Source organism: Epilithonimonas sp. (assembly GCF_056329745.1).
The window spans coordinates 57672-115342 of sequence record NZ_JBWEYV010000009.1; the positions used below are offsets into that span (position 1 = coordinate 57672).

The following is a 57671-nucleotide window of genomic DNA, read 5'->3' on the forward strand; positions in this document are numbered from 1 at the left end:
CATGACATTACTATTTTTAGATTAGTTATGCAAATGTCAAGATAATCTGTGCAACAGATGTGCACAGATAAATAATCTTAAAAATAGGTGGAAATTTTATTTACTTTTCTCGTAAATATTAGAAGAAATCCGGTGAAACTCTTCCCTTAAATGTTTCGGCTGAACTACCTCAATTGCGTCAAGATGTGAGAAAAGAAGCGCTTTTAGTTCGTGATTGATTTGTAATGAAAGTTCGATTTGGACTTTCTCATCGTCAATGCTTTTCAGTTTTTGAGAACCGTGTAAAGGCTTGCTCTCAATATACGGCCAAGTTTTTTTGTCGATTTTCAGAAGAATTTTTTCAACATTTGGGGTGTCAAAAACGGTAACTCCAATCACATCGTCGAAATATTCATCAAAATCAATGGCTTGATTTTCTATGAATTTTGCCTGAGATTGTTCAATATTTAGAATTCGGTCGATAGGAAAATTTCCGACTCTTTTGTTTTCAGAATCATAGGCAAACAAAAACCAGCGATTATTATACTGTTTCAAATACCAAGAATGAAGTAATAAAGTTTGGGGTTCAGTCTGCCGAAAACCTTGATAAGTGACATTCAACGCGACTTTATTTTGAATTGCGTTGAACAAAGTTGCAAAATGATTGATGCCTTTTAAATAGGGATTTTCTTCAAATCCAACAAACGAAACCGAACTCCCTTTCAATTTAAAAGTATCTTCCAAACGAACCTGTATTTCTTCAATCCATTCGAAATTTGGCAAACCTTTAAACCGGGACAAAATGGAGAGTGATGAACTTATTTGTTCAACTTCGTTGTCATTTAAGCCTTGATTCTTAATGGAGTAACTTTTATCGGAGTAACGGTAAAAAACCTTCCTGCCGTCTCTTATTTTCTCGATGGGCGCAGAATAACCCTGTTCGCTTTCCATGAAATTGATATCGTAGAAGATTTGTCGTCTTTGAATTCCCAAATTACTGCCAGAAAATCCAGAAATCGCTTGATCACATGCATCGATAAGGTCTTCCATATAAAACCTCTTGCCAAAATTACTGAAACATTTGTCTAAAGCGTTATAGCGAATTGTTGCATACTTGTTGGTTGCCATGGTTTTATTCTTTCTCCTTTAAATAAGATATTAACTACAATTTTTAATAAAAGTAATGAAATTAAATGTGTCTATAAAAATCTTATCAAAAGCTTTGACCCCAAATGTGACCCAAATAAACTTAGGTAACATTTAGATAAACATTGATTAACAACATCATACAAGTATTCGCGAAATAATGTAATACTTTTTATCAGCATCTTTGACCCAAATGTGACCCAAATCACTCATACAATTAATTGTTAAGTTTTTCTATTGGAAAGAGATTATTCTCACATCTTCGAATTGGATGATACATCTCAATTAAAATAATGTCACCATTCCTGACACCATTCCAACAAAGTTCTAATGCTTAACGTTCACATAATTACACTTTTAGGTAAAATGAAACTTGTCTTTGGCTCTAAAGTTTGACACCAATCTGAACCTATTAATCTTTCTAATACCTTTCAGGCCATCAACAAAAAGTTCGTTCTAACTCCGTTGCAACTCCGAATCACCTCCGTTTGTCACCCGAACTTTCATCATACCCAAAAAGATTAAACATCTCCCGCATCCTGGAGCGAAGACGGTTACCGTAGATTTCTTCGATTTCAGTGGCAGTAAGATTGGTCGTGAGATGCGTTATGATTCCTTTTTCCTTGAAAATATCGTAGCGCGTTAGGAGAATTTCTGCCATTGCATTGCAGTCGTTTCCGAAATATTTGGAGGCAGATTCGCTACCGAGGTCATCAAAGCAGTAGTTTTTTGGAGTGCGATGATCATTGTATAGACTCCCACGAGAATATTTTTCTAAAATTTCATAGCCAGACTGCATAAATTCTGAAACAATTTGGCGTGTAGAAGTCATCATGAAATTTTTTCTCTTGGAAGGTATTTTTCCCATCAGCTTGAAAAGTGTGGTTTTTCCGCATCCAATTGGTCCGCTTAACATTATTCCTTTCCTGAGATCGATATTCATTTCTTTGGCTACTAATTCGTCCTGAAGAAACCAAGCGAGCATTCCGAAAATAATTCCTTTTTCGTTTTCGGGTATAACGAAGTTTTTGCCTAGATGCTTTCTACCGCATTTTCGTAGCCACATTACAACTTCTCTATAGTCATAACTCATCTCGATAGGATTTGTTGGTAGTTGCATTGAGGTGATTTGGTTTTAACTCTACTCCATTCGCGAAACTAGAGGAATTTGAGGTATTATTGAATTTTTTCGTATTTAAAAGCCAATTTCTCGCAGCGGCTTCCCAATTTTTCATCTTCGACTTGCCGCCGACAAGCCAGCCATTGCTTTCGTAATGATTGAAAAATTTTTCTGCTTCAAATCTTGTGGAATCCTTTTCGAGAAAATACATTTCGACTTCTAAAATGTCCGGTGGAATTTCAATCGACCTATTTTTTTTCTTTAAAAGCAAATTTCCTTCATCAAAAATTCTTGAGTGCTCATTATCTTTTAATTGTTTATTGTTTAATGAGTTTGTACTGTTTATAGAAGGTATCAGTGCTTGTTCAGAACCTGTATCGATTTTGATATGCATCCTGTTCGCTACCTGTTCAGAGGTTGTTTGTTTTTTGATACGCTTCAAATTTTGAATCCCCTCAGAATTATCAAAACTAAATAGGTTCACCAAACTCCCTTTGTATGGATTGAATGATGGGATGTATTCAATATATCCAAATTCTTGTAGCTCTTTAATGCATTTATGGTAAGTTCCAAAAGCAGAAATTTTGCTCAGTTTCATCATTTCGTTTCGCGAAATACTAATTGGATTTCGAAAACGATTGAGATTCCAAAACTGAAACAAAGCAAGGTAAAGACTGATGTGAGTAGGATTCAGTCGGTTATCTTCCTGTATCTTGTCGTAAAAACCAGTGAGATGAAAAATGTAATTCATACCAAAATTATTTCTGATTTAACATTTTTTCGATGTCCTGATAATTGTAATAAATTGTTCCGCCAACTTTGGAATACTGTAAAGTTCCATTGATACGAAGCGTTTGTAATGTCCCTGAGGAAATTTTCAAAATTTTTCTAACCTCGTTAGATTTTAACCATTTTTTCTCTATCGTTTTGCTGGAATTCAGAATTTTCTGCAAATCTTCCAAAAGTTCAATTTTAAATTCTTTTAGGTCTTCTTTCGTAATTATATCTACTGCCATAATATTTTTTATGCTAATTTCATTCGATTTGTATTCTAAAACAATAGTGTTCATGCGGTGTAGGCTAAATAAGAACAATTTAGACGAGTTTGGAATCTCGGAAGATTAAAAAAGAATAATTAAGATGAATTTAGATTCTTGAACTCAATTCTTGAAAGAAAAAACAAGTTCCGCAGTTTTTCCCCTTTTTCAAAAGGCAAGATCGTTTTTGTATCAGCAACTTGAAAAGTTGTATATACAAAGACACATCTTGCAATAAAAGTTTTATAGCAATATGAAAATTTTTCAGAGGTCTGAAAACTCTTTATGGACGCTAGTTTTTGGCTTTGTCTCCTTAATTTTAAAATTGATTGGCTTTTAAAGGAAAAAACACAGAAAGAGATTGGCTTTTGGTTGTATCTTTTTTACGCAGGTTTGCAAGTTGGGTTTGGCTGATTTAGTCACGTTCAGTAGAACCCTGTGTTCAAATTACGCAAATTTCTGAAATGATTGGATTAAATTGGTCATTGTTTTTGTGGATAGTTGATTTTTTTTAGAATATTTACTATTTTTACAAAACATAGAGGCACTGCTATTCTCGCAACGGATATTCAATTGACAAAACAGAAGTAATTTGCAATCCACATGGATATCTTGATGAACCAGACAATGGTTACGATAAAGAACAGATAATTGAGATATAATCTGTAAATTTTTCAATAGATAATCGGAACTAATCCGATTATCTATTATTTTTTTTACATTTGTATCGTGAATTTAGAAAGACAAATATCATCCTACCAATCGCAACCGATTTCTCATCAGGTTTTAGTTTCGCTTTTAAAGGATTATAAAAGACCAAATGACAAAATCTACGAGTTGATTAAACAAGAAAATCTGATTTCCTTAAAAAGAGGATTATACCTTTGGAACTCCGAAATTTTACCTGAACCATTCTCGGTTGCCAATGTTTTGTATGGACCAAGTTATGTTTCTTCGGAATCGGCATTATCTTATCATGGTTTAATTCCTGAACAGGTTTTTTCCATCGTTTCAATGACATTGAAAAACTCCAAAAACTTCAACAACGCTTTTGGAAATTTTGAGTACATCAAACTTCAACCTCCTTATTACGCATTCGGAATTCAACAAGTTAAATTGCGTGAAAATCAATTTTCATTAATGGCAACCGCGGAGAAAGCGATTTTAGATAAAGTTGCGACAACTTCGGGAATAATTTTCAGGCGCGTTGAATCTGCAAGGGTTTTTCTGCTGGAAAATATGAGAATGGATGAGGATCAATTAAAATCATTAAATACAAAAGAAATGGCATCATGGATTTTTGATGCTCCAAAAAAAGAATCATTAGAATTTGTCATTAAAGCTATTGAAGAATTATGATTAAAGATTGGATTGCCGAATATCAACCAAAAACGGATCTTGACTACAAACAAGCATTGCGTGAGATCATGCAACAAATTACATTGGCTGGATTATATCGTGGTGGTTTTTTTGAGAAGGCAGCATTTTATGGTGGAACAGCTTTAAGGATATTTTACGGATTGAACCGATTTTCAGAGGATTTGGATTTTTCTCTCTTGCAAAACGATGAAAATTTCCATCTGAATAACTACCTGAAAGCCATTGAAGACGAATTCACTGCGCAAGGAATGTCAGTTTCTATAAAGACAAAGGTAAAATCTGTCCAATCCAATATAGAATCAGCATTTTTAAAATCAGAAACTTTGTGGAGCGAATTAGTATTAGAAACCGTTTTGCCACAGTTTGGCTTAAAAGAGACTATTGGACTTAAAATCAAAATTGAAGTCGATACGAAACCACCTTTAGGTTTTGAAACTGAAGAAAAGTTGTTATTGAAGCCGTTTTCATTTTATGTAAAATGTTTCGTCCTCGAAGATTTATTTGCTGGAAAGATGCACGCTTTACTTTTTAGAAAGTGGGGAAACAATGTAAAAGGCAGGGATTGGTACGATATGGAATGGTATATCAGACGAGGAACTTCCTTAAATCTGGAACATTTCCTATTTAGAGCAAAAGACAGCGGTGATTGGCAAAAAGAAACAATGACCGAACAAGAATTCCGAAAATTATTGTATGACCGAATCGAAACTGTAAATCTTGAAACCGCCAAAAACGATGCAAAGAGATTTATTTCCGATCCAAAAACTTTGGATATTTGGTCGAAGGATTATTTTAAGGATTTGATTGAGTATATGAAAATCAATTGATTTAATAGTTGAAAATTCTTTTTTTTATGTGAAGAAAATCAAGGAAAATATGCTGATGTAATCAATCACAAAATTTTGAATATTAAAGAAAACTCGGCTATGAACCGAGTTTTTTATCATTTTCCTTCTGAACCTCATTTTTTTTCTCTAATACAAGTTTCAGATTCCCCATATCTTCGCTCACTTTCTTATCCAAAATTTTTGCATAATGTTGAGTAGTTTTAATGCTTTTATGGCCGAGCATTTTGCTAACACTCTCCATAGAAACATTGTTTGCAAGTGTAACTGTAGTTGCAAAAGTATGTCTCGCACAGTGGAATGTAAGTTTTTTGTTGATCCCGCAATTTTCCGCAATCGTTTTCAGGTATTCATTCACTTTTTGATTGGTATAAACTGGAAGTAACTTTCCCGAATTGGAAGAAACAGGATGATTTTCGTATTTCTTTATAATTTCTTCAGCAACGTGAAGTAAAGGAATATTTGATGCACTTCCTGTCTTTTGTCTGTTCGTGATAATCCAAAGATTTCCATCAATTCCTTTGGAAAGTTGGTCTTTTGTAAGATTAAAAATATCGATGTAAGCCAAACCTGTAAAGCAACTGAAAACAAATAAATCACGAACGAGTTCCAAACCTTTTCCCGAAAATTCCTTTTCGCGAATTGAAGAAAGTTCCTCATCAGTTAGAAAATTCACATTCACTTCATTAAATCTGCCTTTGTAGAAAATCACCAAATCTTTTTCTATCCAATTGTTTTGATAACAGATTTTTAAAATCTTACTCAAGTTTTTGGTGTGCTTCACCGCAGAATTATTGTTGATATTCGCTTTTGTTCGTAGAAAGAAATCAAAATCATTGAGAAAAGACGGTTCCAATTTCTGAATATTGATATCCGCTTTTTTGTGAAATGTCCACAAAAATTCCTTCAAATGCGACAAACAAGTTTTGAAATTTTTAAGGGTCGCAATCGCATACTCTTTGCCAACAAGTTTTTCCATTTTGGAATTGTGTTCCTCAAAAATTGGAATTAGGAACCTTTCTGTTGTTTTTGTTCCTGTGAGCAAACTCTTAATATCCGTAGCATCGAAAGGGTCGCCTAAGAAAACGAGTCTATTTTCGATTTCGAGGACTTTTGCTTGTAGAATATCAAAATGCTTGTTCATAACGCGCGCCTCCTCAGAATTGCCCTTTAAACGACTTTGAGCAGGATTCCATTTGCTACCTTCAACAAATTTTCCTGTTGAAAATTCTGTTCGTTGTCCATCTACTGTAATCCGCATGTAAATTGGGATTTTGGAACTAGATTTCGCTTTAGACTTTCTGGCATAAAATAATACCGAAACTTTTGCATTCATATTGATGACTTTATGGGTTAAAATTACCTTTTGGTGACCTATCAGACAAGATGTTCAATTGCTCTACACCTTTATTGATAGGCTTTTACAAAGAATTCGGTTACCTATAAAGTTCAAAAAATGGCAGGTCACCGAGAAGGTCACCTAATTTTTGAGAATATTTGTATTATTTTGAAATTCTCAAAAAACAAAAAAGCCCTTAAATACTAGGATTTAAGGGCTTTTGTAAGAAATTGTTGTTGTTTCTCGTGGTTTCTCCAGGGATCGAACCAGGGACACACGGATTTTCAGTCCGTTGCTCTACCAACTGAGCTAAGAAACCATTACTCTTATTGTTTTGAGTGGTGCAAAAGTAGTTTCTTTATTGTTACCATGCAAATTATAAGTGCTTAAATTCTGATATTTTATTTGACCTTACTGATTATCAGAAGATTTTTTTTCAGTTTGTGCTTTGAAAAAATCACTTAACTCTTCCAATACAGGCTTAATTGTATCTTCCGGGAGATCACTAATACGGATATACATCAATCCATCTATGGCATCATTGAAGTTGGGATCTACGTTAAAGGCTATTACCTTCGCATTTTGCTTGATATATTTTTTAATCAAAACCGGCAAACGAAGCTCAGGCTCCAGATCATCAATAATCTTATCCAGTTTGTTGAGATCGGCATCCATATCTTCAAAAAACAAAGCTTTATCACGCTCCTTCATCACCACCTTGTACTCATTTTTCGGATGGATGTATTGCGCCACTGCAGAGTCGTAGTAGTGAGACCGCATAAACTCGATCATCAAGGACTTTGAAAACTCAGAAAACTTGTTGCTGATACTTACACCACCCATTAAGAATTTATGTTCGGGATTTCTAAGACATACATGCACAATCCCTCTCCAAAGTAAAAATAGAGGAAATGGCTTCTGCTGGTAGTCTACTGAGATATAAGCGCGCCCCATCTCTATCACTTTTCGGAAAAAAGGCTGCAACTCGGGGTCATATTCAAAAAGAGAACTGGTATAGAAACCATTAATTCCTTGCTTTTTCATCACCTCGGCTCCCAAAGCCATCCGATAAGCACCCACCAATTTTTTGGCCGCATTATCCCAAAGGAAAAGATGGTGATAATGGTTATCATACTCATCCAAGTCAAAAGGTAAATTGGTTCCCTCTCCTATGGCACGGAAAGTCAGCTCCCGTTGGCGCCCGATCTCCCGCATAATTGAAGGTATCTCTGATTGTGTTGTGAAAAACACATCATAGTCACCATGCGAAAAAAGCTTCTTGTGCTCTGTTTTTTTCAGCGTTTCGATCTCGCTGATGATATCATCAATGGGCGTTTCATCAATAATGTTCTGAACTATATTATTTTGTTTTTGTAAAGGCAGCTTTAGTGACATGTTGGGCAACTTGAGCTTTTCTATGACACTTTTCCTTTTTTCATAATAGGACTTCAGCATATAAACCTTGTTGTAAAGGTAATCTGCCAATTCCTCTATTGTATCTTCCTCCTCCAACTGTTTGACAGAAATGGGTTTACCAATACGTACTCTGATAGGTTTTTCCCTTTTCTTCATCATTTCTGCGGGTAGCATCATCGTTTGCAAATCCGGGTGAATCTTGGCAATATTATAGAACATCTTGCTGTTGGTAGCATGAAAATACATAGGAACCACCGGAACTTTGGCTTTTTTGATTAATTTAAGAGCCGTTTTTTCCCAAGGTTTATCCAGGATTTCTCCATATTTATTATTCTTATTGGACACTTCGCCTGCCGGAAAAATACCAATACAGCCACCTTCTTTTAGATGACGCAGCGTTTCGCGCATACCATAGGAGCTGTTGTAAGCGTCTTTTCTGCCTTCAAATGGGTTAACTGAAATCACAAAAGGTGCCATCGGCTCGATTTTGGAAAGTAAAAAATTCCCCATCACCTTGAAGTCAGGTCGCACGCGCAGTAATATCTTACACATCAGAATGCCATCCAGCGCGCCCAGTGGATGATTGGAAACCAAGATGAAAGGTCCTGTTTTTGGAACTTTGGCCAAATCTTCTTCAAAAACAATGTAACTGATCTCCTGTTCTTTGATGAATTCATCAAAAAATTCAACGCCCTTGGTCTTTTTAAGTTTGTCATACAGACGGTTAACATCATTAATCTTTGTCAAATTCATGATGGCAGATGCGACAGGTCTTTTCAAAAAACCTATCTTGTCTAGGCCGGCTGCCTTTATTAAGTCTTCTTTGGATATTAAGCTCATAGTTTTTTTACATAGTTACCATTTGTAACGTTTTTTTGGAGATCTGCTCCAGCAATACCTTTTTGTCTTTATAAAAACGGTCCATATTATCAAGATCAACATTCCTCACTGTAAACAATGACACATTTTTGGTCATTTGTGTGGTGAAGCTATGTTGCAACTCTTCATTAAGTTCATTGGCATGTCCAAATTTATCCTCAAGGCATAACGCCAAGGAAATAGCGGAGTTCTGCATTAGCGAAACCTTAATTTTATATTTTGCAAGCAAAGTGAAGATAAGGCTCATGTGATCTTCTGCGATGAAAGAGAAATCTCTTGTTTCAACATTTAATAAAGTCTGATTTTCTTTTAAAATATAACTTTCTATCAATTCATTATCTGCAGAATCACCTACTTTGGTTCCCGGCTTTTCCGGTTCCAAAAATGATTTGACATAAAACGGAATATGTTTCTGCTTAAGTGGCTGAAGTGTTTTTGGGTGGATGACCGATGCGCCATAATAAGCCATCTCTATCGCTTCTTCATACGAGATATGCGTCAATAATTCTACATTATCAAATTTCCTCGGGTCACCTGTCATTACACCTGGTACATCTTTCCAGATGGTCATTTCATCCGCATTCAGGCAGTAAGCAAAAATAGCCGCTGTGTAATCGGAACCTTCTCGGCCGAGTGTTACCGTAAAATTATTATCCTCGGAGCCTATAAAACCCTGGGTTACGTAACAGTTAATTTTATCAAGTTTAGCAATATTTTGCTCGGTTTCCTGCCAATTAACAGTCCCTTCTCGGTAAGAGCTGTCGGTCTTAATATAATCCCGGGCATCCAACCAATGGTTAAAAAACTGAATATCATTAAGGTACTCGCTTAATATTTTTGACGAAATCATTTCCCCGCAACTTACCACCTGATCATAAACAAAATTGTAGTTTGGTGATTTGTTCCTTCTCAAAAAAGAATCAATATCATCAAAAAACAGAGAAATTTCCCCAAAAACGGCATGATTCTCATCAAACAAACCCTTGGCAATATCGATGTGGTTATTTTTTATCAATGCAATCTCGGATTGGTAATCCTGTTTTTTAAAGTAATACTCCACCACTTTTTCTAGAGCGTTGGTTGTTTTTCCCATGGCTGACACCACAAGTAAACATTTTTCAAAGCCCTGTGATTCAAGCACAAGCGCTACATTTTTTACACTTTCCGCATCTTTTACAGACGCACCGCCAAATTTGTAGATTTTCATTTAGATTCAGTTGTTAGGTCAAATATTACTCGGAATTAAAATAATGTTAAAATTGATTTTATTCGGGATTCAAAAATATTAATAATGGTTGAATTATGAAAACTGGATTCTGTAAACTCTTTCTTTTATATTTTAAACAATATTAATCCTATTTTAGGCATTATGACTAATAACATAATAATTCTGTATGGCCAAACCAAAAAAAAATTTAGATTTGTAAACCACCAAAAATTATAAAATGTCAGAACAAGCATTACAGACCTTAGGAGAATTCATTATTGAGAAACAGGACGATTTCCAATACTCCACCGGAGAACTTTCCCGGCTCATCAGTTCTATCAGGATTGCTTCAAAAATTGTAAACAGAGAAGTGAACAAGGCCGGAATTGCAGATATTATTGGCAAAGCGGGACAGGAAAATATTCAGGGCGAGGAACAGCAAAAACTGGATATCTTGGCCAATGACATTTTTATTGCCGCATTGTCTCAACGCGAAGTAGTGTGTGGGATTGCATCAGAAGAAAATGACGATTTTATCGAGATTAAATGTACCGGAAATGCGCATCTCAGCAAATATGTGGTTCTCATTGATCCTTTGGATGGTTCATCTAATATAGATGTCAACGTTTCTGTTGGTACTATTTTTTCGATCTACAGACGCGTTACGGCTCCGGGAACTCCTGTAAAATTAGAAGATTTTCTGCAAAGAGGAACCAGCCAGGTTGCAGCAGGATATGTGGTGTATGGCTCCTCTACAATGATTGTTTATACTACGGGAAATGGCGTGAACGGTTTTACGCTGGATCCGTCCATTGGAACCTATTATTTGTCACACAAAGACATAAAAATCCCGACTTTGGGAAAAATCTACTCTATAAACGAGGGCAATTATATCAAGTTTCCGCAAGGTGTAAAAGATTATATCAAATATTGCCAGGAAGAAGAAGGAGATAGGCCGTACACGTCGCGGTACATTGGCTCTCTGGTTTCCGATTTCCACAGAAATATGCTGAAAGGCGGCATCTACATCTACCCTTCTACATCGCAATCGCCAAACGGAAAACTGCGACTGCTCTACGAATGCAACCCAATGGCTTTTTTGGCAGAACAGGCTGGCGGAAAATGCAGCGACGGATATCGCAGAATTATGAATATTGAACCTACCGAACTGCATCAGCGCGTGCCTTTTTTCTGTGGCAGTGCCGCAATGGTGACCAAGGCAGAAGAATTTATGGCGAAAGCTGTGGATAAGAATTAATTAACAATTTCACAATTAATACAAAGGCCGTTTTCTCGGTCTTTTCTTATTTTTGCACGATGATGACTGCAACATATAATCAATACACACTGAATTTTAAACGCCCCAGTGGAACATCGCGTGGCGTGATGAATACCAAAGAAACTTATTTTATAGAAATTTTCGATGGGGACAAAAAAGGAATTGGCGAATGTGCACTCTTCCGAGGATTGAGTTTTGATGACGATGATGATTACGAAAACGCTCTGGAGTGGACTTGCCGAAACATCAACCTGAAACTGGAAGACCTGCAAGAAGAATTAATCAATCATCCTTCTATCATTTTTGGCGTAGAGCAGGCACTTCTTAACCTACAGCATCAGGGAGAACTTTATTTCCCGAGTGATTTTACAGAAGGTAAAGATTCGATCAAGATAAATGGTTTGATTTGGATGGGCGATGCAGGTTATATGCAGGAACAGATCGAAGAAAAACTAAAACTTGGATTTTCCTGCATTAAACTGAAAATTGGTGTGGATTGGGAATCTGAGAAAGAAGTTATCCAATCCCTTAGAAAAAAATTCCCGAAGGAAAAAATAGAACTGCGTGTGGATGCCAACGGCGCATTTTCTCCGGAAAAGGCCAAAACTGTTTTGGATGAACTGGCTGCATTGGACATTCATTCTATAGAACAGCCGATAAAAGCAGGAAATTGGGAATCCATGGCAGAACTTTGTAAAAATACACCAACGCCAATCGCTTTGGATGAGGAATTAATAGGGATACTGAATGCAGATTCAAAAAAAGAATTGCTTACAACCATCCAACCTCAATATATCATCCTGAAACCAAGCCTGATTGGCGGGTTTTCCGGTTCAGACGAGTGGATTAGTATGGCAGAAGAAAACAACATCGGCTGGTGGATCACATCGGCACTGGAAAGCAATATCGGTCTCAATGCCATCGCGCAATATACTTACACTAAGAAGAATCCGATGCCGCAAGGATTGGGAACAGGCGGACTATTCACAAATAATTTTGAGACACCTTTGGTTTTGAAAGGGGAAAAACTTTGGTTTGAAAACTAAATCTGCCAAAATTTCAGTTACAAAAAATAAAATCTGCCAATTTTAACTTCAACCTATCAAGTTCCCAACTCAGATCTTGTTGGCATAGTCTTGGGGAACAAAGAGACAGAAATAACTATTTAAAATTATATATCATTATGTCAGTAAATTTTAAACCATTAGCAGACAGAGTTCTTGTAGAACCAACTCCGGCGGAAACCAAAACAGCATCAGGTATTATCATCCCTGACACTGCCAAAGAAAAACCGCAAGAAGGTACAGTTGTAGCTGTTGGACCAGGAAAAAAAGATGAGCCAACTACTGTAAAAGTAGGTGACAAAGTTCTTTATGGAAAATACTCCGGAACTGAATTAAAATTCGAGGGTAAAGATTATCTGATTGTAAAAGAAGGAGATCTTTTAGGAGTTATCGGTTAAGATTTGTAAAAAAGTACATTTCATGATGTACAAAATATCTCAAACACTTTTAATAAAAATTTATTAAACCAAAAAAGTACAATTTCAGATTGTAAATAATATATTAATACAAAAAAAATGGCAAAAGAAATAAAATTCGATATCGAATCAAGAGACGCACTTAAAAGAGGTGTTGATGCATTGGCAAATGCAGTAAAAGTAACTTTGGGACCAAAAGGTAGAAATGTGGTTATCGAAAAATCATTCGGTGCACCGCATGTTACCAAAGATGGTGTATCTGTAGCTAAAGAAATTGAGCTGGAAGATAAAGTGGAAAATATGGGTGCACAGATGGTAAAAGAAGTAGCTTCTAAAACCAATGACATCGCTGGTGATGGTACGACTACCGCTACTGTTTTGGCTCAGGCTATCGTAAGAGAAGGTCTTAAAAACGTTGCTGCTGGTGCCAATCCAATGGATCTAAAAAGAGGAATCGATAAGGCTGTGGCAAAAGTTGTTGAAAACTTGAAATCCCAGTCTCAGACTGTAGGTGACAACAATGATAAAATCAAACAGGTTGCTTCTGTTTCTGCCAACAATGATGAAACTATTGGTTCATTAATCGCTGAAGCTTTCGGTAAAGTTGGTAAAGAAGGGGTTATTACGGTTGAAGAAGCAAAAGGTATCGATACTACAGTAGACGTTGTAGAAGGGATGCAATTTGACAGAGGTTTCCAATCTCCATATTTCGTTACTAACCCAGAAAAGATGGTTGCAGAATTGGATAACCCATATATTCTTTTGGTTGAGAAAAAAATCTCTTCTATGAAAGAATTATTGCCAGTTCTAGAACCGGTTGCACAAGGTGGAAAATCATTACTGATTATTTCCGAAGAAGTGGAAGGTGAAGCTTTGGCTACTTTGGTTGTTAACAAACTAAGAGGTTCTCTTAAAATCGCAGCCGTTAAAGCACCTGGATTTGGTGACAGAAGAAAAGCCATGTTGGAAGACATCGCAATCCTTACAGGTGGAACTGTAATCTCTGAAGAAAGAGGTTTCACAATGGAAAACATTACGACTGATATGTTGGGAACAGCAGAAAAAGTAGTGATTGACAAAGACAATACAACCATCGTAAACGGTGGTGGCGAGGAAGCTCAAATCAAAGGAAGAGTGGCTCAGATCAAAGCTCAAATGGAAACCACAACTTCTGATTATGATAAAGAAAAACTACAGGAAAGACTGGCTAAATTGGCTGGAGGTGTTGCTGTACTTTATGTAGGTGCAGCCTCTGAAGTAGAGATGAAAGAGAAAAAAGACCGTGTAGATGATGCCCTTCACGCCACAAGAGCTGCTGTAGAAGAAGGTATTGTTGCCGGTGGTGGTGTTGCTTTGGTAAGAGCCATTGCTGCTCTTGACAACTTCAAAGGTGACCATCTTGATGAAGAAACAGGTATCAAAATCGTTAAAAGAGCTATTGAAGAACCACTAAGACAGATTGTCGCAAACGCAGGTGGAGAAGGTTCTGTCATCGTAGCTAAAGTTGCTGAAGGAAATGGTGATTTTGGGTACAATGCTAAAACAGACGAGTATGTTAATATGCTTGAAGCAGGAATCATTGACCCGACTAAAGTAACAAGAGTTGCTCTTGAAAATGCTGCCTCTGTAGCAGGAATGCTTTTAACAACAGAATGTGTTATTACTGAAGTTAAAAAAGATGAACCTGCAATGCCAATGGGTGGCGGAATGCCGGGAATGATGTAATTATCAACAATCCAAATAAAAATAAAAACCGTTCTATTAATAGAGCGGTTTTTTTATTTCTGAAAACTTTTTTTACTAAGGATTTTCCTCTGCCAGCCATTCGCCATACGAGTTTTCTGTCTCGTGAAGTTTAAGATAAGCAAGCGTAATACCTTCTGGTAATTTAGATCTTATTTTAGAGGCTATATCATACAGCATATTTTCGCAGGTTGGCTGATAATCGCAAAAAATGACACGATGTCCGGCATTCTGTAGATCTTCACCAAGCATCTTATGTGGAGAATTGCCGTTGACCAAAACCGCATGATCCCACAAATCCACCACTTCTGATTTAACAATGGTTTTAATATCGCCAAAGTCCACTACCATTCCATTCTTGTGATCATCCAGATCATTGACAGGTTCTCCTTTTACAGTCACAAACAGTTTATAAGAGTGCCCATGCATGTTTTTACATTTCCCATCGTAATTATAAAGCACATGAGCAGTCTCAAAAGTGAAGATTTTTGTAATTCTTATCATAATGCAAAGATAATTAAAAAAGGGGATGTTAATTTATAGTAGAATTAATCGATTTTGGACCACCTTATTATATAGAAGGTAAGATATCTTCAACAAAAGATCAGTATAACTGTAATGCTTATCATTAATTTGCTCCGCGTGCAGCGAAGCGGCTAAACAAAATATCTTTGTACAATATATTTTACAACTCCTTCTTAAGAAATCTGGCTGTCAGACTTTTTTTAGATTTTATAATCTCTTCGGGTGTCCCCTCAGCAATGATCTGTCCGCCGTGTTTACCACCTTCGGGTCCCACATCTATGATATGGTCTGCCAGCTTGATTACATCCATATTATGCTCAATAATAATGAAAGAGTTACCTAATTCTACCAGCTGCTCTATGGCTTCCATCAGAATTTTAACATCTTCGAAATGCAAACCTGTGGTTGGCTCATCCAAGATATACAAAGTGTTGCCCGTTTGTCGTTTGGAGAGTTCTGTTGCCAGCTTTACCCGTTGCGCCTCCCCACCGCTGAGTGTTGTGGACTGCTGCCCTATGGTGATATAGCCCAGCCCGACATCCTGCAATGTTTTGACCTTATTATAGATTTTTGGGATTGGCTGGAAGAATTCCACCGCTTCATTAATCGTCATTTCCAATACATCGGATATGGATTTACCCTTGTAACGTACTTCCAGCGTTTCTCGGTTAAACCTTTTGCCGTGGCAGGTTTCGCAATGCACATATACATCGGGCAAGAAATTCATTTCGATGACTTTTAGGCCTCCACCCTGGCAGGTTTCACAACGCCCCCCCTTGACATTGAAGGAGAAACGCCCCGCTTTGTAACCCCGGATTTTACTTTCCGGCAGATCGGCGAAAAGATTCCTGATATCTGTAAACATCCCTGTGTATGTCGCAGGATTGGAACGTGGCGTCCTGCCAATCGGGCTCTGATCCACATCCACAATTTTGTCGATATTATCAATCCCTTCAATACTTTTATAAGGCAAAGGTTCCTGAATGGCACGGTAAAAATGCCGGTTGAGGATGGGATACAATGTCCCGTTAATCAAAGAGGATTTACCACTTCCCGAGATCCCCGTGACTACCACCAGTTTCCCCAATGGGATTTCAAGGGTTACATTTTTAAGGTTATTTCCTGTAGCTCCTTTTAAGATGATTGATTTGCCGTTGCCAGCCCTGCGCTCTGCCGGTATTTCTATTTTACGTTTGCCAGTAATATAATCAGCCGTAATGGTTTTGGCTTTGGCAATATCTTTGGGATCGCCTTGCCAAAGGACTTCTCCACCATATTTACCTGCTCTTGGACCTATGTCTAAAACATGGTCTGCTTCCAGAATCATGTCTTTATCATGCTCAACGACCAATACCGAGTTGCCGATGTCCCGCAGTTCTTTTAATGATTTAATAAGTCTTTCGTTATCACGCTGATGGAGTCCTATAGACGGCTCATCCAAAATGTAAAGCACGTTGACGAGCTGGGAACCGATTTGTGTAGCCAGCCTAATGCGCTGAGACTCCCCGCCCGACAATGTTTTTGAACTTCGGCTCAGGCTCAGGTAATCCAACCCGACATCCAAGAGGAACTGCAACCGTGTTTCGATTTCCTTTAGGATCTCGTGGGCAATCAGTTTATTTTTATCACTGAATTTATCCCTAACCTCGGCCAGCCAGTCTTTGAAATCCAGAAGGGAAAGCCCGTTGACTTCGGCAATATTTTTGCCGTCGATTTTAAAACTCAAGCTTTCTTTACGGAGGCGTGCGCCTTTGCATGACGGGCAAACTTCTTCCGTCGTAAAGTTTCGTTCCACAAGTACAGCATCATAATTTTCCTTTTCCTCTACCATGCCTTCAAGAATATTGACAAGGCCATCAAAGTTAATTTTGATCTTCTTGGAGATCCCGGCATGTTTCAGTTCTTTGGTAACATCCTTGCTGTAACCGTTATAGATATACTCTAGCGCTTCCTGCGGAATATCCTTAAAAGGTGTAGTAAGGCTGAGATCAAACAATTCCAATATCGCCTTGATCTGAGAAAGGATCCATTTGTTGGATTTGATTTGCTCCAGAGGAAGTAATGCCCCCTGATTAATAGACAGGCTGTCATTCTCCACAAAATAGTCCGTATTTACTTTTTTCACTGTCCCCAGACCTTTACAGGTCTCGCAGTGGCCCTTGGGGGAGTTGAAGGAAAATGTATTAGGCTCGGGCAAAGCGAGGGAATCCCCCGTTGTATCATCCATCAGATTCTTACTGAAAAACTGAGCCTGCTCCTGCCCCATTTCCTGAATAGCAATAGTCCCTTCACCCATTTCCATAGCCGTTTTAAGGGATTTTGGCATCCGTAATTCGGAAGCATTTTCACCAATAATCCACCTGTCTATTACCACTTCTATATCGTGCGTTTTATAGCGGTCCAATTTCAAGTCATACTCAATATCCTGCAAATTACCGTCAATACGTGCCTGAGAATAGCCTTTTTTGGACAGCTGTACAAAAAGCTCATGGTAATGGCCTTTTCTGGATCTTACCACAGGCGCCAGGAGATACACTTTTTTCCCTGCGTAATTATCTTTGATGGTGTCCAAGATCTGCTCTTCGGTATAGCTTACCAGTTTTTGGCCAGACGATAATGAATAAGCATCTGAAACCCTTGCAAACAGAAGCCTTAGGAAATCATACAACTCTGTAATTGTCCCCACCGTAGAACGTGGGTTTTTGTTGGTAGTTTTCTGCTCAATGGCAATTACCGGCGAGAGCCCTTCTATCTTATCCACATCAGGACGCTCCAAACCACCCAGAAACTGTCTGGCATAAGCCGAAAAGGTCTCAATATAGCGGCGCTGCCCTTCGGCAAAGATGGTATCAAAAGCCAGTGAGGATTTTCCACTACCGGAAAGTCCTGTGATGACAACCAGTTCATTTCTTGGGATTTTGACAGATATATTTTTGAGATTGTGCTCCCTGGCACCATAAACTTCTATAAAGTCCTGATTATCTTTCATATTCAGATATTCACTTAAATTTTAAGGTCCACAGCTATTGATATTATCGAATAAAATTAAAGCTTATAAAATCAATACATTACCATGGATGTTCCCAATTCTGAGAAGAGACAAAAATACGGAAATTAATTGAGGGAGACATGTAAGATTAGCATATATCTGCTGGATGATTTACAACCATGCACCGTTATAAGAGTATTGGATTATCTATATTTTAAGGTATAATCCATTATCAAAAATATAATATATGATAAGGTGCCAGCCCATGAACTATCCATGGCTTTAATAGGGCTTTACTATGGCTTATCTATGAATGTGCTATCAATAATAAATGACTCCTATTGTTGCTTAAACTTAAATCAGGAATTGTTGAGCTTTTATGCGGTTTGTGTTCTTGTGTAAAATGTTATGATTCTTTTGGAACGGCCTGATGTGAATATGTCTATCATTGAATAAAATGCAGATTATGTCATTGTTTTTTAACTTTACATATATTGGACTTGATTGGGTTGATTGTTAAAAACAATTATCATCACTTTCGCTTCATTTTTGAGTATCTTTGAGATACAACACAACTGGATTATAGAAATGGCCGAGCTATCCGGTGTTGTGAATTGCTTTCATTTTTGAGTATCTTTGAGATACAACACAACTCTCACGGAAGGTTTGCAACTGGATGAAGTGTTGTGAATTGCTTTCATTTTTGAGTATCTTTGAGATACAACACAACGTTGTAGATTTGTTGCCTAAAACATTAATAGTTGTGAATTGCTTTCATTTTTGAGTATCTTTGAGATACAACACAACATGAATTACGCAACATCATTAGAACAATTGGTTGTGAATTGCTTTCATTTTTGAGTATCTTTGAGATACAACACAACTGTCGTCTGCATTGATATGGCAACTTTGGTGTTGTGAATTGCTTTCATTTTTGAGTATCTTTGAGATACAACACAACCTGTTGTAACGCCTTTCATTCTAGGAGACGGTTGTGAATTGCTTTCATTTTTAAGTATCTTTGAGATATAACACAACTGATGATTTAAATATATAATGGCAGATTTTGTTGTGAATTGCTTTCATTTTTAAGTATCTTTGAGATATAACACAACACCCCAAAAGTATATCTGAGCCATTACCTTGTTGTGAATTGCTTTCATTTTTAAGTATCTTTGAGATATAACACAACTTAAAAGAAAAGTAGATGTTAAACTTTTCTGTTGTGAATTGCTTTCATTTTTAAGTATCTTTGAGATATAACACAACTGCAAAACCGTTTTTTGCAGCTGCATTTCTGTTGTGAATTGCTTTCATTTTTAAGTATCTTTGAGATATAACACAACAATCTTACAGATTTAGTGTTAGAGCTTGTTGTTGTGAATTGCTTTCATTTTTAAGTATCTTTGAGATATAACACAACCTGTAGGGCTAGAGGATTTCAACACTCTAAGTTGTGAATTGCTTTCATTTTTAAGTATCTTTGAGATATAACACAACTATGACGGCCGCCGTTAGGTTATATTTCAAGTTGTGAATTGCTTTCATTTTTAAGTATCTTTGAGATATAACACAACAAACGTCAACGACTTCCGTCTATGCTTATAGTTGTGAATTGCTTTCATTTTTAAGTATCTTTGAGATATAACACAACTTCTGTTTTTTAAGATAAGCTCTGTATTCAGTTGTGAATTGCTTTCATTTTTAAGTATCTTTGAGATATAACACAACACTGGGGAATTATATTACCCGATGAATGGGGTTGTGAATTGCTTTCATTTTTAAGTATCTTTGAGATATAACACAACTTTGAGTCAGTTCAGTATGATCTCATCAATGTTGTGAATTGCTTTCATTTTTAAGTATCTTTGAGATATAACACAACAGATTAAGAAAGATAGCGTTAGTAAGTCTGGTTGTGAATTGCTTTCATTTTTAAGTATCTTTGAGATATAACACAACTGACAAAATCTAATTGTCTAACGACGGTGGGTTGTGAATTGCTTTCATTTTTAAGTATCTTTGAGATATAACACAACTATCTCTACATCGGGGCAAGTAACGTGCAGGTTGTGAATTGCTTTCATTTTTAAGTATCTTTGAGATATAACACAACCCCCGCTACTTATACCCCCGCTTACGAGAAGTTGTGAATTGCTTTCATTTTTAAGTATCTTTGAGATATAACACAACCGGCAAGATTTGAGGTGCTGAATGACACGGGTTGTGAATTGCTTTCATTTTTAAGTATCTTTGAGATATAACACAACTTTTACAACAGCATTGTTACGGCTCACCTTGTTGTGAATTGCTTTCATTTTTAAGTATCTTTGAGATATAACACAACAAAAAAGGAAAGAAAAAGCCGACCAAACCGGTTGTGAATTGCTTTCATTTTTAAGTATCTTTGAGATATAACACAACCAAATGAGGAGTGGGAAAGTATACTTATAAGTTGTGAATTGCTTTCATTTTTAAGTATCTTTGAGATATAACACAACAGTGTTCGCTTAAAGGCTATTGCTGAAAAAGTTGTGAATTGCTTTCATTTTTAAGTATCTTTGAGATATAACACAACTTCCACTTTCTCCTTTATTATATTCAGAGAGTTGTGAATTGCTTTCATTTTTAAGTATCTTTGAGATATAACACAACGAATCCTGATAAATCCGTTTTTTTCTATAAGTTGTGAATTGCTTTCATTTTTAAGTATCTTTGAGATATAACACAACAGGTAGATTTTACAATTATGATTAATTTGAGTTGTGAATTGCTTTCATTTTTAAGTATCTTTGAGATATAACACAACTAGAGATTCAATACTTTGTACGTCTTCATCGTTGTGAATTGCTTTCATTTTTAAGTATCTTTGAGATATAACACAACTTCAAAACCTACGCTTTTACCCTCGATGATGTTGTGAATTGCTTTCATTTTTAAGTATCTTTGAGATATAACACAACAATAAACAAAACAAAGATTAACAATTAATAGTTGTGAATTGCTTTCATTTTTAAGTATCTTTGAGATATAACACAACTGATCGATGCTCCAAGCTACGACAGCGACAGTTGTGAATTGCTTTCATTTTTAAGTATCTTTGAGATATAACACAACTAAGTCTGTGGCACTCACGGCAACATCTCCGTTGTGAATTGCTTTCATTTTTAAGTATCTTTGAGATATAACACAACGATTTAGTGAGGGAAGTTTCTCTGTTGGTGGTTGTGAATTGCTTTCATTTTTAAGTATCTTTGAGATATAACACAACAGCGAAGCATCAAAGTTACTTCCCGAGCCTGTTGTGAATTGCTTTCATTTTTAAGTATCTTTGAGATATAACACAACCTATAAGCTCCATAAGTTGCAACCAGAACAGTTGTGAATTGCTTTCATTTTTAAGTATCTTTGAGATATAACACAACAGCTGTCAATGCCAGACCTACACCTCTCACGTTGTGAATTGCTTTCATTTTTAAGTATCTTTGAGATATAACACAACAAACGTCATTTTTTTTCGTCTACATTTTCTGTTGTGAATTGCTTTCATTTTTAAGTATCTTTGAGATATAACACAACGCGAGTAAGATGCTGAGCCATTTCTACATGGTTGTGAATTGCTTTCATTTTTAAGTATCTTTGAGATATAACACAACCTGTCTGAATGGGAAAAAGTTTTCTTTCTCGTTGTGAATTGCTTTCATTTTTAAGTATCTTTGAGATATAACACAACAGTACGGTATAGTTTATTATTCCAGAAGACGTTGTGAATTGCTTTCATTTTTAAGTATCTTTGAGATATAACACAACTTGACCCGGAGGTATTAAGCGGCTATGTAGGTTGTGAATTGCTTTCATTTTTAAGTATCTTTGAGATATAACACAACCCTTCGGAAACGTTATCTCTTTTTAATGAGTTGTGAATTGCTTTCATTTTTAAGTATCTTTGAGATATAACACAACCTCAAAATTCAACCCTCTGTTTACCAGAGGGTTTTTCACTATTTTAGGATTAAAAAAAATTAAAAAAACAGGATTTAATTTCTAAAAATGAGATGAATTATTATTTTTAGATTTAAAATACAAACCAAAAAATCCGAGTAATATCAAAAATCCAATTATAATAAATGTTACTTTCTCATCTGTTCCAAAAATGCTTTGGACAAATGCTCCGACATAGGTAAAAAATAAAATAATCCCCCAAAAGACAATAGGCACTAAGCATATTATTAGCCCTAATATTATTGCGATTTTTAATATTGTATTCATCTTTTATCTGTAATATGGTCAAAACAATTCAAGTTGCTGGAAGGTTGGTGGTGGTTCTTCTCTGTTCCTGGCAAAGAAAATTTCTATATCACCAAACTGCTTGTCGGTAATGCACATTATGGCCACTTTCCCGGCTTTGGGAAGCATAAATTTGACGCGCTTGATATGGACCTCAGCATTCTCCCGACTTGGACAGTGGCGTACATACATCGAAAACTGAAACAATGTGAAACCATCATCCATCAAACCTTTACGAAAGCGATTGGCATCCTTCATATTGGCTTTAGTCTCAGTCGGTAAGTCGTATAGTACTAAAACCCACATAATCCGGTATGCGTTAAACCTTTCGGCATTCATTTTTTATTGTATTAAGTACAATGTGAAAAGTATGACGACGTATCGATTTTTTCATATCAATTCAGGATATGAGATTAGTCGCTTCTCTCCTGTATAACATTTATAAAGCGAAGTAGCAGTCGTTTTTACTGCCACCAACAATGGTCTTGTCTTATCATCTATGATTACATCTTTAGTTGCGATTTGCAGAATGTGAGCTTTGAATTCCTTAGTCAATTCTTCGGTATCAGGATTGATTTTCAACCATTGCATCACCAATAAATCTACAAAGGGGCGATAGGGCTCCATCAGATCATCGGCAAGGCAATACGGATTGTATTTATTCTTGTGAAAAATACCCAAAACAGGAAGCAAGCCTGTTTCTATAATGGCTCTTGCGACAATGCTCCTAAGAACGGCATACCCAAAATTGAAAAACTGGTTGGGCGAATCCCCAAAGCGCTGCCTGAGAAAATCAAGACTAATCAAATATTTCCAGTAATGCTGCGCCGCAATGCCTTCCATATTGGTGATGTCGCCGGATTTTACATTTCTTTGGTACTCTATCATTGGCTCATGATAATTTCCCAATCTCACCAAAACATTTTTCTGATTTTCTATCTTGCATTCCACCGTTTGTTTCCAAAGTTGTTTTTTGAGTGGTTCGCTGGCTTCCAATTGGTCTTTTACCCGGTCTGAATGTTCAGTATGACCATAAAGTGGCAACATAATGCCGTGTGGCAAATGTTGCGCATCACAACTCACCACCACCACATTATTGCCCATCATTTTCTGGATGAGCTGATGGGAGAGCGTGATTTGAAAATGATCCAGCATTAACAAGCCCAAATCCTCTACCGGAACTTTACCCTTCATCTGTTTGGTTTCCGGGCAAAGGATGAACATTTGTTCATCTTTTAGCTTGAGATAAGCGGGATTGCCAATGTAGATGGAGCGGGTGATCATATAAAAGGATTAATTATTTTTAATTTTTTATCGACTATCATTCCATCACACATATCTTCCGACAACAAAACAGAACAATTATTAAGTATTGAATCAGCAAGTACTAAAATGTCACTTAATCCATAATTATATTTTTGAACTAAAAAGTTAGCATAATTATAAATATCACTATGTTGAGAAAGTGGATATACTAATTCTGATAGTAATTTAAGGGTAAGCTTAGTAATTTCATTTTTCTCCATTTTAAATTTTCTTTCAAGTACTTTTATAAATTCGAAAATAACTAATTGAGTAACAAATGGTTTTTTGAGCAATATCTCTATTGCTATATCTTGCTTACTTATGTCTCTATTGTCATAGGCATATAAAAGAACATTTGCATCAATTGCTATTTTATCTATATTCATTAAACATCTGTTTTACTTTTTCTTTTGTTAAAAAATTTATATTTCCTATCCTATCAATTACTAATTTGATACAATTTTCCTTTATCATTATTGGCTTTGCATCTTTATCTAATATACACTGACCATCAAAAAAATTTTGAACCCTTTCGCTCTTACTATTTGTACCATTTTCATTTTTAACGATTTCTCTCGAACTTGAAAATGGGATAAAATGACCTTCACCACCTGTGCAACTTACGAACTTATATATCTTTTTTGATTGATGTTTATTTAGTGAATTGAGATTTGATAAATTGAAACTTTCCTTTTCATCTTCATTTAGAACATATACTAAATCATTTGGAGATAAATCAAATAAAAGCTTATTCCCTTTTTCATTTTGTAATGGGACTGGATTTAGTCCTTGTTTCTGTCTTTCTACAACAATATTCAAAGGAATTGTTTCATAACTTCTCTTTCCGTTTTTATCCTCGTAAACTGCAAAGAATAAATTGGTTCCTTTATCGGCTTCAACCCATTTATGTCTTGTTCCAATATTATTTCCAACAGCAAAACGACCACTTCCGTTTTCTGCAATTGGTAATTTATAAACAGGTATTTTCCTTTTTAAATTAAAGTGTTCTATTCCTTCAGTACTAAATGCTTTTTCTAAATCATTATTACATTTTTTCAAATGATTAATCAAATCTTGCTTTAGCTTAAAATCAGCGATCTTGTTTATTAATTTAATTGCATCTGCAGATGTTTTTACTCCACCTTGCCCTCTATTAGCAAGTTCCATTATTGATTGTCGTTTTCTAAACTTTTCCGATTTTATCTTAAATGCTGTGACTAAAATGGCATTTCCGCTTTCATCTTTAATAGGATTTTTCTTTAATTTTTTTTGAGTATCTGTAACCTTGGAATTATTATCATTTAAAATATTTTCGACTTTTGTTCTAATTTTCTCATCGATTATAAATTCTCGCTTTCCTACATTATCAGCTATTTTCAACATATCGAACTCATACACTTTCTTACCATAAGGCATTGGTGTATGTAATGACTTTCTAATCGCCCAATTTATTCCGGTCTGCTCTACTCTTTCTTTGGTTTTCACACCATCTTTCTCAATATATTTTTCATAATAATTTGTAGCTTTATTAATAACTCGCAGATTTTGTTTAAAGCTCACCACAATTTTATCTAAAGAATTTTTAGCTTCAACAGTAAAGTTTTCCCAAGGTTTTTTGAACTCTGTAAATTTATCACGTTCCTTGCCTTCTTTATCTATCCATTTTTCAGTATGACGGAGTTTGTGCTGTAAATCATAACGTTTCGTATCTGATTTTGCAGACTGATTATTGAGCAGGTTTACGTGGTCCTTAGTTGCACAAGCAATCACCAAAGCATCCAAAGCGTGGTGGCGATGGTCAATTCTTTTCTTTGAAAATCCTTTGGAAAACTCAACCGGAACAGTTGGTAGAAATTTCTGATGATTTTCATTCCAGGCAGTGAAATCTTTTGAGTTGGTAAGCTCATTCATCCGCTCAAATCTTGGTAAAATCAGTTCATTCCAAACGTCATTCAAACCCCAGTCCTGTTTCAGTTTGGTAGTTATTTTTCCGTTTCCGGGAACGATATTTTTAGAATTTACCCCCTCATCACTTCCATCTTCTACCCGGACGATATTCGACAGAACGCCGGAAATATATTTGCTGATGTGGCGTGTATCATTCATCTGGCGCTCAATCATTTTCTCGGGAATTTCCTCCAACAAAAGTTTATTCCTTTTTCCCCGATTATTGGCGTAATGTTTCTTGACGAAATCTTCATATTCATCAATCTCAAAAACTTTAATTGATTTTCCAAAACCAGTTTCTACTATTGTTCCGTGAAACTGTTTGATGAACGCTAGTCCGATATAATTATCTTTCAGTTTATTAACCGCAGATTCGCAAATGATTTTATTGCTAAAACTGTCATCAAAATACCTGCTTTGCGGAATAATATGCTCAATTTCATATTCCGGGGTGAAGAGCTTATTCAAAGGAATAATCTGCCCGGTGTAAGGCGATTTATATTTCTGCTCCAACCACAGTTTGTACCTCTTTAAATCTGAAGGAGATGGTTGCGCTGTTTTACTGATCTTCAGATATTCATCGTCAATCTCGATTCCTGAGTTTAAAACGCCATCTTCATAAATTTTCAAAATCTCCTGTTGCATAGGCGAAAACGGACGAACATTTTCAACCGATTGGTCATTCATCATTTCAGCCAACAAAGCTTTGATACGGAGATTGGTGTTTTCGTTTTCAGTAATCTGGTTTGTTAATTTTTTTCTATCGTCCGCAGGAAGCTTCATTTCTCTTCCCAGCTCGATGTGAATTTCATTAAAGAAATCTTTCGTTCCGTTTCCATATTTCAGCCAGATATCTTTCACCACACGAAGCGTTTCCGTAATTACCTGTTCTACAATCGGGTTACGAAGTGAATGTTGCTTAAATTCTTTTAAAAACACCTCCAAATCTTCCGCTGAATTCCATTTGCCGGTTATTGAGGCTTCAGCGTGTCTTCCGTAGATAATATATTGAGCCAACCATAATTGCAATCCCTGAAAATCGTTTTCTGTGGTCAAATGAAGGGCTTTTTCTCTAACCTTATCTTTAATATTCTCATCATATTCTCCGTTGATGATTTTCTGAATTCTGTCTTTTGAATACTTGTCAATAGCTGAATAACTCCAATATCTACCCAATCTCATCAAAGGCAACAATTTCTTAATCGCTTTTTCAGAAAAAGAACCGTATTCACTTTTGAACGGAGGAAACTTTTTGAACGCTTCGAAGAAAGAATTTTCATCCAGATTATTCTTTCTTGCAAATGATTTCAAGGCTTTTTCGTATTCAATTTTGTCGTTTACGGAGTAGATAATGTGCCAGATTTTCTGTTCTATTTCCCTCGTAAGGAAATCATCTGAAATACTTTCTACTTTCTCCAACCGCGAAGAAATCATCGTTTTGGTTTCATTGCAGGGATATTTTTTATCTTCTACAAAATTCCAACGATGCGTTTTTTCATTCAATTTAAAATGTTTGAGCAAAGCTTTTTGGTCAACTTCTTTTCTATGATTCACAAACTCGAACAGATTTTCAAAATCCTTGGTCGTATTCAAAAATTCATTCGTAACGTTATTATCATTGTCCTTTTTATAAATATTTAGATTATAAATCCATTGCCAAATCCTGAATTCTTGATAATAAGGATTGGATTTCGGAATAGCTTTCAAGTATTGTGTGTGTTCTACTTCATTTTCATCCTTATATTTTCTGAATTCCAAAGTGCAGTTTGAAATGGAAGATTTCTGACTTCTCAATGGTCTTTGATAGAAAATAATGTCCTCCATAAAAAGATGAACAAAATCTTTTTTGCTTAAAGTCAACTGGTGCGCTTCATTATTTCGGTACAGTTCACGAACGCAATCACTGTACAAATCATCATTCTGTAATTCCTGATGATATTCTTTTTGCTTCTCAAGAATTTGCTTAAGTTCTTCTTTATAAAACTTTCTTTCAATCGTACTGACTAATTTTCCTTTGATTTTTTGTTTTGGATTTTGAAGAAGCGTTTCATAAATATAAGTTCCAACGGTTTTGTGTGATTGGTCAATTTGCTGCTCGGTTTTCTTCTTCACCAAAGTCCAATCATTCTCACTCGGCGCACGGAAACTTCTTTTTTCATTGCCGTCTCTATCCGTTTTGATACTTCCATCATCATTCAAATCAGTCGTAACAATGAAATCTCTTGTTTTGTCCTTCCAATCAAACAATGGCATTTTACTTGAACGCCTGTAAATCCATCCATTTTCCAAAACCAAAGAGTACCAAATATCAGATTTCCCTTTTTGTGGTTCATCTGCTAAGACATCTACAATTTTTAAAGAATAAAACTCAACCAGTTTATTCGGATTCTCTTCTTCCTCCTCACCGCGCAACTGATAATAACCCCGTTTTTGATTAAAATTCAGCAGAATCCAAGCCAGTTCTTCTTTTTCTATTTTATGCGAAAGAGCTCTATTTCGGAGATAATAAATAGTCCAGTCATATGGTATCTTTTTATCATTTTCCAAAAGCTGAGGCTGATGCTTTCTAAAGTCAGCAAGCATTTCTTCAAAAGATTTTTTGAAAATAAATTCCTTGCCATCATAGACGAGTTTTGGCTCTGTTTCTTCTTTGAACTTGCCAAATCTTTTTTCAAAATCGATTTCAGAAGCATAATGTTCTGGTAAAAAATTTAAGACATTCAAAACCCTGTGCAATCTTTCTCTTCGCAAGAGGAATCTTTCACGCAATCTTCTTACGCTTCTGTAACCAGTTCTTGCAGCAGTCTGAGAAACAGAATTTCCTTTGCCAAAATCACCAAGTATATCCTGCGACATCGGAATAATCCGGCTTCCCATCCCGAGAATTTCCCCTTGTTTGTTCTGAAAGTCTTGTTTAATTAACGCCCACCCAATCGAGTTGGTCCCTAAGTCTAATCCAAGTATATTTTTCGCCATAATTATTAGTTTCACATAAATTGTTTAAATTTAATAAGAAAAAAAAGATCATGTTTACGGTTTTCCGTAATTGTAGAAAATAAATATTCTCTATCTTTGAAACCGAAAGCAATTCACAATAAGGATTATTCCGTTGTGAAAACATTTAGCGCCTCGACTATCTTCGGGGCTTTTTTATTACCATAGTTTTCAAACAGTTTACTTTAATAATATTTAACAATTACATAAGGGTAAATAAAGTATTGATAAAGGTATATTTGCACATTGAAATTTATCAAAAAATGAAACTTATTTTATCTAAATTCGCAGTAGCTCTTTCGGTGCTATCCTCTTTCTACTGTTTTGCTTGGGGGCTTACCGGCCATCGTGTAGTCGCAGAAATTGCACAACATCATTTAAGCTCAAGGGCTGAACGTAAAATCAAAAAACTCCTCGGGAACGAAAAGCTGGCTTACTATGCCAACTGGCCGGACTTTATCAAATCTGATACTACAGGTGTGTACAAGGAAAGTTCGACATGGCATTATGTGAATATCAACCCACAAAAGAATTTCCAGCAATTTAAGGATTCCCTTACTGCGCAAAAAGGTCCCAACCTGTATACACAGATTAAAGCATTATCAGAGAAAATTAAAGATAAAAATGTTTCTGATGCCGAAAAGAAGACAGCTCTAATCTTTCTTATTCACCTTGTAGGCGACCTTCACCAACCAATGCATGTTGGAAGAGCTGACGATTTGGGGGGTAACAAGATTAACGTAACCTATTTTGGACAAAACAGCAACTTGCATTCGGTTTGGGATTCTAAACTAATTGACAGCCAGCAGTACAGCTATACTGAATTTGCTGATGTTCTTGACCGTAAAACCAAATCGGAAGATGAACAAATACAAGGTGGCACGCTGGAAGAATGGTTGTACGACAGCCACAAACTGGCTAATTCTATCTATTATCATACGCCAAACAACTCCAAGTTAAGTTATGATTACAACTACCGTTATGAGCCGATTATTGAGAAACAATTGCTCTATGGTGGACTAAGATTAGCGAAAGTTTTAAATGATATTTTTGGGTAAATCAATCCAAATTTTTAATCATCCAAAGATTACAGCCAGAATGCCCTGTATTACCCAATGCCTTTTCAAGATAACGGAAACCTTGTTTTTCGTAGATTGAAACGGCATTGCTAAATTCCGGCAAACTTTCCAGATAAATATTTTGATAGCCCCAATTTTTGGCTTTTTCCACACATTTTTCCATTAGCAATTTTCCGATGCCTTTTCCTCTCGCCTCTTTTGCAAGATAGAATTTGACCAACTCGGTTGTATCTTCGGGTAGATTTTCGGTTGGAAAAATACCACAACAGCCGAGGATAATACCGTCTTCTTCCGCAACAAAAAGTATAGATTTCTCTGCCTGAAACAAGGCATACAAATCATCGGTTGTAGGGTCTGTAAACACGGTTCCAAAAGTAGATTTCACTTCAAAATCATGAAAACAGCTTCTGATAATTTTGGCTAAAATTTCGTTGTCTTCTTTCTTGTTTTTTCTTATTGTAATTGACATTCAGATTGTTATTTTTAAATCAACCAAGGATATTTGTGGAAAATCCCGTCCAAAAGCATTGCCAGGATACCGAAAAATATCCAAAGCCTCAATAGGTTGAGGGATTTGAATTTATCATTTTTTTGGTTCCGAAACAGCATATAAACTGTCGCTACGATGATTGCGGTGGTCAATAAAAAATACCAAGCCATCACATTTCTGAAGCCAATACCAATGCTTAAAATTACAGATATGCCCCATGTAACAATTAACAATATCAACAATACGGAACGTGTATTTTGATAACCTACACGATTGGCAATGGTATCATAACCAAACATTTTATCGGCATTTTTGGTCAGCGTGTCTTTGACAACGTCAATAATAAAAAGCATCAGAAAAAGAAAGATAGCCAAAAAGAGAATCTTAAGAGAAAAAGTCTGATAATAAATCAACATCCCAAAAAAGGGATACAGCGTGAGGGCTACAAAAGTGATATTATTGACAATCAAAATCCGGCTGAGTTTGTGACTGTAAAACCACATCAAAAACTGATAAACCAAGAAAAAGATAAAAACCCGTTGTGACACAAAAAATGCCAGCCCCAAGGATATTGTATTCAGCAGGACATAAGCCGTGAGGAAATATTTTTCCTTCAAAAAATTTTGCAAGCGCGAGCGGAAAGGCTTTGTCAATCGGTCTTTTTCTTTATCATAAAAGCGGTTGATAATACCGCCGGCCAAAATGCTGAGTACCGAGCAAATAATAATAAAATGGACTTTGTAATCAAAAACAAAATTGCGAAATGTCTCTTCTCGGTTAAACAGGAAAAAAGTAGAAACATACAACGCAAAAGTGAGGAGAACAGCCACAAAAAAGCGGGCACCCAACAGGAAACCCATCAGCTGAGAAATCCGGTAAAGGGCATTGCGCGATGCAGGCTTTATCTCTTTGTCCATTTGTTCCTGACTCATTTTAAAAACCCCTTCAGAATGGTATGCTGAAAGGGCTTTATGTTGTATTACTAACGATTTTTAAAATCTGTAGATCACTTCTTTGTGAAAACCTTCGAGCATCTTTTCGGCTTTCTCATAATCTTTGGCAAAGCCAAGAATATACCCTCCGCCACCGCTTCCACACAATTTGAGGTAATAGGCATTAGAGTCCAGACCATTTTTCCAAGCGTTGAAAAGATTTTCCGGAATCATTGGGCGAAAATGCTCGTAAGCCCAAACCGACAGTTTTCTAAGGTTACGGAAAAAAGGATTCATATCCTTTTTTAAGAAGGCATCAATGCAGGCATTATTGTAACGGATAAATTCTTCTTTCAATGTTTTACGGAACCCCTCGTTCTTAAGTTTTTCAAAGAAAATCTGAATCATTGGACCCGTCTCGCCTGTGATGCCCGAATCGATAAGGAATATAGCTCCTTTCCCCAATTCTTCTTTGGGAATAGACACTTTATCCACGCTCTCTTTACTTTCTATAAGGATAGGCAGATTCATAAAACAAATCAATGGATCTATGCCAGAGCTCTTACCATGAAAATAACTTTCTAACTGTCCAAAAATCACTTTAAGATCTTTGAGTTCTTCTTTTGAAATGGTTTCCGGATTTTTTTTAACTACCGAATATCTTTCAAATATGGCAGCCACCAAAGCTCCAGAACTCCCTACGCCATAACCCTGCGGAATATTGGAGTCAAAAAACAAACCGTCTGCAATATCTTTTTTGAATGAAGTTACATCCAGCTGAAACTCCTGTGGCAAACTAAGGCTTTGCAAATATGCCGCATAATTAAGCAGTGACTGGTTAGATTTTTTTTCAAAATCATTGTCCAGATCAGAGAATTTCAGCGTGCCTTTGTAAAAGCTGTACGGTAAGGTAAGGCCTTGAGAATCTTCAATAATGCCATACTCACCAAACAACAAAATTTTTGCGTAAAATAAAGGGTTATTCATACCTTGTTTTGATAATGCAAAATTACAAAATATTTTCGTTGTACAGTTAGCAATTTCCGCGCCTAATTTACAGCATTCCCTTAATTATAATATCAATTTGATTTTGGTTTTACAAAGCGGATAAAAATTAAACCCAATGCAAAGAAAATACTCATAGATAGCGCGGCAAAACGCATGTTGTTGTAATGCTCTATCAAGGTTGCAAAAATAAAGGTTCCGAGAATGATGGCAATTTTCTCCAACACATCGTAGAAACTGAAATAAGTGGTATTATCCATAGAATCCTGTGGAAGCAGTTTGGAATAGGTAGATCGTGACATTGCCTGCAAGCCACCCATTACAAGCCCAATTACGGCTGCCACACCATAAAACTGGTATTCTACATTTGGATTTTCCTTATTCAGAAAATAAGCGGCAAGGCATGCTGCAATCCATAGTGCCACAGCAATGCTGATGACATTTTTGTTGCCAATCTTACGCGACAGCCAAGAGAAAAACAAAGCCCCCACTATTGCTTCTATCTGGATGAGCAATAATGTCATAATCAATTTGTCCTGAGCCATATTAATCTCACTTTTCCCGAATAGTGTAGCCATTAGGAAAATAGTCTGCATCCCAACACTGTAAAAGAAAAAACTGGTTAAAAAATACTTAAGGTTTCTATTTCCAAATAAATGATTGCCCACCTTGTATAATTCTCTAAAACTTTCTTTTGCAATATCGATGTAAAAACTAATATTCGATTTTAGTACGCACCAGAAGCCACCTTCACGTTCGTGGCTTTTAAAAATATTTTTATAATTAAGCAAGACCAGATCTTTCGGTAATTGATCTTTCACCTGGCCGAACTGTGGTAAATACCGGAAGGTATATTGTGAAAAGCCAAACCACCATGCACCCGTTAACAAAAAGCTGACCCTAGTATAAATAGCAGCCTGCTTCGGAGTTTCTGCACAAACCTGAATCAGTACCAAACAAATCACCACCAATATTACAGAACCAATGTAACCGTAAACATAACCTTTTGCGGATAATGCATCCTGCTTATCTGTGGTAGCAATATCCGGCAGGAAGGAGTTGTAAAACACCAAACTTCCCCAGAAACCTACACTGGCGGTAACACTGAATAATAAACCCAACCAAACCGTTCCCATACCCGTAAACATTGCCAATCCCATACAGGATGTTGCGCCGAGATAGCAGAAAAACTGCAAAAAGGATTTTTTATTCCCAATGGTATCTGCCAAAGAAGATAATATGGGCGAGAGCAACACCACAATGAAGAATGACAGCGTTAATGAATAACCATAAACCGCATCGGGCTGGTAAGATTTTCCGAAAATATGAATCATGTTCCGAACCGGGACTTTGATCCACTGCCCTGTTTCTTTGATGTACTCATCTTTTTCGTACGCTGTGGTAAGAATCGAGTAATAGATAGGGAAAATAGTGGACGTAATCACCAAGGAATATACCGAATTGGCCCAGTCGTAAAAAGCCCAGGCCCGCATAATCTTCGGATTATTCTTGATTGATGTTGTCTTTTTTGTATGTTTATCTGACATTAGATCAAAATTATTTGGACAAAAATAAAAAAACCATCCATAAAATGATCATTAATGATTTTAATTAATCAACATATTTGGAAGAAAAAGGTCTGCTCATAATTCCCACATTTCAAAGATTAAACCAGCAATGCAAAATTTTGAGCTTTGAAATAAAAATTCCGGAGCAGTAAGAGGCTAAGCCGCTTCAGAAACTCCGGAACGATTATTTTATGAAAAAAACTGGATTACTGCAGGTTTTCTATGACCAATGCCGTTGCACCGCCACCACCGTTGCAAATAGCTGCTGCACCGTACTTAGCATTATTTTGTTTCAGGACATTCAGCAATGTGACTACAATCCTGCAACCCGAACTGCCCAGCGGATGACCTAGTGACACAGCCCCGCCATTCACATTGACCTTGGCAGAATCAAGACCCAGAATTTTGCTGTTAGCCAAACCCACTACCGAGAAAGCCTCATTCAGTTCAAAAAAATCGATATCGTCTTTTGTAAGCCCGGCTTTTTTAAGTGCCACAGGCAATGCTTTGGAAGGTGCTGTTGTAAAACGTTCCGGTTCTATGGCTGCATCTGCGTAGGATATAATCCTTGCCAGAGGTTTGATGCCTAATTCGGCTGCTTTTTCTGCCGACATAAGGATAACTGCCGAAGCGCCATCGTTTAAAGTAGAGGCATTGGCGGCGGTTACCGTCCCATTTTCTTTTTGGAAAACCGTTGGCAAAACCGGAATTTTATCAAATTTAACTGCCTTGTATTCCTCGTCCTCAGAAAAAACGATTGGATCGCCTTTCCTTTGCGGGATGCTCACCGGAACTACTTCTTCTTTGAATTTGCCTGCTGCCCAAGCTGCTGCAGATCTTTCGTAAGACTGCACCGCAAAAGCATCCTGCTCTTCCCGTGTTACGTGATTTTCTTTAGCACATAGTTCTGCACAAACGCCCATGTGCTGCTTGTTGTAAACATCGGTAAGGCCATCTTTCAGCAAGCCGTCCTGCATCTTGATTTCACCCAACTTCACACCATTGCGCCCATCCAGATAATGAGGCACCATAGACATATTCTCCATTCCACCAGCTACAAGAATATCTGCATCACCGGCTTTGATGGCCTGTGCCGCCAAGGTAATCGCCTTCATCCCTGATGCACACACTTTATTAATGGTGGTTGCAATGGTGTTGGTGGACAAACCCGCACCTATAGCTACCTGCCGTGCCGGCGCCTGGCCTTCGCCTGCCTGCAAAACATTCCCCATATAAACTTCCTGAACCAATGCAGGATCCAAATTTATTTTTTCTAACGCACCTTTTACGGCGGTTACGCCCAGCTGTGTTGCCGGAACAGCGGACAAACTACCCATAAAACTGCCCATTGGCGTTCTGGCTGCTGATACAATAACTACATCTTTCATAATATTCTATAATTGCTTCGTATTTTGATTTTTTTTGGAAGAAATAAGGATGAGGATAGCCCCAAAAAATTCTATAACCCATCCCCAAGATAATTTTACAGTTCCCGCAAAAGCGCCTTGCCAAGACTTAAATGGCAAAAAACTGAAAAAATCCAGAGACTTCATTTTAACCGCCATAATGGTGAATAAAAACAGGATTATCATCAATACAGCTGTCAATCTTAACATTGCTTTTTTGCTCTTCAATATAAATATTAAGGCCGCTATTATTAAAATCCAAACTATTACCGCAAGACTGTGATCGATATTCCAATAGTCCCAATATCCTACTACCGGAACATGAACCAGTGGTAAAAAACTACCTATCACCACCAATAGAACCCCTATAAACTGTAAAATTTTCATACTTAAATCCTGTGAGGCAATGTAAATAAAAAATAACATATCAACCAAAAACTACACACAAAGCATCAACACACAATTATCGAAATGTTGATTTTCAATGATTCCTGCCTTTCAAAACTTCTTCAATATCTTCTAAGGTAAAACCTTTTGCCTTGAGTAAAATAAGAAAGTGATACAGCAAATCGGCGGCCTCATTTTTAAAAAGATGGGCGTTGTTATCCTTGGCTTCAATCACCACTTCTACCGCCTCCTCTCCTACTTTTTGCGCTACTTTGTTGATGCCGCGTTTGTAAAGTTGATTGGTGTAAGAATCTTGATCATCGGAATCAATTCGGTCTGAAATAATCTGTTGCAATTCATACAGAAAACCTTTGTCTTCTTTCTCGCCAAAACAGCTAAAACTTCCGGTATGACAGACTACATTTTCGGGAACAGCTTTGATGAGAATGGTGTCCTGATCGCAATCCATCTTGATGTCTTTTACGTAAAGGAAATTCCCGGACTCCTCACCTTTTGTCCATAATCTGTTTTTGGAGCGGCTGTAGAAGGTTACTTTGCCGTCGTATTGTGTTTTTTTAAAAGCTTCTTCATTCATATATCCCAGCATGAGAACCTGTAAAGTTCTGTCATCCTGAATGATTACGGGAACCAGCCCGCCTCCTTTGTTAAAGTCTATATTCATCTTTTTTGATTTCTTTAAATTAAATTCTTACCGGTATATTTTTCTGATTTAAAAAATTTTTCAACTCTGGAATTGGAACTTCACCAAAGTGAAAAATACTTGCTGCCAAAGCTCCGGTTGCTTTTGTTTCGTTAAAAACGGTTTCAAAATCTTCCGGTTTTCCGCCGCCGCCAGAGGCAATAATCGGGATATTCACCGTTTCTGAAATGAGTTTCGTAATCCTCAGATCAAATCCTGCTTTCGTACCGTCCGCATTCATCGACGTCAGCAACAATTCTCCTGCTCCCAATTCCTCCACTTTTTTTGCCCAGGCTAAAGTATCCAGATTAGTAGCTTCTCGGCCGCCTTTTACGTGAACAATATCTTTCCCATCTACAAAACGGTTATCAATTGCCACCACTACGCATTGCTTCCCAAATTCATCACACAATTCTTGAATTAAATTAGGATTTTTCACCGCTGATGAATTAACACTGATTTTATCCGCACCTGCATTCAACAACTTCCGGACATCTTCCACAGAAGAAATTCCGCCACCAACAGTAAACGGAATGCTTAATTCCCGAGCGATTTTTTTAACGAGTTCTACAAAGGTTTTGCGCTCTTCAACCGTTGCGGTAATATCCAGGAAAACCAACTCATCCGCACCCTGATCTTCGTATTTTTTGGCCAGTTCCACGGGATCTCCGGCATGAATTAAGTTCACGAAATTAACGCCTTTCACAGTCTGCCCGTCTTTAATATCCAGACAAGGAATTATTCTTTTTTTAAGCATTTCCAATTAATTATTTACGATTGATAACTCCTCCAGCGAAATTCTGTTTTCATAAATCGCTTTTCCAATGATGGTTCCGAAACAGCCGATTTCTTTCATTTTTACGACATCATTGATATTGGAAATTCCGCCGCTAGCAATTAAATTAATTTTTGACTGAGCTAAAATCTCTTGATAAAGCGCTATTGATGGACCTTCCAGCATTCCGTCTTTTGAAATATCCGTACAAATAACATTCTGGATTCCTTTTTTTTCATAATTTGAAATAAAGTCCAGAACATCCAAATTGCTGTCTTCCAACCAGCCGGAAGTTTTTATTTTTCGGTTGAGACAATCGGCACCGAGAATAATTTTTTCTACACCAAATTGTTCTAACATTTCAAGGCAAAATTCAGGATTCTGAACGGCAATGCTTCCCAACGTAATTTGCTTTGCCCCAGATTTAAAAGCCAGTTCCACCTCTTCTTTTGACTTGATTCCACCTCCAAAGTCAATTTGCAAACTGGTATTTGTAGCGATATTTTCCAATACTTTTTGATTGATAATATGCTTGGCTTTTGCGCCATCCAGATCTACCAAATGAAGAAATTTAATTCCGTTCGCTTCAAATTCTTTAGCAACTTCCAGAGGATTTTCGTTGTAAATTTTCTTCGTATCATATTCACCTTTGGAAAGGCGAACACATTTTCCGTCAATAATGTCTATAGCAGGGATAATTCTCATTTTTGTTGTATTATGTAAAATGTATAAAGTATAATGTACGAGTTACTATGTACCTTGTACTTTTAAAAAATTTTCCAAGATTTTAGCACCGGTTTTTCCGGATTTTTCCGGGTGAAATTGCGTGGCAAAGAAATTATCTTTCTGCAGTGCGGCCCCAAAATCCAGAATATAATCGCATTCCGCCACTGAATATTTCGAGTTTTCGCAGTAATAACTGTGTACAAAATAGACATTTTCATCTTCCGTAATTCCTTCTAAGAAAGCCCCTTTCAGATTTTTCAAATTATTCCAGCCCATGTGTGGGACAATATCTTTTGCAGGAAATAATTTCACATCAATATCAAAAATCCCCAGACCTTTCACATTTCCTTCTTCGAGGTTTTTACACATCAGTTGCTGCCCTAAACAAATCCCTAAAACAGGCTGTTTCAAAGTAGGAATCAACTGATCCAATCCCGTTTTCCGAAGATAACTCAAGGCCGATGACGCTTCTCCAACACCCGGAAAAATGACTTTTTCAGCGTTTTTAATTTCTTTAAAATCATTGGTCACTTTTGATTCAACCCCTAGTCGAAACAAAGCATTTTGAACGGATTCTACATTTCCGGCGTTATATTTTATAATAGCAATCATTTTGATTTACGATTTTTGAGGTTATAATTACGATGGACTTTACTAAAATCGTAAATCGAACATCGTCATTCCAACATTTACAACATTCCTTTTGTGGATGGCAGATTAAAATTAGAATCCGATTGGTTCACCGCCATTTTGATGGCTTTTGCAAAGGCTTTAAAAACCGACTCAATTTTGTGATGTTCATTGTCACCTTCTGCTTTGATGTTCAGATTACACTTTGCCGAATCGGTAAAAGATTTGAAAAAATGCTGAAACATTTCCGTGGGCACATCGCCCACTTTTTCACGCTTAAAATCCACATCCCAAACCAACCAAGGCCGGCCTCCAAAATCAATTCCGACTTGCGCCAGACAATCGTCCATCGGCAACAAAAACCCGTATCTTTCAATTCCTTTTTTACTTCCCAAAGCCTTCAAAATGGCTTCTCCAAGGGCAATTCCGGTATCTTCGACGGTGTGGTGTTCATCCACTTCAAGATCGCCGTTTACTTTAATTTTTAAATCCAGATTGCCGTGTCTCGCGATTTGATCGAGCATGTGATCGAAGAAATGAAGCCCTGTAGAAATTTCCGCTTTTCCGCTTCCATCCAAGTTTACTTCAATCAAAATATCGGTTTCTTTCGTCGTTCTTTTGACGGTTGCTTTTCGTGGTTCGGCTTTTAAAAACTGATAAATTTCCCACCATGAATCCGTTGTAAAAGTAGCTTCTTCAAAGTTTTCTTCAGCCAAGAAAATGGATTTTGCGCCGAGGTTTTTTGCCAGTTGAACATCGGTTTTACGATCGCCAATCACATAGGAATTTTCGAGATCGTAATTTCCATAAATATACTTTCCGAGCAACGCTGTTCCGGGTTTTCTGGTCGGTTTATTTTCGTGTTCAAAAGAATCATCAATGATAATATCAGTAAACTCAATTCCTTCATTTTTAAAGGCCTGAAGCATTTTTTGTTGTGGTTTTTCGAAATCTACAGTCGGAAAACTTTCGGTTCCCAAACCATCCTGATTCGTCACCATCACCAACTCATAATCCAGTTCTTTTACAATTTTCGCTAAGTTTTGAAAAACACCGGGCAGAAACTCCAGTTTCTCCAAAGAATCCACCTGAAAATCGGTTTTCGGCTCTTCAATCAGAGTTCCGTCGCGGTCTATAAATAATACTTTTTTCATCGTTTTTATTTGAATTTGTGAAGGGTCTCAATGAGTTTTTTGTTTTCTTCCGGTGTTCCGATTGTAATTCTGACACCATTTTTTACTACAGAATTCCGGTTGCGGATAATCACCTTTTCATTCACCAAATAATCATACAAACCGTTGGCATTTTCCACTTCTGCTAAAAGAAAATTGGCATCGGTTGGATAGATTTTCTTCACGATTTCTAAACCATTTAAAGCAGAAATTACATGTTCTCTTTCTTTTAAAATCAATTCCAGTTGTTTGTTAATTTCTGAAGCATTTTTCAATGTTTTCAAAACAGCTTCCTGATTCAGACTGCTGATATTGTACGGCGGTTTCACTTTATTGAATAATGAAATAATTTCCGGGTTTGAAAATGCCATTCCCACACGCAAACCAGCCATTCCCCAATATTTGCTGAAGGTTTGCATCACCACCAGATTTGGATATTTTTCTAATTGTGAAATCCATGATTTTTGTTCAGAAAAATCAATATAGGCTTCATCAATTACCACTATTCCGGTGAAATTTTCAAGGATAAAATTAACCGATTCTTTCTGAATCAAATTTCCTGTTGGATTGTTGGGCGAACAAATAAAAACGAGTTTTAAATCTTCATTCCGAAGTGTTTTTTGAAGCTTTTCATTAATAGAAATCTGAAAATTTTCGTCCAACGGAATTTGAATTAATTCAACATCATTAATATTTGCTGCCACTTCATACATTCCGTAAGTGGGTGTAAAAGTTAATGCTTGATCTTTTCCCGGATTTGTAAAAATTCTAAACAACAGATCAATCACTTCATCACTTCCGTTTCCCAAAAATATGCTGTCGGAACTGATATTTTTGATTTTTGAAATCTCTTTTTTCAGTTCCTTTTGATACGGATCAGGATAACGGTTCAGCGTTCCAAAAGGGTTTTCGTTGGCATCCAGAAAAATACCATCAGCACCAGAAAACTCAACCCTTGCGCTGGAATAAGGTTTTAAATTCAGGATATTTTTCCGAACCAATTTTTCAATATTACTATTTTTGCTCATGATTCTAAAGATTTTAAACGAACGGAAACGGCATTTTTGTGGGCGAATAAACCTTCTGCTTCCGCCATGATTTCGATGGTTTTTCCGAGATTTTGAATTCCCTTTTCAGACAATTTTTGAAAAGTCACTTTCCGCACAAACGAATCCAGAGAAACACCGCTGTAATTTCGGGCAAAACCGTTGGTAGGCAATGTGTGATTGGTTCCGCTGGCGTAATCTCCCGCACTTTCGCAAGAATAATTTCCCAGAAAAACAGAACCTGCATTTTGAATTTTTTCCGTCCAGTTTTCAGCATTTTCAATCGCTAAAATCAGGTGTTCGGGTGCGTAGAAATTGCTTAATTCAAAAGCTTCATCCAACAATGCAATTAAAATAAATCGACTGTTTTCGATCGCTTTTTGCGCCAGTTCTTTTCTGGGCAATTCATTCAACTGCTTTTCCAGTTCAGCTAAAGTTTCATTAAAAATAGTTTCATCAGTCGCAATAAAAATCACCTGCGAATCGGCTCCGTGTTCTGCCTGCGACAATAAATCTGCTGCACAAAATTCGGGAATCGCCTGTTCATCGGAAATCACCAAAACTTCACTCGGACCGGCAGGCATGTCAATCGAGATTCCCAACTTCGTTGAAAATTCTTTTGCCGCAGTCACATATTGATTTCCCGGGCCAAAAATTTTGTAGACTTTCGGAACGGTTTCTGTTCCCCAACTCATGGCCGCAATGGCCTGAGCACCGCCGATTTTGAAAATTTCAGTAATTCCGCAAAGTTGTGCCGCGTATAAAATCGCAGGATTTATTTTTCCGTTTTTATCCGCCGGCGAACACAAAATAATCTCTTTACAATCGGCAATTTTTGCCGGAACAGCAAGCATCAAAACCGTGGAAAATAAAGGTGCCGTGCCTCCCGGAATATAAATTCCGACTTTCTCTATGCCACGGTTTTCTCGCCAACATTCCACGCCGGAAACGGTTTCTATTTTATTAGTTTCTTCTTTTTGGGAACGGTGAAAGATTTCAATATTTTGTTTCGCTTGTTGAATCGCTGCTTTTAATTCATCTGAAACTTCATTAATTGCCATTTCAATCTCTTGCTGAGAAACTTTAAAAGAATCCAGTTTTACCCCATCAAATTTTGATGTGTAATATTGCAATGCGGAATCGCCTTCATTTCTTACTTTTTCAAAAACTTCGGTAATGGTTGCGCGAAGATTCTGTTTTTCCAAAGCCGGACGATTGATAATCTTGTCCCAGTCGGATTTTTGTGGATATTTATAGATGTTCATTTTTATATTTTAGAATTACGATTTACGATATATCATACATAATTTTAGATCTGGAATTTTTTTATAAATCTGAAATCCCACATCTGAAATCTTAAATCAAATCACCATTTTATCAATCGGAATCACCAAAATATCCTGTGCTCCAGTTTGTTTCAGTTCATCAATCACTTCCCAAAACCGGTTATCATCAATCACCGAGTGAATACTGCTCCACCCTTTTTCCGCCAATGGCAAAACGGTTGGACTTTTGAGAACAGGAAGGATTTTGGAGACTTTTTCAATCTTTTCATTCGGAACATTTAGCAAAATATATTTGCTTTTTTTGGCTTTTAAAACCGCACGGATTCTGAAAATTAATTTATCGAGAATCACTTTATTTTCATCCGACAAATTTCGGTTGGCTGCCAAAACGGCCTCGGATTTTAAGATGGTTTGCGTTTCTCTTAAACCGTTTTTAAAAAGCGTGTTTCCGGAACTTACGATATCGCAAATCCCCGCTGCCAGACCAATATTCGGGGCAATTTCCACCGAACCGGAAATCTTATGAATGTCGGCTTGAATATTATTTTTCGCTAAAAATTTTGAAAGGGTATTGGGATAAGAAGTGGCGATTTTTTTATCCTGAAAAAAGGAAAGTTCATTGGTTTCCACTTCTTTTGGAACGGCCAGAGAAACGCGACATTTGGAAAACCCCAGATATTCGATAATGTCGATTTTTTTCTCGGTTTCTTCCAGAAGATTAGAGCCGATAATGGCCACATCTACCACGCAATCTTCCACATATTGCGGAATATCCGAATTTCGGAGAAAGTAAATTTCTAAAGGAAAATTATCGGAAACTACTTTCAGCTGGTCTTTTCCATCGTTGTAGGAAATTCCGCAATCTTTCAGAAGTTTTAAGGATTCATCGTAAAGTCTTCCGCTTTTTTGGATGGCAATTTTTAGGTTACTCATGTTAGTTTTGGTTTAACGGTCTGAGTAAATCTAAACTGTGATTGTATTAAAACAAAAATCCCGTATGACTTACTCAAACGGGATTAGATATTGTTTTGGGGTTACTCCATATCATGATCAGCTCGCTTGAGGGCAAGAATGAAAATGATGATGATGTAACTGAATAAAATTCATTTCTATGGATTGATGAAACAAATTTAGCTAATTTTTTGAAAGATTGGATTAATTATTTTTATTTTTTTCAATTCATTCCCTTTTAATCCGAAAAATAAATTATTAATGAAACTTTTTGCAATAAGATTTTTTTTCAACAAACCGAACTTATAAATGATTATTTTTGTTGAAAACAGTATTATATGAAGATAAAGCTAAGCATCTGCCTTCTTGCCTTCCTTAATTTTTATGAGGCGCAGGAAAATATCACCTATCAGAAACCGAGTGCTGAGATTCTCAAACTGGCCGATTACCAACGCCCACCGAGTGTCCTGATGAATAGTAAAAAAGACTGGATCGTTTTCACCTACCGTCCCACTTACAAAACATTGGAAGACCTCAGTCAAAAGGAAATGAAATTGGGAGGTCTTCGGATAAACCCTATCACCAATATTTCCAGCACTGCTACTTACGCCAATAATCTGAAAATTAGGAAAATCAATGAGAAAAACGAAGTTCAGGTTAAAAACCTCCCTATAAATCCAAAAATTACTTACACATCTTTCTCCCCGGACGAGAAAAAACTAGCTTTTACCAATACCACCGCCAAAGGTGTAGAATTGTGGATTGTAGATTTAGAAACGGCCACTGCAAAAAAAGTGAGTAATGACAACCTGAATGCCAACTTGGGGAATCCTTATCTATGGAACCGGGATTCTCAGAATTTATTGGTAAAAATCCTTCCGCAAAACAGGCCAGAACTCATTGATGCCAGCAAGGATTTGCCAACCGGGCCAATTGTATCTACCGCGGATGGGAAGGTTTCCCAAAACAGAACCTATCAGGATCTGCTGAAAAACCCTCAGGATGAGAAAAATTTTGAAATCCTGACAGCATCCGAAATCTATAATGTGGATCTTAACGGTAATCTGAAAAAGGTAAAAGATCAGGATCTCTACGCCGAAGCCAACTATTCGCCGGATGGCAATTACCTGATGCTTACAACTATAAAAAAACCATTCTCCTACATTGTGCCGCTCAACCGGTTTCCAATGACCACAACGGTGTATGACAATAAAGGCAATACCGTAAAAGTGGTAAACGAGACACCTCTTAATGAGATAATGCCCAAAGGATTCTCCTCTGTAAGGACAGGAAAAAGAGACATGGGCTGGAGAAGTGACGCACCTGCAACCTTGGTTTTTGCGGAAGCTTTGGATGGAGGAGATCAGGCCAAAACCGTAGATTACCGGGATGAAATTTTTACTTGGGAAGCTCCGTTTAACAATGCACCTAAATCGTTCTTCAAAACCAAACAGCGTTACGAAGATGTTAGCTGGACCAACGATCATTATGCCATCGTTTCCGAAGGATGGTATGATACCCGGAACACCAAATCTTTTTTGGTAGATCTTAATAATGGAACATCCAGGGTTTTAGAAGACCGAAACTACCAAGATGTCTACAGTGATCCGGGACATTTTAACACGGCGAAAAACCAGTTCGGAAGATATGTGATTGATATAAAAGGAGAAAAAGCCTACCTTATTGGTGATGGTTTTACAAAAGACGGTCAGCATCCATTCATTGATGAGATGGATATGAAAAACCTGAAAAAGAAAAGGCTATACACTTCCAACCTTAAGAATTCAAAAGAAGATATCATTGATATTATTAACCCATCAAAAGGTGAAGTCCTGACAATACAACAATCGCCAAGTGATTATCCCAACTATTTTAAAAAGAATATTAAAACCAATAAAGAAGAAGCGGTAACTAATTTTACCAATCCTTTTGAGAGTATCAAAGATGTCTATAAAGAAGTGATTACTTACAAAAGAAATGATGGTGTTACGCTTACCGGGACACTTTATCTGCCTGCCAATTATGACAGAAAAGCAAAAAAAGAAAAACTGCCTTTGCTGATTTGGGCTTACCCAACGGAATATAAAGACAAAAATACCGCCGGCCAAAACACGCAAAATGCCAATGATTTTACATTCCCCTATTACGGGTCGTTTGTGTACTGGACTACAAAAGGTTATGCTGTGCTGGATGATGCCTCTTTCCCCATCATTGGAGAAGGTAAAGCGGAACCTAATGACACTTTTATCCCACAATTGGTTGCCAACGGAAGGGCAGCGATAGATGCTGTGGATCAACTCGGATATATCGACAGAAAAAAAGTTGCTGTGGGTGGCCACTCGTATGGTGCTTTTATGACAGCCAACCTGCTCACCCACTCCAAAGATTATGCCTGCGGAATTGCAAGAAGCGGCGCTTATAACAGAACTTTGACACCATTTGGTTTCCAAAGCGAACAACGTAACTATTGGGATGTGCCTGATGTTTATAATACCATGTCCCCATTTATGAATGCTGACAAAATGAAAACACCTATGCTACTTGTACATGGCGATGCAGACAATAATCCCGGGACATTCACTTTGCAGACAGAGCGTTATTTTCAGGCCCTTAAAAACCTTGGCGCTCCTGTAAGAATGGTGCTGTTACCAAAAGAAGCGCATGGTTATGCTGCTAAGGAAAATATTCTTCACCTCCTTTGGGAACAGGATCAATTTCTGGAAAAATGTCTTAAAAAATAATTTCTTGCCCACTCTTTGTAGTGGGTTTTTTATCATTTAGAAGTGTTAAAGCTTATTTTTTGGCATTATATTTAGTGATAGAAAAATCATAAATTAGAGAATAAATCAACATCAATTAATTAATATGGAAATCAAACAAAATAACAGCGAAACTAAGGGTGAATTTTTAGCAATTATCGATGGAAAACAGGCGGGGAAAATGACTTATTCTTGGGCAGGAGCACACCGCTTCATCATAGATCATACCGAAGTTGACCCTTCCTACAAAGGGAAAGGTGTGGGTAAAGAAATGGTTTATAAAGCAGTAGAATATGCCCGCGATCATCAGCTGAAAATCATCCCGCTCTGCCCTTTTGCCAAAGCTACTTTTGACAAAAACAAAGAGATCCAGGATGTCCTGTAAAATAAAAAAACGAAATCTGTTGATTTCGTTTTTTTATTACTTTTAAGGTTTATAACTGTCTTTCAAAGTGACTGTTCTGTTAAAAACCAATTGCTCATCGGAAGAATCCCTATCCTTAATATAATAGCCGATTCTCTGGAACTGGAAGTGGTCTTCTGTAGTAGCTTCCTTCAAACTTGGCTCCCCAAAACCGTGAGACACATGTAGAGACTGAGGATTTACAAATTCCATAAAATCCACTTCTTTCTCCGCATCTGGCTGCTCGGTTGTAAAGAGGCGCTCGTAAGTTCTGATCTCAATAGGAAGTGCGTGTTTCGCAGAAACCCAATGCAGTGTACCTTTTACCTTTCTAAGACTGGCCTCGGTTCCACTACCCGACTTGGAATCTTCATCATAGGTAGCATAGATGGTCGTGATCTCGCCATTGGCATCCTTTTCCACTCGCTCTGCTTTGATAATATAACCTGCTTTGAGCCTCACTTCGCCACCTAATTTAAGACGGAAGAATTTTTTATCAGCCTCTTCCTTAAAATCTTCACGCTCTATATAAAGCTCTCCTGAAAAAGGAATTTGCCTTGTTCCGGCATTTTCATCCTCGGGATTATTTTCTGTTTCCAGCCATTCCTCTTTATCTTTTGGATAATTTTCTATAATTAATTTCACGGGATTCACAACAGCCATTACCCTAGTAGCCACCTTGTTAAGATCCTCTCTTACAGAAAATTCTAAAAGTTGAATATCAATCAGGTTTTCCCTTTTGGCAACGCCTACACGCTCAATAAAATTTTTGACTGCCGTAGCCGTGTAGCCTTTCCTCCTTAGACCAGAGATCGTCGGCATCCTGGGATCATCCCAACCCGTGGTAACACCTTCTGCCACCAGTCTCTGGAGTTTTCTTTTGGATGTCACCATATAAGAGACATTCATCCTTGCAAATTCTCTCTGTTTAGGTGCTACCTTGCCGTTTTCGTAAACTTGATGCAGGTACCACTCATATAGCGGACGGTGGTTTTCAAACTCCAACGAGCAAAGCGAATGTGAAACCTGCTCCAGATAATCACTTTCGCCGTGTGCCCAATCATACATTGGGTAGATTTTCCATTGGTCGCCGGTTCTGTGGTGTGGGCGTTTCAGGATTCTGTACATCACAGGGTCGCGCATGTTCATATTTGGAGATGCCATGTCTATTTTGGCACGCAGACTCATTGCCCCTTCCTCGAATTCGCCGTTTTTCATCTTTTCAAAAAGCGAAAGACTTTCTTCAACAGGTCGGTTTCTGAATGGCGAATCTACACCCGGCTCAAACGGGTTTTTCCGCTGCGCCGTAATATCTTCAGAAGTTTGCTCATCTACATAAGCTTTCTCTTGCTTTATCAGCTCAACAGCCCAGTCATAAAGTTGCTGAAAATAATCTGATGCATAGCACTCTTTATCCCACTGGAAGCCAAGCCACTCAACATCTTTTTTGATAGAATCCACAAATTCCTGCTCTTCTTTCTCAGGATTGGTATCATCAAAACGAAGGTTGACCGGTGCATTGTAGCGCTGCCCCAAACCAAAATTGATACATATCGCCTTGGTATGGCCAATATGAAGATAACCATTAGGTTCCGGCGGAAAACGGAATCTTAACTTGGAAGAATCCAAGCCGTTTTCTATATCATCTTCTATAATTTGCTCTATAAAATTGAGTGATTTTTTTTCTTCTTCCATAATCTGAACGTGAAGTGCAAATTTAATCTAATTTCCCCGAATTATAAAACGATTCTGTGTTATATCAAACAAAGATTATGACTGCGAAAATCGATATCAAAAACATCCATAATTATTTTAATAAATGTTAAATTTGTGTGAACTTTAAAGATTTAGTGATACAGCGTTCATTTTTTATTAATTTTGGAATAATTAATAAATCGAAATGAATCGTAAGAAAATTCTTCTAATTGATGATGAACAGGACATCCTAGACATTATCTCTTACAATCTTGAAAAAGAAGGTTATCAGGTCTTTACGGCCAGCAATGGTAACGAAGGGATCGAAAAAGCTAAAGAAATCCTGCCGGATCTTATTTTATTGGACGTGATGATGCCGGAGAAAGACGGGATAGAAACTTGCCAGGATCTGCGCAAAATAAAGGAATTACAAAAGACTTTGATCGTCTTTTTATCTGCCCGCAGCGAGGAATTTTCACAATTGGCAGGCTATCAGGCCGGCGCAAATGACTACATCGTGAAACTGATCAAACCAAAAGTTTTGATCTCCAAAGTGGCTGCGCTTTTGCAGTTGGGCGCCCAATCTCAGGAAAACTCAAACTATATAGAGATTGGTGACCTGATTATTGATAAAGATAATTTTAAAGTAACCAAGGGGAAAGAAGAATTTCTGCTTCCTAAAAAAGAATTTGATCTTTTATATTTGTTAGCATCCAATACAGATAAGGTTTTCAAAAGAGAAGAAATTCTGGAAAAGGTTTGGGGGAATGACGTTATTGTTGGCGAAAGAACCATCGATGTGCATATTAGACGCCTTCGTGAGAAACTGGGCATCAACACCATACAAACACTCAAGGGAATAGGTTACAAACTGGTAGTATAGATTTTCTGAAAAGAAAATCTTTTTTTTGATATGAGGATAAAAAATTCTGTTAAAATCAACTGGCTTTCTTTCACAGCTTCGCTGCTTTTGGTACTGGCTGTGGGAGCGGTAGTTTTGCTTTTTCAGTTTTATACCAATGATGTTTATTTTAAAACCAGGGATTTCAATTACTTTCTTATTTTTACCCTCTGCTTTGTGTTCATTGTCAATTATTTTGTGTTGGAGTTTTTGTTTAGTTTTTACAGCAGAAACCAGATCCGAAGAATTACAAACATCCTTCCGGAAGACATTATTCACGATTCCGACAATGATATCGGCTTCAAGCAGCTGGAAGAAAAATTCCAGGAAATGAACCAGAAAAATGCCGAGATTGACATGATGAAGGAGATGGAGACCTATAGGAAAGAGTATATTGGGAATGTCTCCCATGAGCTGAAAACACCACTATTCTCTATCCAGGGTTATATAGAAACGCTGCGGGATGGCGGTGTGGAAGATCTGAGCATCCGAGACAAATACCTACAACGCATAGATAGTTCTGTGGAACGCCTGCTGAATATTGTGAAAGACCTGGATATGATCAACCGCTTCGAAGCCGGGCAGATTGCGCTAAAGTACAGCATCTTTGACATTAACCTGCTGATTCAAGAAGTATTTGACTTGCTGGATTTGGAGGCAGATCGCCATACCATGACGATGCAGCTACAAACCACACAACCGCAACTTTTTGTTTATGCAGACAAGCATAAGATTTCGCAAGTGCTTATCAATCTGGTGTCCAATGCGGTAAAATATGCGAACCGAGAAGAAGCGCAGATTATTGTCTCTACCAAAGAAGGGACTCAAAGCATCCATATTTCTATCGAAGACAATGGTATGGGCATCAAACCGGAAAACCTGCCCCGGATCTTTGAAAGATTTTACCGTGTAGAAAGTAGCCGAAGCAGAAAAGAAGGTGGATCGGGACTTGGCTTGGCAATTGTGAAGCATATTATGGAGGCTCACAAGCAACCCATCAGTGTAGAGAGTGTTTACCTTTCTGGCACCAAATTCAAGTTTAAACTTGAAAAATCCACGCCCGAAAAGCTAAAAAAACTGAAGCAAAACCCTTTACCTTAAATCAAATTTTAAGCGCAAAATTTATAAAAAACTTTTTTGAAAAAAAATTCATCAATACCATTTCTCAAATTTCATTTGTTTTATATTTGCAGCACTAATCAAGCTAATAAAAGATAAATTTTAAAACAAAAATGGTTTATAAGATAAGAGTAATTCTGGATGCCAAAGAGACGATTTTCCGGGATGTAGAAATCAAAGACAAACAAACACTTTGGAATCTACATTTGGGTATCAAAAGTGCTTTTAGCCTGCCAGGTGAAGAATTATCTTCTTTCTATTTTTCTGATGATGAATGGAATGAAGGCAATGCCGTTCCTCTTGAAGACATGAGCGAGGATGGCGATGGTGAGATTATGTCTGATGTATATCTTAACGAGGCTTTTCCAGCTGTGGGAAGCAAGATGAGATTTCAGTATGGTTTTATAGAACTGTGGGAGTTTTTCTGCGAACTGTTGGAGATTAATGATGACAAGCCAGCTGTTAATTATCCGATCACCGTGTACAGATTTGGCAATGTTCCACTGAAGGCGCCAAGCAAGAATGGCAACAGCAACGGAAAAAGTAAAACATCTGCTGCATCGTTTATGGATGATGACTTTGGCGACTTTGACTCCGAGTTTAAAGAATCCAGTTTTGATGATGAAGACGATGATTATAATGACGATGAAGAAGAAAGCGGCTACAACGACGTTTACGAGGAGGATGACGAAGATTAATCCACAACATTAATCAATTGGTAACTTATAAAAAAGGCTCAGGATTAGATTTCTGAGCCTTTCTTTTTTCAAAACACTAGATTAAATTAAGAACCAATCCCGATTTTAGATTGGCATGGCATCCATTTTTTAAACCAATTTTTAAACCAGCAATTACTGTAGGAAAAAATATTATATTTTAAGCTCAGTCCTTTTAACCATTGAGGTTTTTTATTAGATTCATGGTTAAAATTAATTTTCACCAATTTCAAAAGGAAATTTGACAGAAACTATTTATACTCTACAAATCTATGATTCGTCAAATCTCCAGGAAACAATAATTAACGAGAAAATTATTTCTCCAGGACAGAATAGCCTTTAAATATTTACTTTCCCTTCTCGGCAAAATCATCTAAAATGGCCATTACATCTTCCCTTTTTGGAACAATGTAAATAGGCTTCATATGGATTGATAAATGACATTACTGATTATCAATCACGCGTGTTTAATTCTAATCTTTGCCAGTCTTAACGTGGTAAAAGGCTTTGGTAATATTACAAATAATCAAATTCTTCTTTGTCAAACAAAAAAAGTAGAGATCCTAACCTAATTTTAAAGCTGCATTATAAAAATTATAACAATTAATTAATTCCTTCTTTTTAATTCTTTTTGGATAAGCCCCAGTTCTCTACCGGTTTGCCCGGCAACACTGGTATTTTCTTGCGCCCGTCTTGTAAGGTAAGGCACCACGTCTTTCACAGGGCCGTAAGGCAAATATTTGGCAACATTATAGTGCTGATCTGCCAGATAGTAGGTGATATTATCACTCATCCCGTACAGTTGACCAAAATAGATATGCGGGTTATCATGCGACAAACCGTTATTCTTCATTTTATCCATAATCAGCTCCGATGATTTCTCATTATGCGTCCCAAAAAATGCAGAAACTTTGTCCAGATGGGACATTACAAAGTCGATTCCTGCATTGTAATTATCATCCGTTGCCTGCTTGTTGGGCTGGATAGGATCGGGATAATTCAATTCGGTGGCTCTTTTACGCTCCTTTTCCATATAAGCACCACGCACAATCTTGTAACCGATAAAATAGTTTTTTTCTCTGGCTCTCTCCAGATGCGCATTCATATATTCCAGCCGGCCAGTTCGGTACATCTGTATCGTATTCCAAACAATTGGCTTTTCTTTGTTATACTTCTCCATCATCTCCTCGCAAAGATGGTCGGCAGCGTCCTGCATCCAGGTTTCCTCGGCATCTACCATCACTTTTTTATCATGCTCGTAACAGAGGCTGCAAACGTCATCAAAACGTTTAACAACCCTTTCCCACTCTGCTTTTTGGCTGCTTGTCAATTCTTTACCTTTGCCCACTTCTTCATAAATATCAATCCTACCGAAAGCGGTTGGTTTGAAAACAATGAACGGAATAGCCGGATTGCCTACAGAAAACCTCACAATATCCTTTATCTCACTGCAAACCGCATCAAAAGTCTCTTCTTCCTCTTTGCCTTCTATAGAATAATCGAAGATACTTCCAACGCCTCTTTTGAACATTTGCTTTACAACATTCATACTTTCCTCCCTAGTTTCGCCGCCGCAAAACTGTTCAAAAAGTGTTTTTTTGACGATCCCTTTGACAAACGGAAAATCATTATGAACTGTAAAATTTAGGACAGAAACACCTACATTGGTTAACGCTGGCTGCTCTATCGCCTTAAACATCCAGTATGCTTTTTTGAGCTGAGCATCCGTTTTATCGGCGAATGCAAGCTTTGTATCATTGAAAATACTCATCTTTAGAATTTGGTTTCAAATGTAAATATTATTTGAAATCCGTTGTTAAATAATTTACTAATTTTTATCACAGAATCTAAAAACCCTGTCAGTTTAAAAAACTTGGACAGGGTTTGTTTTTATTGTCGTGCTATAATCTAAAAAAAATCAATGCAGGAAATGTCTCATCCCTGTAAACAACATTGGGATATGATGCTCGTTAGCCGCTTCTATAGATTCATTATCGCGCATGCTTCCGCCAGGTTGGATGATGGCTTTGATCCCTTCCTGAGCGCAAAAATCAACCACATCCCGGAAAGGAAAAAATGCATCCGAAGCCAAAACCAGCTCCCCATCAAATTTTTCTTTTGCCCTTTCGATAGCCTGTTGAGTAGCCCAAATCCTATTAACCTGGCCACCACCAATTCCGATCGCCTGTACACCGTTTGATACTACAATGGCGTTCGATTTTACATATTTAACCACTCTTTGCGAGAACAACAGCACTTTTTTCTGCTCTTCAGTTGGAGCTGTTTCTGTCATCAGTTTAATATCTTCGGAGAACTGATCATCAGCATTTTGTACCAACATTCCGCCATCAATTTTCACCCAAACCTGTTTGTCTGTAACAGGATTTTTAATTTTGATGATCCTAAGGTTTTTCTTTTTTCTAAGAATTTCCAAAGCCTCTTCATCAAAATCCGTTGCCATAACAATCTCCAGAAAAGTTTTGTTCAGCTCGTCAGCAGTCGCCGCATCCACTTTATAATTCATCCCGATAATTCCGCCAAAAATGGAAACAGGATCGCACTCAAAAGTTTTGGCATAGGTTTCTAGAGCCGAAGTTCCCACCGCCACACCACAAGGCGTTGAATGTTTTACTGCGCAACACGCCATTTCTTCTTTGAACTCGTTGACAACCTTCCAACAAAGATCCATATCACGAAGGTTATTGAAGGATAATTCTTTGCCTCCCAGGATTTCAAAATCCTTCATGGCACCGTTTTCAAACGTAGAAGTATAATAAGCTGCTGACTGGTGCGGGTTTTCACCGTATCTTAAATCAGACACTTTTTTGTAAGAGGCATTAAGGTATGACGGATATTCTTCGTCCAACAACATGCTGGAAATCGCTGCATCGTAAGCCGAAGTCAGGTTGAAAACCTTCCCTGCCAGTTTTTTTCTGGTTTCCAAGTAAGTATCACCATTTTGTTCCATTTCGATTTTTACGGTCTGATAGTCATTAACATCCGTCAAAACCGTTACCGAATTAAAATTCTTGGCCGCAGAACGCAACATAGATGGGCCGCCAATATCAATAAATTCTACTTTCTCATCCAGAGAAATATCTTTGTTTACATTTTCAAAAAACGGGTAAAGGTTGACGATTACCATATCTATCAGGCCAATGCCATAGTTCTCAACCGTTTTCATGTGTTCCTCGTTGGAACGGACTGCCAGCAATCCGCCATGCACTTTGGGATGCAGCGTTTTTACCCGGCCATCCAGCATCTCCGGGAAATTGGTCACTTCGTCAATCTGAATCGGGTTAAGTCCGGCTTCGGAAAGGTGTTTGAAAGTACCACCTGTAGAAACCAGTTCGTAATTGTTATCTGCCAAAAACCTGGCAAAATCTACCAAACCACTTTTGTCCGAGACACTGATTAATGCTCTTTTTTTAACCATTCTTTCTTTTTACTTTTTATTAGATTTATACAAACAACGGCAGCCCATCAAAAGTTGGCTGCCACTACTTTATTAGAAATATTGATATTTTGAAACCACGATACCGTCCTCATCTGCATAGACAAACTCGCCGGGAACAAACGTAATATCTGCAAAACTGACAGGAATGTCACGATCACCAATTTGGTTTTTGCCACTTTTTAACGGAATCGTATCCAAAGCTTTTACGCCAAGATCCAATGTGGAAATAACCCTTGAATCTCTAATTGCACCAAAAATTATGACGCCATTCCAGCCATTTTCTATGGCGAGTTGTGCAAGGTTATCTCCCATCATAGCACATCGCAATGAGCCACCGGCATCGACGACTAAAACTTTACCTTCACCATTTTCGGAAAGCGTTTCCCTTACCAGTGGGTTATTTTCAAGAGCTTTTATGGTAACAATCTTTCCGTAAAATGATTTTTTGCCACCCCAATTTTTTAAACCGATTGGTGTCGCAATTCTCAGATCCTTGATATGCTCATCGCAAAGATCAGCGGTACTCCAGCTCATATTATGGATTTAAAATTTTATCAATCGCTTTTGGGAAGATGTCATACTCAACAAGATGGACTTTTTTTGCAACGGTTTCTGCGGTATCAAGATCATCAATATCAAATTTTTTCTGAAGGATAATATCGCCCTCATCTACACCAGGCGTTACAAAATGCACTGTAGCGCCACTCTCCTTTTCTCCGGCAGCAATAACGGCATTGTGAACATGATGCCCCCACATCCCTTTTCCGCCAAATTTTGGCAGTAATGCAGGATGGATATTAATAATTTTGTCCCGCCATTTTTCACAGAATTCCGGTTTCAGGATAGATAGGAATCCGGCGAGGACAATAAGATCTGTATCTGCCGGAATTGCATCGGAAAGATTCTGGGAAAAATCTTTGCCTCTTTTAATCAAGATTGCCGGGATGTTATGGTTTTCTGCTCTTTCCAGCCCGAAACATGGTCTGTCGGCAATCAACAGACTGACTCTGGCATTTCTAATTTCGCCATTGTCAATACAGTCCATAATCCTCTGAAGGTTGGTGCCTGAGCCGGAAATTAAAATGGTAATATTTTTCATTTATTCAATAGCCCCGATTGTAGTGGAAATCCTTTTGCTTTTTTTTCATATATGAAAAAGCAAAAGATTGCAACGGAAAGCGGGATTAAGCTCCTAAAATTTCAAATCAATTTTCTCATTGCCTTCCGTGATGAAGCCAATTTCATAAGCATCCTCCAAAAGGTCAAGAATTTTTTCGGTGTGATTTTCATCTGTTACCAGAACCATCCCAACTCCCATGTTAAAGGTGCCAAACATCTCTGCCCGTTCTATATTGCCACGTTTTTCCAACTCCTGCATTACTGCCGGAACTTTAATTTTGGATGCATCGATAGAGGCGCAAAGCCCAGCCGGGATAATCCGCGGAACATTCTCATACAAACCGCCACCGGTAATATGTGCAATACCGTAGAGCGGTGCTTCTTCCAGAACTTTGTGGATATCTTTATAATACAATCTTGTAGGAACCAGCAATGTCTCATAAAGTGGTTTGCCTTCAAACTCTTCGTTAAAATCAGGGAAAATTTTCCTTACCAATGAAAAGCCGTTGGAATGAAATCCTGAACTTGGGATGGCAATGATCCTATTTCCTTTCCGGATCTTAGAACCATCGATAATTTCGTCTTTTTCTACAATGCCTACGCAAAAACCGGCTACATCGTAATCTCCCGGCTGATACATGCCCGGCATCTCGGCGGTCTCACCACCTATCAAGGCACAATTATTATCCTTACAGGCATTGACCATTCCCATAACAATCTCCGCCGCAATATCCGAATCCAATTTGCCGCAAGCCAGATAATCCAGAAAGAATAAAGGTTTTGCACCATGGCAAAGGATATCGTTGGCACACATGGCAAAGCAATCTACACCAATAGAATCATATTTCTTAGAATCCAGCGCCACTTTCAGTTTGGTGCCCACACCATCTGTCCCGGAAACCAGAACCGGATTTCTGTATCCGGCAATTTCGTAAAATGCACCAAAGCTCCCAAGGTTGTTCAGTACATTCTTATTATGCGTTTCTGCAACCGCAGTTTTAATCTTATCAACGGTTTTGTAGCCCTCTTCTTTGTCTACACCGGCGGATTTATAGGTATTGCTCATTTTTACTTTTTGATTATCAGGACATCAAATTTGGATCCATATCCCGGGAACTCTGGGGTGATTTCCAGATTCACCCATTCTTCGAGACTTTCAGGCTTTTAACAGCCTGAAAGAATCTCAGAACTCATTAGATTTATTTCAAACTTTACTTTCAAAAATACTTCAATAAAAAAGCCGATAATCTTAGAGATTACCGGCCGTTATTTTAGCGCGCAAATTCAGAGGCGATCATATCATTCTTCTGGAAAGAATTAAAATAATGCATCGAAGGAATCTGCTTATACTTCACCTTTTTTACTTTGATACAAAGTTACGCAACTTTAATTATAAATTCCAAAATCTTAATTAAAAAAGTTTTTAACAGCAGTCAGTTTTTCCTGAAACTCTGCCTGTTTTTCCGCATTAACAATGCCTTTTTCCGCATCAAAATTTTCATTAAACTTAGGCAACGAAAACGACTGCAACACCTGTGCGCCACTGAATGGTGAACGCGCCTCGAAGGCCGCCAAAACATGTTTCCCTCCGCCAGGACCTGTAGCTGTCGCCAAAAGGAAAATCGGTTTTTCGCCAAAATGCTTCCTATCTTTGATCCTTGATATCCAGTCAAATATATTTTTGAATGCGGTAGAATAAGCGCTGTTATGCTCGGCCAAAGAAATGATGAGCAAATCTGCCTGATCTATTTTCTCGGCAAACTTCAATGCAAGCTGAGGAATTCCCTCATGTTTCTCGCGGTCTACGCTAAAGATCGGCATCTCATAATCATTAAGATCCAAAACTTCTACGTCTGCATTGTCAAATTGTTTTGCGACAAATGTTGCCAGTTGTTTGTTGATCGATTCTCTGGAATTACTTCCTCCAAAAGCCAATATTTTCATTTAATTCAATTTTTTTTAATGCCCCAAATTTATTGACTTTAACGCTAACTATGCATTGACTTAAGATATTTTTAACTAAAATTTGAAATTCAATAAAAATTCTGGTCTTATAATTGATTAGCTTTTGACATATAAACCTTGCATTTGTAACAACTCTAATCTCTGCCTTGATATGATTTTCGATAAAAATTACCTTTCTACAAATAGTGACAATTCTTATGTTGTATATCAGGAAGAGGAAGACAATGCGAGTTTTGTAAACCCTTACAATGATAATCCCTATATATGATCAGCTCCCTCCAAAAACTGAAAAAGCATATCAAATGTGATAGAAAGCGGTCTGTCATAGATCATTGCCTGGCAGATTACAGCACCGATATTGTAGATGAACCACAGATCAGTATTTTTGAAACCGAGTTGCCAACTTCTAAGACATCGCTGGCCAATTATGCCAAATCATCTTATCAAAAGGTGATTAAAGATCTGGAGCATATCCAGAGGCTTATCG

At 37.4% G+C, this 57671-nt stretch carries 48 protein-coding genes, 1 tRNA gene, 1 pseudogene and 1 CRISPR repeat array (2 of these 51 cut by a window edge); of the genes and pseudogenes, 13 read left to right on the forward strand and 37 right to left on the reverse strand.

Going from position 1 to position 57671, the window contains the following annotated elements:
* The 5 genes from AC00Y6_RS08335 to AC00Y6_RS08355 form a co-directional block, all read right to left on the reverse strand.
* Positions 1-3, reverse strand: partial view of a DUF2130 domain-containing protein gene (locus tag AC00Y6_RS08335; RefSeq protein WP_260129373.1) — the start only. 1266 nt of this gene lie to the left of the window's left edge; only the first 3 of its 1269 coding nucleotides appear in the window; the start codon lies at positions 1-3; the stop codon falls past the left edge of the window.
* Positions 4-96: 93 nt separating this feature from the next.
* Complete coding sequence (locus AC00Y6_RS08340; protein WP_474490159.1) at positions 97-1107, reverse strand: helix-turn-helix transcriptional regulator; 1011 nt, start codon at positions 1105-1107, stop codon at positions 97-99.
* Positions 1108-1603: 496 nt separating this feature from the next.
* Positions 1604-2245, reverse strand: a complete 642-nt coding sequence (locus AC00Y6_RS08345; RefSeq protein ID WP_260129375.1) for an AAA family ATPase — start codon at positions 2243-2245, stop codon at positions 1604-1606.
* Complete coding sequence (locus AC00Y6_RS08350; RefSeq protein ID WP_474490160.1) at positions 2208-2996, reverse strand: transcriptional regulator; 789 nt, start codon at positions 2994-2996, stop codon at positions 2208-2210. Before AC00Y6_RS08350 ends, AC00Y6_RS08345 begins: the two co-directional genes overlap by 38 nt.
* 7 nt (positions 2997-3003) lie before the next feature.
* Positions 3004-3261, reverse strand: a complete 258-nt coding sequence (locus tag AC00Y6_RS08355; protein WP_123904326.1) for a helix-turn-helix domain-containing protein — start codon at positions 3259-3261, stop codon at positions 3004-3006.
* 750 nt (positions 3262-4011) lie between these two features.
* On the opposite strand from AC00Y6_RS08355, the gene AC00Y6_RS08360 reads away from it, so the two are divergent.
* Both AC00Y6_RS08360 and AC00Y6_RS08365 read left to right on the forward strand, forming a co-directional pair.
* The gene (locus AC00Y6_RS08360) at positions 4012-4641 is read left to right on the forward strand and encodes a type IV toxin-antitoxin system AbiEi family antitoxin domain-containing protein (RefSeq protein ID WP_076782847.1); all 630 of its coding nucleotides are present in this window, start codon (positions 4012-4014) and stop codon (positions 4639-4641) included.
* On the forward strand, positions 4638-5489 hold the full coding sequence (locus AC00Y6_RS08365; RefSeq protein WP_474490161.1) for a nucleotidyl transferase AbiEii/AbiGii toxin family protein: 852 nt from the start codon (positions 4638-4640) through the stop codon (positions 5487-5489). The genes AC00Y6_RS08360 and AC00Y6_RS08365 overlap by 4 nt, the downstream gene beginning before the upstream one ends.
* 97 nt (positions 5490-5586) lie before the next feature.
* Here the strand turns inward: AC00Y6_RS08365 and AC00Y6_RS08370 are convergent, their stop codons facing one another.
* From AC00Y6_RS08370 to AC00Y6_RS08385, 4 genes are all read right to left on the reverse strand, one after another.
* A complete protein-coding gene (locus AC00Y6_RS08370; protein WP_474490162.1) occupies positions 5587-6843 on the reverse strand; it encodes a site-specific integrase in 1257 nt (418 codons plus the stop codon).
* Positions 6844-7092: 249 nt separating this feature from the next.
* Positions 7093-7165: transfer RNA gene (locus AC00Y6_RS08375), tRNA-Phe, on the reverse strand.
* 92 nt (positions 7166-7257) lie between these two features.
* A complete protein-coding gene (locus AC00Y6_RS08380; protein WP_474490163.1) occupies positions 7258-9102 on the reverse strand; it encodes a lysophospholipid acyltransferase family protein in 1845 nt (614 codons plus the stop codon).
* Between the two features lie 7 nt (positions 9103-9109).
* On the reverse strand, positions 9110-10348 hold the full coding sequence (locus AC00Y6_RS08385; protein ID WP_474490164.1) for an aspartate kinase: 1239 nt from the start codon (positions 10346-10348) through the stop codon (positions 9110-9112).
* Between the two features lie 238 nt (positions 10349-10586).
* Between AC00Y6_RS08385 and fbp the strand changes: the two genes are divergently transcribed.
* The 4 genes from fbp (at position 10587) to groL (ending at position 14832) form a co-directional block, all read left to right on the forward strand.
* Positions 10587-11606 (forward strand): class 1 fructose-bisphosphatase, encoded by a 1020-nt coding sequence (gene fbp, locus AC00Y6_RS08390; protein WP_474490165.1) that lies wholly within the window; start codon positions 10587-10589, stop codon positions 11604-11606.
* 62 nt (positions 11607-11668) lie between these two features.
* Positions 11669-12673, forward strand: a complete 1005-nt coding sequence (locus AC00Y6_RS08395; RefSeq protein WP_474490208.1) for an o-succinylbenzoate synthase — start codon at positions 11669-11671, stop codon at positions 12671-12673.
* Positions 12674-12810: 137 nt separating this feature from the next.
* Positions 12811-13089, forward strand: a complete 279-nt coding sequence (locus AC00Y6_RS08400) for a co-chaperone GroES (protein WP_474490166.1) — start codon at positions 12811-12813, stop codon at positions 13087-13089.
* A gap of 117 nt (positions 13090-13206) precedes the next feature.
* Positions 13207-14832, forward strand: a complete 1626-nt coding sequence (groL, locus tag AC00Y6_RS08405) for a chaperonin GroEL (RefSeq protein WP_474490167.1) — start codon at positions 13207-13209, stop codon at positions 14830-14832.
* Positions 14833-14907: 75 nt separating this feature from the next.
* Here the strand turns inward: groL and AC00Y6_RS08410 are convergent, their stop codons facing one another.
* From AC00Y6_RS08410 to cas9, 7 genes are all read right to left on the reverse strand, one after another.
* Positions 14908-15354: a 6-pyruvoyl trahydropterin synthase family protein gene (locus AC00Y6_RS08410; RefSeq protein WP_474490168.1), complete on the reverse strand. Its 447-nt coding sequence runs from the start codon at positions 15352-15354 to the stop codon at positions 14908-14910.
* Between the two features lie 181 nt (positions 15355-15535).
* Positions 15536-18364: an excinuclease ABC subunit UvrA gene (gene uvrA, locus AC00Y6_RS08415; RefSeq protein ID WP_474490169.1), complete on the reverse strand. Its 2829-nt coding sequence runs from the start codon at positions 18362-18364 to the stop codon at positions 15536-15538.
* Positions 18365-18970: 606 nt separating this feature from the next.
* Positions 18971-22327: direct repeats of the CRISPR family, unit length 47 nt; unit sequence GTTGTGAATTGCTTTCATTTTTAAGTATCTTTGAGATATAACACAAC.
* Positions 22328-22408: 81 nt separating this feature from the next.
* Positions 22409-22633 carry an LPXTG cell wall anchor domain-containing protein gene (locus AC00Y6_RS08420; protein WP_474490170.1) on the reverse strand — a complete coding sequence of 75 codons (225 nt, stop codon included), beginning with the start codon at positions 22631-22633 and terminating at the stop codon, positions 22409-22411.
* An 18-nt stretch (positions 22634-22651) separates the two neighbouring features.
* Positions 22652-22990, reverse strand: coding sequence for a CRISPR-associated endonuclease Cas2 (cas2, locus tag AC00Y6_RS08425; RefSeq protein ID WP_474490171.1), 339 nt, complete (start codon positions 22988-22990; stop codon positions 22652-22654).
* 51 nt (positions 22991-23041) lie between these two features.
* Positions 23042-23935 (reverse strand): type II CRISPR-associated endonuclease Cas1, encoded by an 894-nt coding sequence (gene cas1 / locus AC00Y6_RS08430; protein ID WP_474490172.1) that lies wholly within the window; start codon positions 23933-23935, stop codon positions 23042-23044.
* Positions 23932-24342, reverse strand: coding sequence for a PIN domain-containing protein (locus tag AC00Y6_RS08435; protein WP_474490173.1), 411 nt, complete (start codon positions 24340-24342; stop codon positions 23932-23934). The genes cas1 and AC00Y6_RS08435 overlap by 4 nt, the downstream gene beginning before the upstream one ends.
* Positions 24329-28879: a type II CRISPR RNA-guided endonuclease Cas9 gene (gene cas9, locus AC00Y6_RS08440; protein ID WP_474490174.1), complete on the reverse strand. Its 4551-nt coding sequence runs from the start codon at positions 28877-28879 to the stop codon at positions 24329-24331. Before cas9 ends, AC00Y6_RS08435 begins: the two co-directional genes overlap by 14 nt.
* A 281-nt stretch (positions 28880-29160) precedes the next feature.
* Between cas9 and AC00Y6_RS08445 the strand changes: the two genes are divergently transcribed.
* Positions 29161-29955 (forward strand): S1/P1 nuclease, encoded by a 795-nt coding sequence (locus AC00Y6_RS08445; protein WP_474490175.1) that lies wholly within the window; start codon positions 29161-29163, stop codon positions 29953-29955.
* Between the two features lies 1 nt (position 29956).
* On the opposite strand, the gene AC00Y6_RS08450 is transcribed toward AC00Y6_RS08445, so the two are convergent.
* The 14 genes and pseudogenes from AC00Y6_RS08450 to hisG all read right to left on the reverse strand — a co-directional run bounded on the left by AC00Y6_RS08450 (position 29957) and on the right by hisG (position 43032).
* Positions 29957-30445: a GNAT family N-acetyltransferase gene (locus AC00Y6_RS08450; protein WP_474490176.1), complete on the reverse strand. Its 489-nt coding sequence runs from the start codon at positions 30443-30445 to the stop codon at positions 29957-29959.
* A gap of 14 nt (positions 30446-30459) precedes the next feature.
* On the reverse strand, positions 30460-31398 hold the full coding sequence (locus tag AC00Y6_RS08455) for a UbiA family prenyltransferase (RefSeq protein WP_474490177.1): 939 nt from the start codon (positions 31396-31398) through the stop codon (positions 30460-30462).
* Positions 31399-31458: 60 nt separating this feature from the next.
* A complete protein-coding gene (locus AC00Y6_RS08460) occupies positions 31459-32385 on the reverse strand; it encodes a mevalonate kinase family protein (protein WP_474490178.1) in 927 nt (308 codons plus the stop codon).
* A gap of 92 nt (positions 32386-32477) precedes the next feature.
* A complete protein-coding gene (locus AC00Y6_RS08465; RefSeq protein WP_474490179.1) occupies positions 32478-33950 on the reverse strand; it encodes an MFS transporter in 1473 nt (490 codons plus the stop codon).
* 227 nt (positions 33951-34177) lie between these two features.
* Positions 34178-35359, reverse strand: coding sequence for an acetyl-CoA C-acyltransferase (locus tag AC00Y6_RS08470; protein ID WP_474490180.1), 1182 nt, complete (start codon positions 35357-35359; stop codon positions 34178-34180).
* 6 nt (positions 35360-35365) lie between these two features.
* Positions 35366-35764 (reverse strand): hypothetical protein, encoded by a 399-nt coding sequence (locus tag AC00Y6_RS08475; RefSeq protein ID WP_474490181.1) that lies wholly within the window; start codon positions 35762-35764, stop codon positions 35366-35368.
* Between the two features lie 94 nt (positions 35765-35858).
* Positions 35859-36452: pseudogene (hisIE, locus tag AC00Y6_RS08480) on the reverse strand (bifunctional phosphoribosyl-AMP cyclohydrolase/phosphoribosyl-ATP diphosphatase HisIE); the annotation flags it as partial.
* Between the two features lie 13 nt (positions 36453-36465).
* Positions 36466-37221: an imidazole glycerol phosphate synthase subunit HisF gene (gene hisF / locus AC00Y6_RS08485; protein ID WP_474490182.1), complete on the reverse strand. Its 756-nt coding sequence runs from the start codon at positions 37219-37221 to the stop codon at positions 36466-36468.
* Positions 37222-37227: 6 nt separating this feature from the next.
* The gene (gene hisA, locus AC00Y6_RS08490) at positions 37228-37944 is read right to left on the reverse strand and encodes a 1-(5-phosphoribosyl)-5-[(5-phosphoribosylamino)methylideneamino]imidazole-4-carboxamide isomerase (RefSeq protein WP_474490183.1); all 717 of its coding nucleotides are present in this window, start codon (positions 37942-37944) and stop codon (positions 37228-37230) included.
* Between the two features lie 45 nt (positions 37945-37989).
* Positions 37990-38577, reverse strand: a complete 588-nt coding sequence (gene hisH, locus AC00Y6_RS08495; RefSeq protein WP_474490184.1) for an imidazole glycerol phosphate synthase subunit HisH — start codon at positions 38575-38577, stop codon at positions 37990-37992.
* Positions 38578-38654: 77 nt separating this feature from the next.
* Positions 38655-39749: a bifunctional histidinol-phosphatase/imidazoleglycerol-phosphate dehydratase HisB gene (gene hisB, locus AC00Y6_RS08500; protein WP_474490185.1), complete on the reverse strand. Its 1095-nt coding sequence runs from the start codon at positions 39747-39749 to the stop codon at positions 38655-38657.
* A gap of 5 nt (positions 39750-39754) precedes the next feature.
* The gene (gene hisC, locus AC00Y6_RS08505; protein WP_474490186.1) at positions 39755-40795 is read right to left on the reverse strand and encodes a histidinol-phosphate transaminase; all 1041 of its coding nucleotides are present in this window, start codon (positions 40793-40795) and stop codon (positions 39755-39757) included.
* Positions 40792-42078 carry a histidinol dehydrogenase gene (hisD, locus tag AC00Y6_RS08510; RefSeq protein ID WP_474490187.1) on the reverse strand — a complete coding sequence of 429 codons (1287 nt, stop codon included), beginning with the start codon at positions 42076-42078 and terminating at the stop codon, positions 40792-40794. Before hisD ends, hisC begins: the two co-directional genes overlap by 4 nt.
* A 96-nt stretch (positions 42079-42174) precedes the next feature.
* Positions 42175-43032: an ATP phosphoribosyltransferase gene (hisG, locus tag AC00Y6_RS08515; protein WP_474490188.1), complete on the reverse strand. Its 858-nt coding sequence runs from the start codon at positions 43030-43032 to the stop codon at positions 42175-42177.
* A gap of 356 nt (positions 43033-43388) precedes the next feature.
* Here hisG and AC00Y6_RS08520 point away from each other — a divergent pair, with 356 nt between their 5' ends.
* Together AC00Y6_RS08520 and AC00Y6_RS08525 are read left to right on the forward strand one after the other, a co-directional pair.
* Positions 43389-45791: an alpha/beta hydrolase family protein gene (locus AC00Y6_RS08520; protein WP_474490189.1), complete on the forward strand. Its 2403-nt coding sequence runs from the start codon at positions 43389-43391 to the stop codon at positions 45789-45791.
* Positions 45792-45915: 124 nt separating this feature from the next.
* Positions 45916-46194, forward strand: a complete 279-nt coding sequence (locus tag AC00Y6_RS08525) for a GNAT family N-acetyltransferase (protein ID WP_474490190.1) — start codon at positions 45916-45918, stop codon at positions 46192-46194.
* Positions 46195-46236: 42 nt separating this feature from the next.
* On the opposite strand, the gene AC00Y6_RS08530 is transcribed toward AC00Y6_RS08525, so the two are convergent.
* On the reverse strand, positions 46237-47907 hold the full coding sequence (locus tag AC00Y6_RS08530) for a glutamine--tRNA ligase/YqeY domain fusion protein (protein WP_474490191.1): 1671 nt from the start codon (positions 47905-47907) through the stop codon (positions 46237-46239).
* A gap of 205 nt (positions 47908-48112) precedes the next feature.
* On the opposite strand from AC00Y6_RS08530, the gene AC00Y6_RS08535 reads away from it, so the two are divergent.
* From AC00Y6_RS08535 to AC00Y6_RS08545, 3 genes are all read left to right on the forward strand, one after another.
* A complete protein-coding gene (locus AC00Y6_RS08535) occupies positions 48113-48790 on the forward strand; it encodes a response regulator transcription factor (RefSeq protein ID WP_076783889.1) in 678 nt (225 codons plus the stop codon).
* 30 nt (positions 48791-48820) lie between these two features.
* On the forward strand, positions 48821-49909 hold the full coding sequence (locus AC00Y6_RS08540) for a sensor histidine kinase (RefSeq protein ID WP_474490192.1): 1089 nt from the start codon (positions 48821-48823) through the stop codon (positions 49907-49909).
* A gap of 131 nt (positions 49910-50040) precedes the next feature.
* Positions 50041-50625, forward strand: a complete 585-nt coding sequence (locus AC00Y6_RS08545; protein WP_474490193.1) for an IS1096 element passenger TnpR family protein — start codon at positions 50041-50043, stop codon at positions 50623-50625.
* A 625-nt stretch (positions 50626-51250) separates the two neighbouring features.
* On the opposite strand, the gene AC00Y6_RS08550 is transcribed toward AC00Y6_RS08545, so the two are convergent.
* The 6 genes from AC00Y6_RS08550 to AC00Y6_RS08575 form a co-directional block, all read right to left on the reverse strand.
* On the reverse strand, positions 51251-52414 hold the full coding sequence (locus AC00Y6_RS08550) for a proline dehydrogenase family protein (protein WP_474490194.1): 1164 nt from the start codon (positions 52412-52414) through the stop codon (positions 51251-51253).
* A 147-nt stretch (positions 52415-52561) separates the two neighbouring features.
* Positions 52562-54079 (reverse strand): bifunctional phosphoribosylaminoimidazolecarboxamide formyltransferase/IMP cyclohydrolase, encoded by a 1518-nt coding sequence (gene purH, locus AC00Y6_RS08555; RefSeq protein WP_474490195.1) that lies wholly within the window; start codon positions 54077-54079, stop codon positions 52562-52564.
* A 72-nt stretch (positions 54080-54151) separates the two neighbouring features.
* A complete protein-coding gene (rraA, locus tag AC00Y6_RS08560; RefSeq protein ID WP_474490196.1) occupies positions 54152-54634 on the reverse strand; it encodes a ribonuclease E activity regulator RraA in 483 nt (160 codons plus the stop codon).
* A 1-nt stretch (position 54635) separates the two neighbouring features.
* Positions 54636-55199 carry a phosphoribosylglycinamide formyltransferase gene (gene purN, locus AC00Y6_RS08565; protein ID WP_474490197.1) on the reverse strand — a complete coding sequence of 188 codons (564 nt, stop codon included), beginning with the start codon at positions 55197-55199 and terminating at the stop codon, positions 54636-54638.
* A gap of 93 nt (positions 55200-55292) precedes the next feature.
* Positions 55293-56285: a phosphoribosylformylglycinamidine cyclo-ligase gene (purM, locus tag AC00Y6_RS08570; RefSeq protein WP_474490198.1), complete on the reverse strand. Its 993-nt coding sequence runs from the start codon at positions 56283-56285 to the stop codon at positions 55293-55295.
* Between the two features lie 341 nt (positions 56286-56626).
* The gene (locus AC00Y6_RS08575) at positions 56627-57163 is read right to left on the reverse strand and encodes an NADPH-dependent FMN reductase (RefSeq protein WP_474490199.1); all 537 of its coding nucleotides are present in this window, start codon (positions 57161-57163) and stop codon (positions 56627-56629) included.
* A gap of 285 nt (positions 57164-57448) precedes the next feature.
* Here AC00Y6_RS08575 and AC00Y6_RS08580 point away from each other — a divergent pair, with 285 nt between their 5' ends.
* Positions 57449-57671, forward strand: partial view of a hypothetical protein gene (locus AC00Y6_RS08580; protein ID WP_474490200.1) — the 5' portion only. 32 nt of this gene lie beyond the right edge of the window; only the first 223 of its 255 coding nucleotides appear in the window; it begins with the start codon at positions 57449-57451; the stop codon falls past the right edge of the window.

Bases quoted from the DNA above. Each gene is read 5' to 3' on its own strand.
- purH (WP_474490195.1), bottom strand. From the start codon at position 54,079: ATGGTTAAAAAAAGAGCATTAATCAGTGTCTCGGACAAAAGTGGTTTG.
- AC00Y6_RS08475 (WP_474490181.1), bottom strand. From the start codon at position 35,764: ATGAAAATTTTACAGTTTATAGGGGTTCTATTGGTGGTGATAGGTAGT.
- uvrA (WP_474490169.1), bottom strand. From the start codon at position 18,364: ATGAAAGATAATCAGGACTTTATAGAAGTTTATGGTGCCAGGGAGCAC.
- AC00Y6_RS08540 (WP_474490192.1), top strand. From the start codon at position 48,821: ATGAGGATAAAAAATTCTGTTAAAATCAACTGGCTTTCTTTCACAGCT.
- cas2 (WP_474490171.1), bottom strand. From the start codon at position 22,990: ATGAATGCCGAAAGGTTTAACGCATACCGGATTATGTGGGTTTTAGTA.
- AC00Y6_RS08545 (WP_474490193.1), top strand. From the start codon at position 50,041: ATGGTTTATAAGATAAGAGTAATTCTGGATGCCAAAGAGACGATTTTC.
- rraA (WP_474490196.1), bottom strand. From the start codon at position 54,634: ATGAGCTGGAGTACCGCTGATCTTTGCGATGAGCATATCAAGGATCTG.
- AC00Y6_RS08400 (WP_474490166.1), top strand. From the start codon at position 12,811: ATGTCAGTAAATTTTAAACCATTAGCAGACAGAGTTCTTGTAGAACCA.
- AC00Y6_RS08470 (WP_474490180.1), bottom strand. From the start codon at position 35,359: ATGAAAGATGTAGTTATTGTATCAGCAGCCAGAACGCCAATGGGCAGT.
- AC00Y6_RS08575 (WP_474490199.1), bottom strand. From the start codon at position 57,163: ATGAAAATATTGGCTTTTGGAGGAAGTAATTCCAGAGAATCGATCAAC.
- hisH (WP_474490184.1), bottom strand. From the start codon at position 38,577: ATGATTGCTATTATAAAATATAACGCCGGAAATGTAGAATCCGTTCAA.
- hisG (WP_474490188.1), bottom strand. From the start codon at position 43,032: ATGAGTAACCTAAAAATTGCCATCCAAAAAAGCGGAAGACTTTACGAT.
- AC00Y6_RS08450 (WP_474490176.1), bottom strand. From the start codon at position 30,445: ATGTCAATTACAATAAGAAAAAACAAGAAAGAAGACAACGAAATTTTA.
- AC00Y6_RS08420 (WP_474490170.1), bottom strand. From the start codon at position 22,633: ATGAATACAATATTAAAAATCGCAATAATATTAGGGCTAATAATATGC.
- AC00Y6_RS08435 (WP_474490173.1), bottom strand. From the start codon at position 24,342: ATGAATATAGATAAAATAGCAATTGATGCAAATGTTCTTTTATATGCC.
- AC00Y6_RS08355 (WP_123904326.1), bottom strand. From the start codon at position 3,261: ATGGCAGTAGATATAATTACGAAAGAAGACCTAAAAGAATTTAAAATT.
- AC00Y6_RS08460 (WP_474490178.1), bottom strand. From the start codon at position 32,385: ATGAATAACCCTTTATTTTACGCAAAAATTTTGTTGTTTGGTGAGTAT.
- AC00Y6_RS08385 (WP_474490164.1), bottom strand. From the start codon at position 10,348: ATGAAAATCTACAAATTTGGCGGTGCGTCTGTAAAAGATGCGGAAAGT.
- groL (WP_474490167.1), top strand. From the start codon at position 13,207: ATGGCAAAAGAAATAAAATTCGATATCGAATCAAGAGACGCACTTAAA.
- AC00Y6_RS08410 (WP_474490168.1), bottom strand. From the start codon at position 15,354: ATGATAAGAATTACAAAAATCTTCACTTTTGAGACTGCTCATGTGCTT.
- AC00Y6_RS08455 (WP_474490177.1), bottom strand. From the start codon at position 31,398: ATGAGTCAGGAACAAATGGACAAAGAGATAAAGCCTGCATCGCGCAAT.
- hisD (WP_474490187.1), bottom strand. From the start codon at position 42,078: ATGAACATCTATAAATATCCACAAAAATCCGACTGGGACAAGATTATC.
- hisC (WP_474490186.1), bottom strand. From the start codon at position 40,795: ATGAGCAAAAATAGTAATATTGAAAAATTGGTTCGGAAAAATATCCTG.
- AC00Y6_RS08395 (WP_474490208.1), top strand. From the start codon at position 11,669: ATGACTGCAACATATAATCAATACACACTGAATTTTAAACGCCCCAGT.
- AC00Y6_RS08535 (WP_076783889.1), top strand. From the start codon at position 48,113: ATGAATCGTAAGAAAATTCTTCTAATTGATGATGAACAGGACATCCTA.
- purN (WP_474490197.1), bottom strand. From the start codon at position 55,199: ATGAAAAATATTACCATTTTAATTTCCGGCTCAGGCACCAACCTTCAG.
- cas9 (WP_474490174.1), bottom strand. From the start codon at position 28,879: ATGGCGAAAAATATACTTGGATTAGACTTAGGGACCAACTCGATTGGG.
- AC00Y6_RS08445 (WP_474490175.1), top strand. From the start codon at position 29,161: ATGAAACTTATTTTATCTAAATTCGCAGTAGCTCTTTCGGTGCTATCC.
- purM (WP_474490198.1), bottom strand. From the start codon at position 56,285: ATGAGCAATACCTATAAATCCGCCGGTGTAGACAAAGAAGAGGGCTAC.
- fbp (WP_474490165.1), top strand. From the start codon at position 10,587: ATGTCAGAACAAGCATTACAGACCTTAGGAGAATTCATTATTGAGAAA.
- AC00Y6_RS08365 (WP_474490161.1), top strand. From the start codon at position 4,638: ATGATTAAAGATTGGATTGCCGAATATCAACCAAAAACGGATCTTGAC.
- AC00Y6_RS08525 (WP_474490190.1), top strand. From the start codon at position 45,916: ATGGAAATCAAACAAAATAACAGCGAAACTAAGGGTGAATTTTTAGCA.
- AC00Y6_RS08520 (WP_474490189.1), top strand. From the start codon at position 43,389: ATGAAGATAAAGCTAAGCATCTGCCTTCTTGCCTTCCTTAATTTTTAT.
- AC00Y6_RS08340 (WP_474490159.1), bottom strand. From the start codon at position 1,107: ATGGCAACCAACAAGTATGCAACAATTCGCTATAACGCTTTAGACAAA.
- hisB (WP_474490185.1), bottom strand. From the start codon at position 39,749: ATGAAAAAAGTATTATTTATAGACCGCGACGGAACTCTGATTGAAGAG.
- AC00Y6_RS08550 (WP_474490194.1), bottom strand. From the start codon at position 52,414: ATGAGTATTTTCAATGATACAAAGCTTGCATTCGCCGATAAAACGGAT.
- AC00Y6_RS08530 (WP_474490191.1), bottom strand. From the start codon at position 47,907: ATGGAAGAAGAAAAAAAATCACTCAATTTTATAGAGCAAATTATAGAA.
- AC00Y6_RS08350 (WP_474490160.1), bottom strand. From the start codon at position 2,996: ATGAATTACATTTTTCATCTCACTGGTTTTTACGACAAGATACAGGAA.
- AC00Y6_RS08345 (WP_260129375.1), bottom strand. From the start codon at position 2,245: ATGCAACTACCAACAAATCCTATCGAGATGAGTTATGACTATAGAGAA.
- AC00Y6_RS08370 (WP_474490162.1), bottom strand. From the start codon at position 6,843: ATGAATGCAAAAGTTTCGGTATTATTTTATGCCAGAAAGTCTAAAGCG.
- hisF (WP_474490182.1), bottom strand. From the start codon at position 37,221: ATGCTTAAAAAAAGAATAATTCCTTGTCTGGATATTAAAGACGGGCAG.
- hisA (WP_474490183.1), bottom strand. From the start codon at position 37,944: ATGAGAATTATCCCTGCTATAGACATTATTGACGGAAAATGTGTTCGC.
- AC00Y6_RS08380 (WP_474490163.1), bottom strand. From the start codon at position 9,102: ATGAGCTTAATATCCAAAGAAGACTTAATAAAGGCAGCCGGCCTAGAC.
- AC00Y6_RS08465 (WP_474490179.1), bottom strand. From the start codon at position 33,950: ATGTCAGATAAACATACAAAAAAGACAACATCAATCAAGAATAATCCG.
- cas1 (WP_474490172.1), bottom strand. From the start codon at position 23,935: ATGATCACCCGCTCCATCTACATTGGCAATCCCGCTTATCTCAAGCTA.